The sequence below is a fragment of the Serratia sp. 2C06 genome (assembly GCF_050037615.1).
GTDB classification, from domain to species: Bacteria; Pseudomonadota; Gammaproteobacteria; order Enterobacterales; family Enterobacteriaceae; genus Serratia; species Serratia ureilytica.
Genome location: NZ_CP188299.1, coordinates 4,986,599 through 5,043,117, shown reverse-complemented (window position 1 = coordinate 5,043,117; position 56,519 = coordinate 4,986,599). Strand labels below are relative to the sequence as shown.

Genomic DNA, 56,519 nt, shown 5'->3' with positions numbered 1-56,519 from the left:
AGAGGCGGTAGACATCGCCCGTAACCAAATCGCCGAACTGGTGGGCGCCGATCCGCGCGAAATCGTCTTCACCTCCGGGGCGACCGAATCCGACAACCTGGCGATAAAAGGCGCTGCCAATTTCTACCAGAAAAAAGGCAAGCACATCATCACCAGCAAAACCGAACACAAAGCCGTGCTCGACACTTGCCGTCAGCTGGAGCGCGAAGGGTTTGAAGTCACCTACCTGGCGCCGCAGAGCAACGGCATCATCAGCCTGCAGGATCTCGAAGCGGCGATGCGCGATGACACCATCCTGGTCTCCATCATGCACGTCAACAACGAAATCGGCGTGGTGCAGGATATCGAAGCGATCGGCGAAATGTGCCGTGCGCGCGGTATCATCTACCACGTTGACGCCACCCAGAGCGTGGGCAAACTGCCTATCGATCTGAGCAAGCTGAAAGTCGACCTGATGTCGTTCTCCGGCCACAAAATCTATGGTCCGAAAGGCATCGGCGCGCTGTATGTGCGTCGCAAGCCGCGCATCCGCATCGAAGCGCAGGTGCACGGCGGCGGTCACGAGCGCGGCATGCGTTCCGGCACCCTGCCTGTCCACCAGATCGTCGGCATGGGCGAAGCTTATCGCATCGCCAAAGAAGAGATGACCGAAGAGATGGCGCGTCTGCGCACCCTGCGCGATCGTCTGTGGAACGGCGTGAAAGATATGGAAGAAGTGTATCTGAACGGCGATCTGGAGCACGGCGCACCGAACATCCTGAACGTCAGCTTCAACTATGTTGAAGGCGAGTCGCTGATCATGGCGCTGAAAGACCTGGCCGTTTCTTCCGGTTCAGCCTGTACCTCCGCCAGCCTCGAGCCGTCCTACGTGCTGCGCGCGCTGGGCATGAGCGATGAATTGGCGCACAGCTCGATCCGTTTCTCCCTGGGGCGTTTCACCACGGAAGAAGAGATCGACTACACCATTCAACTGGTGCGTAAATCCATCGGCCGTCTGCGCGATCTGTCCCCGCTGTGGGAGATGTTCAAGCAGGGCGTGGACATCAACAGCATCGAATGGGCGCATCATTAATTCTCAGGTTTCAGGAGCAAGGTCATGGCTTACAGCGAAAAAGTAATCGATCATTATGAAAACCCGCGCAACGTGGGTTCTTTCGACAACGAAGATCCTACCGTCGGCAGCGGCATGGTAGGGGCGCCGGCTTGCGGCGACGTGATGAAGCTGCAAATCAAGGTTAACGATGAAGGCATCATCGAAGACGCGCGCTTTAAAACTTACGGCTGCGGTTCCGCCATCGCCTCCAGCTCGCTGGTGACCGAATGGATGAAAGGCAAGTCGCTGGATCAGGCTGAAGCGATCAAAAACACCCAGATCGCCGAAGAGCTGGAATTGCCGCCGGTCAAAATTCACTGCTCGATCCTGGCTGAAGACGCCATCAAAGCAGCGATTGCCGACTATAAGAGCAAGCATAGCGCCGAGTAATTTGTCTGAGTCGGCCCGGCCGCGCCGGGCTTTGATGTGAAGTGTGAGGTTGTGATGTCTATTACCATGAGCGACAGCGCTGCGCAGCGTGTTCAGGCGTTTTTGACGAACCGCGGCAAAGGTCTCGGCCTGCGTCTGGGAGTGCGAACTTCCGGCTGCTCCGGGATGGCGTACGTGCTGGAATTTGTTGACGAAGCCAACGATGACGACATCGTGTTTGAAGACAAAGGCATCAAGGTGATCATCGACGGCAAGAGCCTGGTCTACCTTGACGGCACCGAGCTTGATTTTGTTAAGGAAGGCCTGAACGAAGGCTTCAAGTTCAACAACCCGAACGTCTCAAGCGAATGCGGCTGCGGCGAGAGTTTCAACGTCTGACAGTCCATCGTGCTCCCCCGTTTCGGCGGGGGAACTTCATCCGCTAACGCCCAGAGCACGCTATGGATTACTTTACTTTATTCGGGCTGCCAGTTCGCTACACCGTGGACGGCAGCCTGCTTGCGTCCCGCTTCCAGGATCTGCAGCGCCAATTTCACCCCGATCGTTTCGCCAACCAGCCGGAGCGCGAACGCCTGATGGCGTTGCAGCAGGCGGCGACCATCAACGAAGCTTACCAGTCGCTGAAGCACCCGTTAAAACGCGCGGAGTATATGCTATCGTTGCACGGCTTCGATCTGGGCAACGAACAGCATACGATGCGCGACACCGCGTTTCTGATGGAACAGCTGGAGCTGCGCGAAGAGCTCGACGCCATTGAGCGCAAGCCGGAAGCGGAAAGCCTGCTGGCCGATTTCGGCGCGCGGCTGGCCTCCTCCATCAAGCAGCGCAGCGCGCTGATGCTGCAGCAGTTGGACAGCGAACAGTGGGCGGATGCCGCCGACACCGTGCGCAAGCTGCGCTTTTTGGACAAACTCCAGCAACAGGTTGAACAACTCGAAGAAAAACTGCTGGGTTTTGAGTAACACCTTCTGATTCTGATTGTGGAAGCTTCAACATGGCCTTATTACAAATTAGTGAGCCTGGCCTCAGCGCCGCGCCGCACCAGCGACGTCTGGCCGCCGGCATCGACTTGGGCACCACCAACTCGCTGGTCGCCACGGTGCGCAGTGGGCAAGCAGAAACGCTGGCCGACGATCAGGGACGCCATTTGCTGCCTTCGGTGGTGCATTATCAGGCGGACGCGCAGCGCGTCGGCTGGGATGCGCGCCAACAGGCGGCGCAGGATCCGGCCAATACCGTCAGCTCCATCAAACGCATGATGGGCCGTTCGTTGGCGGACGTGCAGCAACGTTACCCGAACCTGCCGTATCAATTTCAGGCCAGCGACAACGGCCTGCCGCTGATCGTCACCGCCGCCGGCCCGGTTAACCCGGTTGGCGTCTCCGCCGATATCCTGCGGGCGCTGTCCGCGCGCGCGCAAGCGGCGCTGGAAGGCGAGCTGGACGGCGTCGTGATTACCGTTCCCGCTTACTTCGACGACGCGCAGCGCCAGGGCACCAAAGACGCGGCGCGTCTGGCCGGCCTGCACGTCCTGCGCCTGCTGAATGAGCCGACCGCGGCGGCGATCGCCTACGGGCTGGATTCCGGCCAGGAAGGGGTGATCGCGGTTTACGATCTGGGCGGCGGCACCTTTGATATCTCCATTCTGCGCCTCAGCCGCGGCGTGTTCGAAGTGCTGGCCACCGGCGGCGATTCCGCGCTGGGCGGCGACGATTTCGATCACCTGCTGGCCGACTGGTTGCGCGAGCAGGCCGGCGTGGCCGATCGCAGCGATCACGGTGTGCAGCGCCAACTGCTGGACGCCGCCATCGCCGCCAAAATCGCGTTGAGCGATGCCGACAGCGTGTGCGTTGAGGTCGCCGGCTGGCAGGGCGAGGTGACCCGCGCCCAGTTCGAAGCGCTGATCGCTCCGCTGGTGAAACGTACGCTGATGGCCTGCCGCCGCGCGCTGAAAGATGCCGGCGTCGCCGCCGACGAGGTGCTGGAAGCGGTGATGGTCGGCGGTTCCACCCGCGTGCCGCTGGTGCGTGAGCAGGTGGGGGGCTTCTTCGGCCGCACGCCGCTGACGTCGATCGATCCGGATAAAGTGGTCGCCATCGGCGCCGCGATCCAGGCCGACATCCTGGTGGGCAACAAGCCGGACAGCGACATGCTGCTGCTGGACGTGATCCCGCTGTCGCTGGGCCTGGAAACCATGGGCGGCCTGGTGGAGAAAGTGATCCCGCGCAACACCACCATTCCGGTGGCGCGTGCACAGGAGTTCACCACCTTTAAAGATGGCCAGAGCGCGATGATGATCCACGTGCTGCAGGGCGAGCGCGAGCTGGTGCAGGATTGCCGTTCGCTGGCGCGCTTCACGCTGCGCGGCCTGCCGCCATTGCCTGCCGGGGGCGCGCATATTCGCGTCACCTTCCAGGTGGATGCCGACGGTCTGCTGAGCGTTACCGCGATGGAGAAATCCACCGGCGTCGAAGCCTCGATCCAGGTCAAGCCGTCGTACGGCCTGTCGGACAGCGAAATCGCCGGCATGATCAAGGATTCGATGGCCAACGCGCAAAGCGACGTGGGCGCGCGCAAGCTGGCGGAGCAACGCGTGGAAGCCGCGCGGGTGCTGGAAAGCCTGCAGGGCGCGCTGGCCACCGACGCCGCGCTGCTGAGCGAGGCGGAAAGCCAGGCGATCGCCGCCGCGACCCAGGCGTTGCAGCAGGCGGCGCAGGGTGAAGATCCCGCCGCTATCGAAGACGCCATCAAAACATTAGATGCACAAACGCAAGATTTTGCCGCGCGCCGCATGGACGCTTCCATTCGCCGCGCGCTGGCTGGCCATTCTGTGGATGAGGTTTAACCATGCCTAAAATTGTTTTCCTGCCCCATCAAGATCTGTGCCCGGAAGGGGCGGTTCTGGAAGCCGAAAAAGGGGAGTCGATCCTCAACGTTGCGCTGCGCAACGGCATTGAAATCGAGCATGCCTGCGAGAAATCCTGCGCCTGCACCACCTGCCACTGCATCGTGCGTGAAGGCTTCGATTCGCTGGAAGAGAGCAGCGAGCTGGAAGATGACATGCTGGACAAAGCGTGGGGGCTGGAGCCGGAAAGCCGTCTGAGCTGCCAGGCGCTGGTCGCCGACGAAGATCTGGTGGTCGAAATGCCGCGCTACACCGTCAACCACGCGCGTGAGCATTAATTGTTAGCCGCAGCGCCAACCCGGAGATCATAATGGGACTGAAGTGGACCGACAGCCGTGAAATCGGCGAAGCCCTGTACGACCAATACCCGGACACCGATCCGAAAACCGTGCGTTTTACCGACATGCATCAGTGGATCTGCGATCTCGAAGAGTTCGACGACGATCCGCAGGCTTCCAACGAAAAAATACTGGAAGCGATCCTGCTGGTCTGGTTAGATGAAGCGGAGTAAATAGCGTAACGGGCTGCCATGGGCGGCCCGTTTATTTTGTATCCGACATACCCGTCGTCTTTCAAACCGCAGCGTTGTTACCTGCACGATCACACCCCAGTCACTTACCTGAGTAAGCTCCTGGGGATGAGATCGCTGGGCGCCTAGCTGCAATTTGAAATCCATAGGGTATGCAATAAAGCCCTAATGAAATAATAAAGGGAACATCCGGAGTAAGAAGGCTATGACAACAGAATTCATGCAGGTCACGCTGTCGCAACAACCTGCCGACGCCCGCTGGGGCGAGAAAGCGCTGCTGAGCACCAACGGCGAAGGGATGACCATCCACCTGACCGGCGCCGACAAGCTGGGCGCGATCCAGCGCGCGGGCCGCAAAATTGACGGCCAGGGCATCAAAAACGTCAAGCTGGCCGGCGACGGTTGGGATTTGGAAAACAGCTGGGCGTTCTGGCAAGGCTATCGCGGGCCGAAAGGGCAGCGCAACGTCGAATGGGCCGAACTGCCGGAAGCCGCGCGTCAGGAGCTGGATAAGCGCCTGAAGATCGTCGACTGGGTGCGTGATACCATCAACATGCCGGCGGAAGAGCTGGGGCCGGAGCAATTGGCGACCCGCGCCGTCGATCTGATGTGCGACGTCGGCTGCGATGCCGTCAGCTACCGCATCACCAAGGGCGAAGATCTGCGCGAGCAGAACTATGCCGGCATCCACACCGTCGGCCGCGGCTCCGAGCGCCCGCCGGTGCTGCTGGCGCTGGACTTCAACCCGACCGGTAACCCGGACGCGCCGGTGTTCGCTTGCCTGGTCGGCAAGGGCATCACCTTCGATACCGGCGGTTATAGCCTGAAACAGAGCGCCTTTATGGATTCGATGAAGGCTGACATGGGCGGTGCGGCCACCATCACCGGCGCCCTGGCGCTGGCGGCGGCGCGCGGCCTGAAGCAGCGCGTGAAGCTGTACCTGTGCTGCGCCGACAACATGGTCAGCGGCAACGCCTTCAAACTGGGTGACATCATTCGCTACCGCAACGGCAAAACCGTTGAGGTGATGAACACCGATGCGGAAGGGCGCCTGGTGCTGGCCGACGGCCTGATCGACGCTTCTGAGCAGAATCCGCAACTGATTATCGACTGCGCCACCCTGACCGGCGCGGCCAAAACCGCGGTGGGCAACGACTACCACGCCCTGTTCAGCTTCGACGATGCGCTGGCGCAGGAGCTGCTGAGCAGCGCCGCCGCCGAGCAAGAGCCGTTCTGGCGTCTGCCGTTGGCCGAGTTCCACCGCAGCCAGCTGCCGTCCAACTTCGCCGAGCTGAACAACGTGGCCGGCCCGGCCTACACCGCCGGCGCCAGCACCGCGGCGGCCTTCCTGTCGCACTTCGTCAAGAATTACCAGCAAGGCTGGCTGCACATCGACTGTTCCGCCACCTACCGCAAAGGCGCGGTGGAGCAGTGGTCGGCCGGCGCGACCGGTTTGGGCGTGCGTACCCTGGCCAATCTGCTGCTGAGCAAAGCCAAATAATTGAACGCCCGCCGCGTCGGGCGCTAGAATGCGCATTATCTTCGGGGCCCAGCATGCTGGGCCTCGCTATTTGATCCCTGGAGTTTGCCATGAGTTCCCATCATCACGATGCCGCCCCGAGCGAGAACGAGCTTGAACGCCTGCTGAAGCTGGCGGTGACGGAGCCGGCCCACCGTCCGGCGTTCTTCCGTGAACTGCTCGACGCCACGGTGCTGATCCTCGGCGACAGCGAGCAGGTGCAGCAGGACGGCGACATCACGCTGAACGCGGATACGCCGGTCAATATCCAGCATTGGGAAAAGCAGGACGGCGGCAGCATCATTCCGTTCTTCACCTCGCTGGAAGCGTTGCAGAAGGCCGTTGAGGACGAACAGCCGTTCATCGCCATGCCGGCTCGGGTGCTGTTTGAAATCACCCAGGGCGCGGATCTGTTCCTCAACCCGAAGGCGGAATACGGCAAAGAGTTCTACCCGGAAGAGGTGGCGATGCTGCTGGCGACCGGCGGCGTCGTCAAACCGGTTGAGCATTACGTCGACAAAGAGACCCAAATCCTGTTGGGGCAGCCCGAAGAGTACCCGTCGGCGATGGTGGATGCGCTGACCACGCTGTTCAGCCAGCGCAAACCGGTGCGCCGCGCGTTTCTGGCGCTGATGCACGACCAGGCGGCGGACGAGAAGCCGAATCTGCTGATCGGGCTGGAAGTGGATGCAGAACCGGCGGAGATCGAGGCGTTGATCAACGAGGCCGGCAGCGTCGCCAGCGAAACGGCGCCGAATGACGAACCGGTCGATTTCTGCCTGGTGTCGGAGAAAGAGCGTGGCATCAGCCACTACCTGATCGCCCATACGCAGCCGTTTTATCAGCGCCGCTGGGGCAGCTGGCTGCGCAATTTGATCCCGTCCACCGACAAAACCCAGTAACGCGGCGCGTGGTCGGAAATGCCGCAGGAAGATCATATTTTTTTAATGAAATGTTGATTTTCCCGTAGGCAAGCGTTAACGGCGCACATATAATCTGCGCCACTTGAGAAGGCCGGCAACATTGCAGACCGGCCTGTTTTGGAAGTCATACAGAGGCCATCATGACCGTAGAACGTACCTTTTCCATCGTTAAACCAAACGCTGTAGCCAACAACGACATCGGCGCTATCTACGCGCGTTTCGAGCGCGCCGGTTTCAAAATCATCGCCGCTAAAATGCTGCGTCTGACTCGCGAGCAAGCTGAAGGCTTCTACGCTGAGCACAAAGGCCGCCCATTCTTCGACGGTCTGGTAGAGTTCATGACCTCCGGCCCAATCATGGTGCAGGTTCTGGAATCTGAAAACGCCGTGCAGCGCAACCGCGACATCATGGGCGCAACCAACCCGGACAACGCACTGGCCGGCACCCTGCGCGCCGACTACGCGGACAGCTTCACCGCTAACGCCGTTCACGGTTCCGACTCCGTTGAATCCGCACAGCGTGAAATCGCTTACTTCTTCAACGAAAGCGAAATCTGCGCACGTTAATCGTGCCGTTTCTGAGCTGATAGCCAGGCATTCACCGGCTGAAACAATAAAAATGCCCTGAATGCCTTTCAGCCATAGAAACCCGCTACTAAAATTTGTACAATGCCGCGCCCCTGATAAGACGACTTGTCAGGGGCGTGTTTTTAGTGCCGCCACCCGAATCTCGCGGGCTGAAATGCACAACTTACTTTCCATTCTTTAGCGCCATAACGTGTAATAACGAGGCCAGAGATCATTATGTTAGAACCCATCACGTCCGAGCACACCGTGTCTGAAAATAATTCGCTGACTACCCCCTCCGTTAACGTGGAGCAACCGGCTGCGGCCAAAATCAACCTGCTGGATCTGAACCGCCAGCAAATGCGCGAGTTCTTCGCCGAAATGGGCGAGAAACCGTTCCGCGCCGATCAGGTGATGAAGTGGATTTATCACTACTGCTGCGACGATTTCGAGCAGATGACCGACATCAACAAAGTCCTGCGCGGCAAGCTGCAGCGCGTGGCGGAAATCCGCGCGCCGGAAGTGGCGGAAGAACAGCGCTCGGCCGACGGCACCATCAAGTGGGCGATCAAGGTGGGCGATCAGCAGGTCGAAACCGTGTACATCCCGGAAGCCGACCGCGCGACGCTGTGCGTCTCCTCGCAGGTGGGTTGCGCGCTGGAGTGCAAATTCTGTTCGACGGCGCAGCAGGGCTTCAACCGCAACCTGCGCGTGTCGGAAATCATCGGCCAGGTGTGGCGCGCGGCGAAAATCATCGGCGCACTGAAGGTGACCGGCCAACGCCCGATCACCAACGTGGTGATGATGGGCATGGGCGAACCGCTGCTCAACCTGAATAACGTGGTGCCGGCGATGGAAATCATGCTGGACGACTTCGGCTTTGGCCTGTCCAAACGCCGCGTGACCCTGTCTACCTCCGGCGTGGTGCCGGCGCTGGACAAGCTGGGCGACATGATCGACGTGGCGCTGGCCATTTCGCTGCACGCGCCTAACGACACCATCCGCGATGAGATCGTGCCGATCAACCGCAAGTACAACATCGAGACCTTCCTGTCCGCGGTGCGTCGCTACCTGGAGAAATCCAACGCCAACCAGGGGCGCGTCACCGTCGAGTACGTGATGCTGGATCATATCAACGACAGCACCGACGATGCGCATCAGTTGGCGGAAGTGCTGAAAGACACGCCGTGCAAGATCAACCTGATCCCATGGAACCCGTTCCCGGGCGCCCCTTACGGCCGCAGCTCCAACAGCCGGGTGGATCGTTTCTCCAAGGTGTTGATGGAATACGGCTTTACGACTATTGTTCGTAAAACCCGCGGTGACGATATCGACGCCGCCTGCGGGCAACTGGCGGGTGAAGTGATCGACCGTACCAAGCGTACCCTGAAAAAGAAAATGGCCGGGGAACCTATCAGCGTACGGGCGGTCTGAATCCTATAGCACCTTTTTTGTTATCTAACAGCCTGTTATGCGAGATGTTGACGCTAATGGGCGTTAGCTGACGGCCGATAAGGAAATGAATGCGGGCATGAAGCTGAAACTGTGGTGTGTGTGGCTGGCGGTCGGGTTGTTGGCCGGGTGTTCCGGCTCATCGCCGGAAAAGGAAGCACAGGTCGCTGAGGCGGGCCAGACGCGGTTGCAGCTGGGGCTGGAGTACCTGCAGCAAGGTGACATGGACGCCGCGCGCCAGAACCTGGAAAAGGCGCTGGACGCGGCCCCGCAGGATTACCGCACGCAGTTGGGCATGGCGCTCTACGCGCAGCGGATCGGTGAAAACGCCGCGGCCGAACAGCGTTATCGGCAAGCGCTCAAACTTGCGCCGGGCAATGGCACCGTACTGAATAATTACGGTGCGTTTCTTTGCAGTTTAGGGCAGTATGTACCGGCGCAACAGCAGTTTAGCGCTGCGGCGCTGGCGCCCGATTATGGTCAGGTCGCTGACAGCCTGGAAAACGCAGGTTACTGTTTTCTCAAGGCCGGACAAAACGATGAAGCGCGCACGCTGTTGAGCCGCGCGCTGAAAGTCGATCCGGACAAAGGCGCTCCGCTGTTGGCGGAGGCCGAAAAGCAATTTGGAGAAGGGAAGCGCGCCCAGTCGCAACTTTTATTGGATGTTTATCAGCATGTTCTGCCGGCTAGCGCCAGCAGCTTATGGTTACAGATTCGTTTCGCCGCGTTAGCCGGCCGTCAGGATAGCGTTCAACGCTATGGCAAGCAGTTAGCGCGAAGTTTTCCACAATCCAAACAGTACCAGCAGTTCTTAGCTAATGAATACTGAAGCCTCCCAAGATAAAACCGTATCCATGACGACGGGCCAGCGCCTGCGTCAGGCCCGTGAGCAACTCGGGCTGAGCCAACAGGCCGTTGCAGAACGCCTGTGTCTCAAAATGTCCACCGTGCGCGATATCGAGGAAGACAGCGTGTCCGCTGACCTCGCGTCCACCTTCGTGCGCGGCTACATCCGTTCCTACGCCAAGCTGGTGCATTTGCCGGAAGACGAACTGCTGCCGATGCTGGCCAAGCAGGCGCCGTTGAAGATGGCGAAAGTGGCGCCGATGCAAAGCTTCTCGCTGGGCAAGCGCCGCAAGAAACGCGACGGCTGGCTGATGAGCTTCACCTGGCTTATCGTGTTCGTGGTGATTGGCCTGACCGGCGCCTGGTGGTGGCAAAACCACAAGGCGCAGCAGGAAGAGATCGCCACCATGGCCGATCAATCCTCCGCGCAGCTTTCACAGAATAACGAAGGGCAGTCCGTGCCGCTGACGGACGGCAACGCCGACGCCGGCACCAACGTGCCGTTGACCGACAACAGCGCCGCGCCGGCCGATACCGGCGCAGCGGCTCAGGCGCCGGCGGCGACCGCCCAGACGCCGGGCGCGGCTCAGCAACAGCCTGCCGTGGTGTCGCCAAGCCAGACCACCCTGCCGGAAACCGCGCCGGCGGCGCAATCGCCGCTGCCGACCGCCGATGCGGGCGTGGCTGCGCCGGCGGCCGATCCGAACGCGCTGGTGATGGATTTCTCCGCCGACTGCTGGCTGCAGGTGACCGACGCGAGCGGTAAAACGCTGTTCAGCGGCACCCAGAAGCAGGGCGGCAAGCTGAACCTGACCGGCACTGCGCCGTACAAACTGACCATCGGCGCGCCGGCGGCAGTACAGATCCAGTATCAGGGTAAACCGGTTGATTTGAGCCGGTTCGTTAAGTCAAACCGTGTTGCTCGCCTGACCGTCGCCGCGCAGTAATCGCGCGGCCCCGGTCGTGATGTCAGAGCAGCAATGGAGAGTAAGTAATGCATAACCAAGCGCCCATCAACCGTCGAAAATCTACACGCATTTACGTCGGCAAGGTGCCTATTGGTGATGGCGCGCCGATTGCCGTGCAGTCGATGACCAACACCCGTACCACCGATGTTGAAGCAACGGTTAATCAGATTAAAGCGCTGGAGCGCGTGGGCGTCGACATCGTCCGCGTTTCGGTTCCTACCATGGACGCCGCCGAGGCGTTCAAGCTGATCAAGCAGCAGGTCAACGTGCCGCTGGTCGCCGATATCCACTTCGATTATCGCATCGCGCTGCAGGTTGCCGAATACGGCGTGGACTGCCTGCGCATCAACCCGGGCAACATCGGCAACGAATCGCGCATTCGCTCGGTGGTGGACTGCGCCCGCGACAAGAACATCCCGATTCGCATCGGCGTCAACGGCGGTTCGCTGGAGAAAGATCTGCAGGAAAAGTACGGCGAACCTACGCCGGAAGCGCTGCTGGAATCCGCCATGCGCCACGTGGATATCCTCGATCGCCTCAACTTCGACCAGTTCAAGGTCAGCGTCAAGGCATCGGACGTGTTCCTGGCGGTGCAATCCTACCGTCTGCTGGCGTCGCGCATTGATCAGCCGCTGCATCTGGGCATCACTGAAGCTGGCGGCGCGCGCAGCGGGTCGGTCAAATCGGCCATCGGCCTGGGCATGCTGCTGTCTGAAGGCATCGGCGATACCCTGCGCATCTCGCTGGCGGCGGATCCGGTCGAAGAGGTGAAGGTCGGTTTCGACATTCTGAAGTCGCTGCGCATCCGCGCGCGCGGCATCAACTTCATCGCCTGCCCGACCTGTTCGCGTCAGGAGTTCGACGTGATCGGCACGGTGAACGCGCTGGAGCAGCGCCTGGAAGACATCATCACGCCGATGGACGTCTCGATCATCGGTTGCGTGGTGAACGGCCCGGGCGAAGCGCTGGTGTCCACCATGGGCGTGACCGGCGGCCACAAGAAGAGCGGCTTCTACGAAGACGGCGTGCGCCAGAAAGAGCGTTTCGACAACGAACAGATGATCGACCAGCTGGAAGCGAAGATTCGCGCCAAGGCCGCGATGATGGACGAAAGCAACCGTATCACGGTCAATCTGCTGGAAAAATAAGCGTTATCGCTACACGGCGGGCCTGTTGGCCCGCTTGTTTATGCACCTGAAGGGCGGAAAACCGCATCCGCGTTGAATACCGGGCGGCAAAGTCCCTATAATCAGGTTCATTTTTACAGACAACGGACAGAGAACTCACGTGGCAAAGAACATTCAAGCCATCCGCGGCATGAACGACTACCTGCCGGAAGAAACGGCATTATGGCAGCGTATTGAAGGCACCCTCAAGCAGGTGCTGGGCGGCTACGGTTACAGCGAAATCCGGTTGCCGATTGTAGAGCAGACCCCGTTATTCAAACGCGCGATCGGCGAAGTGACCGACGTCGTGGAAAAAGAGATGTATACCTTCGAAGACCGCAACGGCGAAAGCCTGACGCTGCGTCCGGAAGGGACGGCCGGCTGCGTGCGCGCCGGCATCGAACATGGTCTGCTGTACAATCAGGAACAGCGTCTGTGGTACATCGGCCCGATGTTCCGCTACGAGCGCCCGCAAAAGGGCCGCTATCGCCAGTTCCATCAGCTGGGCGCGGAAGTGTTCGGCCTGCAAGGCCCGGATATCGACGCCGAGCTGATCCTGCTGACCGCCCGCTGGTGGAAAGCGCTGGGCATCGCCGAGCACGTCAAGCTGGAGCTGAACTCCATCGGTTCGCTGGAGGCGCGCGCCAACTACCGCGATGCGCTGGTGGCGTTCCTGGAGCAGCACGTCGAGGTGCTGGACGAAGACTGCAAACGCCGCATGTACAGCAACCCGCTGCGCGTGCTGGACTCCAAGAATCCTGAGGTGCAGGCGCTGCTGAACGACGCGCCGCGCCTGTCCGAGTACCTGGATGAAGAATCCCGTGCTCACTTCGCCGGTCTGTGTGAACTTTTGGCGCAGGCAGGTATCCCATATACCGTTAACGAGCGCCTGGTGCGCGGTCTGGATTACTACAACCGCACCGTGTTTGAGTGGGTGACCACCAGCCTGGGCGCGCAGGGCACCGTCTGCGCGGGCGGCCGTTACGACGGTCTGGTCGAGCAGTTGGGCGGCCGCGCCACCCCGGCGGTCGGTTTCGCCATGGGCCTGGAGCGTCTGGTGCTGCTGGTGCAGGCGGTCAACCCGGAATTCAAGGCGCCGTCGGCTATCGACGTCTACGTCATCTCTTCCGGCGCGGGCACCCAGAGCGCGGCGATGCGGCTGGCTGAACAGGTGCGCGACGCGGCGCCGCAGCTGAAGCTGATGACCAACTACGGCGGCGGCAACTTCAAGAAGCAGATCACCCGTGCGGACAAATGGGGCGCGCGCATCGCGCTGATCCTGGGCGAGAGCGAAGTGGCGGCGCAGCAGGTGGTGGTGAAAGACCTGCGCAGTGGTGAACAAGAAACGCTGGCGCAAAGCGAAGTCGCTGCGCGTCTGGCTTTGATGTTAGGTTAAGGAGAAGGACACCGTGGAAGTCTATACCACTGAAAACGAACAAGTCGACGCACTGCGTCGGTTCTTTGCCGAGAACGGCAAAGCGCTGGCGGTGGGCGTGGTGCTCGGAATTGGTGCCCTGGTTGGCTGGCGTTACTGGCAGAGCCATGAAAACTCCAACATGATGGCGGCATCGCAATCCTATCAGGAAGCCAGCGATCGTCTGGCGGCCGGCAAGCCGGATGACGTGGCTGCCGCAGAGAAATTTGTCCAGGCCAACGGCAACAGCTACGGCGTACTGGCCGCGCTGCAATTGGCCAAGCACTTTGTCGAACAGAATGATTTCGCCAAGGCGGAACAACAATTGGCGCTGGCGCAGGGCCAGACCAAAGACGACAACCTGTTGGCGATGATCGACCTGCGTCTGGCGCGCGTCCAGCTGCAGGAGAAAAAGCTGGATGAAGCGCTGAAAACGCTGGATGGCGTGAAAGGCGAAGGCTGGGCGGCGATGATGCAGGATGTGCGCGGCGATGTGCTGCTGGCGAAGGGCGACGCCAAGGGCGCGCGCGAAGCTTACAGCAAAGGCATTGAGTCCAACGCTTCTCAAGCGCTGCAGGTTCTGCTGCGCATGAAATTGAATAACTTGTCCAGCTAAGGGGAATTCCCATGCAATTGCGTAAAACACTCTTGGTCGGACTGGTTTCCGCTGCCTTGCTGAGTGGTTGCTCGCTGTTTAACAGCGAAGAAGACGTGGTTACCATGTCGCCGTTGCCGAAAGTTGAAAATCAGTTTACGCCGAACAAGGCGTGGAGCACCTCGGTGGGCGACGGTATCGGTGAGTATTACTCCCACCTGCGTCCGGCCTATCAGGACAGCACCATTTACGCCGCCGATCGCTTCGGCATCGTGAAAGCGATGGATGCCGACAGCGGCAACGAGAAGTGGAAGGTCAATCTTTCCGAGAAGACCGGCTTCTTCTCCAGCAACCTGTCTGCGCTGCTGTCGGGCGGCCTGACGGTTGCGGGTGACAAGGTTTACGTCGGCAGCGAAAAAGCGGTGGTTTACGCATTGAACACCGCCGACGGCGCCATCGCCTGGCAGACCAAAGTGGCCGGCGAAGCGATCTCCCGTCCGGTTGTCAGCGACGGCATGGTGTTGGTGCATACTTCCAACGGCATGCTGCAGGCGCTGAACGAAGCCGACGGTGCGGTGAAGTGGACGGTTAACCTGGACATGCCTTCGCTGTCGCTGCGCGGTGAATCCGCGCCGGCCGTCGCCTTTGGCGCCGCCATCGTCGGCGGTGACAACGGCCGCGTCAGCGCCGTGCTGATGCAGCAGGGCCAGCTGATCTGGCAACAGCGCATTTCTCAGCCGAGCGGCGCGACCGAAATCGATCGCCTGAACGACGTGGACACCACGCCGGTGATCGTTGACGGCGTGGTCTACGCGCTGGGTTACAACGGCAACCTGACGGCGCTGGATCTGCGTTCCGGTCAGATCATCTGGAAACGCGAGCTGGGTTCGGTGAATGATTTCATCGTCGACGCGGGCCGCATCTACCTGATCGACCAGAACGATCGCGTGGTGGCGCTCAGCACCGAAGGCGGCGTGACCGTGTGGACGCAAAGCGATCTGCTGCACCGCAACCTGACGCCGCCGGTGATGTATAATGGTTATCTGGTGACCGGTGACGCCGAAGGCTATCTGCACTGGGTCAACACCACCGATGGCCGTTTTGTCGCCCAGCAGGAAGTGGACAGCTCCGGCTTCCTGTCTGCGCCGATGGTGGCCGGCGACAAGCTGGTCATCCAGGCTCGCGGCGGGAAAGTTTACGCTTTCACCCGCTAACGCCGCTCGTCGTAACCCTTCTTGCACCCGAATGATTTCGGGTTGCAGCCAGGCGGCAAGCGCATGAGTCCTCGGGAGCTTAGTGAGCTAAGTGACCGAGGCGAAGGTGCGCAGACAACGCCGCTGTGGCGCGAAAGATGAAGGGGAAAACGGCTCCTGAATGTTCAGGGGCCGTTTCGTATTTTATAAGCTGCACCGCTGGTGTCTATCCACAGTGCAGTAACGCATTGATTATTAAGTAATGAGGCTTCAACAATGATACCTGTCGTCGCGCTGGTCGGGCGCCCGAATGTGGGTAAATCCACCTTGTTCAACCGTTTAACCCATACGCGCGATGCGCTGGTGGCGGATTTCCCGGGGCTGACGCGTGACCGCAAGTATGGTCGTGCTGAAATCGAAGGCAATGAATTTATCATCGTCGATACCGGCGGCATCGACGGCACCGAAGACGGCGTCGAAACGCGCATGGCCGGTCAGTCGCTGCTGGCGATCGAAGAAGCGGACATCGTGCTGTTCATGGTCGACGCCCGCGCCGGCCTGATGCCGGCGGATCAGGGCATCGCCCAGCACCTGCGCAGCCGCCAGAAGGCGACCTTCCTGGTGGCCAACAAGACCGACGGTCTGGATCCGGACACCGCCACCGCCGATTTCTACTCGCTCGGTCTGGGTGAAGTGTTCGCTATCGCCGCTTCTCACGGCCGCGGCGTGACCCAGCTGATTGAACACGTGCTGGTGCCGTTCGTGCCGGAAAAACCGGAAGACGTCGAGCTGACCGAGGAAGAGGCCAACGCCGCTTACTGGGCCGAGCAAAACGGCGAAACGCTGGAAGGCGAAGAAGACGAAGAGCCGGAAGAAGCGTTCAATCCGCAGGATCTGCCGATCAAACTGGCGATCGTCGGCCGCCCGAACGTAGGTAAGTCTACGCTCACTAACCGTATCCTCGGCGAGGAGCGCGTGGTGGTGTACGACATGCCGGGCACTACCCGCGACAGCATCTACATTCCGATGGTGCGTGACGAACGCGAATACGTGCTGATCGACACCGCCGGGGTGCGCAAACGCGGCAAGGTGACCGAAACCGTCGAGAAATTCTCGGTGATCAAGACCCTGCAGGCGATTGAAGACGCCAACGTGGTGCTGCTGGTGATTGACGCGCGTGAAGGCATCTCCGATCAGGACCTCTCGCTGCTCGGCTTTATCCTCAATAGTGGGCGCTCACTGGTGATTGCGGTCAACAAGTGGGACGGCATGAGCGAAGAAGATCGCGAGCACGTGAAAGAGATGCTCGATCTGCGTCTGGGCTTCGTCGACTTCGCGCGCGTGCACTTTATTTCCGCCTTGCACGGCAGCGGCGTCGGCAACCTGTTCGAATCGGTACAGGAAGCCTACGAGTGCGCAACCCGTCGCGTAAACACCTCGATGCTGACCAAAATCATGCAGATGGCGGTTGACGATCACCAGCCGCCGTTGGTGCGCGGCCGCCGCGTGAAGCTGAAATACGCCCACGCCGGCGGTTACAACCCGCCGATCGTGGTGATCCACGGCAACCAGGTCAGCGATCTGGCCGATTCGTACAAGCGCTACCTGATGAACTACTTCCGTCGCTCGCTGAACGTGATGGGGACGCCGATCCGCATCCAGTTCAAAGAGGGCGACAACCCGTTCGCCGGCAAACGCAACCTGCTGACGCCGACCCAGATGCGTAAGCGCAAACGCCTGATGAGCCACCTGAAAAAGAGCAAGTAATCGCTCATGAGGGGCGCGGCAGTGATGCCGCGCCCCTTTTTTATTGGCCCGAAATCGTTTTATTATCTGAAGATTACCTCGCCTGTCTGAAGGAACACCATGTCCTGGGAAACCTGGAGTTTTGCGTTCGACGTCACCGTGCCGAATCTGCTGATGATGCTGCTGGGGATCCTGTTGCGCCATTGGCGCCTGATGGATGACCGCTTCGTCGACGGCGCGACCCGCCTGGTGTTCAATCTGGCGCTGCCGTGCCTGCTGTTTTTCAGCATCGCTACCAACCATCCGCAGCTGCTCGGCAATCTGCCGCTGGTGCTGTTCGGCGCGGTCGGCACGCTGGCGACCTTCCTGCTGCTGGAGCTGGCGGCCAGGTGGGTGGTGAAAGAACCGCGTGAGCGCGGGGTGTTCGTGCAGGGCGGGTTTCGCGCCAACACCGCCATCGTCGGTCTGGCCTACGCCATGACCGCCTACGGCAGCGAAGGCATTGCGCTCGCCTCGCTGTACCTGACGGTGACCGTGATCCTGTTCAACATACTGTCGGTCATCACCCTCGCGCGCAGCCTGCAGGGCGGGCAGGGCAAGAAAATCAGCCACCTGTCGCTGCTGCGCAGCATTGTCACCAATCCGCTGATCATCGGCCTGGTGTGCGGGCTGCTGTATGCGCAAACCGGGCTGGGTATCCCGACCGTGATCCGCCAAACCGGCAGCTATATCTCCGCGCTGTCGCTGCCGTTGGCGCTGCTGTGCACCGGCGCCAGCCTGGATTTCCGCGCCATGTTCCGCTCGTCCAACGTGGCGGCGCTGTCGTCGGCGGCCAAGCTGTTTCTGGTGCCGTTCCTGATGACGCTGGCCGGCTGGCTGTGCGGGTTTCAGGGGGCGGCGTTGGGCATCATCTTCCTGTTTTCCGCTACGCCGACCGCTTCGGGCAGCTATGTGATGACGCGCGCCATGGGCGGCAACGCCACGCTGGCGGCCAACATTATCGCTATCACCACCGTCGGGTCGTTCTTCACCACCGCGTTGGGGATCTATTTCTTGCGCTCATGGGGCGCGATTTAACCTGGGAGCCGTTATGGATGCGCATTGTCCGCACTGTCGTCAGACCATGAATTGGGTAGCGGGTCACTACCATTGTGCCGCCTGTCAGCGCGATTATCGGCAGCTGGCGAGCTGCCCGGAGTGCGGGCAGCCGCTGCAAGAGTTGAAGGCCTGCGGGGCGGTGGATTACCTGTGCCAGAACGGGCACGGGCTGATCTCCAAAAAACGGGTGAATTTCAGCTATCAGCCGCTGTAAGCCCTCACTCATCCACCTGGCCGGTTTTCCACAGATCCACCAGCGCCTGCGGCGCGCTGCTTTCCGGGATTAACAGCACGATCTCGGTGCTCAGGGTGGGGCTGGTGTAGTTGATCTGTACGCGATAGTAGCGCTGGTCGCCGCAGCCGGGGGAGTTGGGTTGGCCCTCTTCCTGGGCGTACGGCAGCGTCTGATTCAGCAACTGATTCAGGCGCTGCCGTTGCTCCGGCGTGATATCGGCCAGCGCAATGCGGCGCTGGCCCGCCAGTTTGGGAATGTAGGCGAAGCCTCCCTCGCGCGCCAGCTCAATGACCGTATCCTGATTGAGCGTCGGCAGCGGTTTCATTACTCCACCCCCACCTGATGCCAAGCCTGCTGCACCTTGTCCGCCACGCTTTGATCGAAACGCGCCTGCGCGTGTTTCACCGTGGCGCGGGCGAAGGTGGCGAAGTCGGCGTTTTGCGGCAGCGCTTTGTCGCACACCGTGTCATACCAGACGTAGCCGGCTTTTTCCCAGGCGAAGCCGCCCAGCGCGGTTGCCGCCAGGTAGAACGCGCGGTTGGGAATGCCGGAGTTGAGGTGCACGCCGCCGTTGTCTTCCTTGGTCTGGATGTAATCCTTCATGCTGGCGGGCTGCGGGTCTTTGCCCAGCAGCGGGTCGTCGTAGGCGGTGCCGGGCGCTGACATCGAGCGCAGCCCTTTGCCTTTGATGCCCTTGGCGAGCAGACCGGCGCCGATCAGCCAGTCGGCTTTATCGGCGGTTTGCTGCAGGTGGAATTGCTTGACCAACGAACCGAACACGTCAGACAGCGATTCGTTGAGCGCGCCGGACTGCTGGTAGTAGATCAGCCCGGCTTCGCTCTCGGTCACGCCGTGCGTCAGCTCATGGCCGACCACGTCGATGGCGATGGTGAAACGGTTGAAGATCTCGCCGTCGCCGTCTCCGAACACCATCTGCTGGCCGTTCCAGAAAGCGTTCTGGTACTCCTTGCCGTAGTGCACGCTGCCGACCAGCGGCAGCCCTTTATTATCCAGCGAATTGCGCCGGTAGGCCTGCCAGAAGAAATCGTAGGTGACGCCGAGATAGTCGTAGGCCTCGTCCACCGCCACGTCGTGGTTGCTGGGCTGCCCCTCCTTGCGCACCTGTTTGCCGGGCAGTTGGGTGCCGTTCTGGGCGTCGTAGATATCGCGGAGCGCTTCGCCGGCTCGGGCGTTTTTCTCGGTCGGTGAACGCAGCGGCTTGTTGCCGAGCAGGCTTTGCACGTGGTTCAGGGTGTGCAGCGCGCAGTCGCGCTGCGGGGCGTTACCGTGTTCAATAATGCGGCGCAGCATGTAGGGAGGAATGACGGAACGCATGCGCTGGGCTGGCATAGTGGCTCTCCTTAGGCAAAAAATTTACCTCATCGAATGAATGCACTGAGCCTAAGTGTAGTCTACTCGTCATAAAGCCTGTGGTTATGCGTGCTCACCGCCGGGGTGGTCTTGTGGGGACTGATGCGCCGCACCGAGGCGCGTACCGCCAACCGGCCATGCAGCAGCAGGTTGCACGGCGGTGCGTCGGCGCGCAGCATGCGCCGCTGCAGCAGCTGGATCGCCTCGTAGCCCAGCTCATCGCGCGGCACCTGTACCGAGGTCAGCGGCACGTCGTGTATTTCCGCCAGGTTGAAGCCATCGGTGCTCATCACCGATACGTCGCCCGGTACGCTCAGCCCCAGCTTGTTGAGCGCCTTGACCGCCCCGACCGCCATGTAGTCGCCGCCGGCCAGGATCGCCGTCGGCAGCGGGGCGCGGTTCAGGTAGGTGCTCAGCGCCTGTTCGGCCTTTTCGCTGCCGAAGCCGGAAGTGGTCACCAGATGGCGGCCGTCGTCGAACGGCAGATGATGCCGCGCGTAGGCCTGCCGGATGCCCGCCAGCCGCAGCTCCATGGTGTGGCGGCGCAGACACTGCAGGTTGAGAATATGGCTGTGCCCCTGCTGGAACAGATAGCTGGCGGAATAGTCGCCGATCAGCTGATGATCCGGCGAGACGCTGTCCAGCCGCATCTGCCGATCGGTGCAGTTGATCAGCACGCAGGGCTTGGGCAGATCGGCCGCCAGGGTATGGATGTGTTCGTCGTCGATGCCGATGATCAGCGCCGCTTCGGTGTGCGGATCGCTCATTTTTTCCAGAAACAGCGCGCCGTCGCTGTGCTGCTCTTCCAGGCCGCAGTAACGGATGCGCACCTCGTGCTGCATCAGTGCGGCGGCGATGCCCTGAATGACCTTGTAGTAGAAGATATCGGTGCGCACGTCGAACGCGCGCTGCGGCGCGAACACCATCACATTGTTCAACATCAGTCGGCCGCTGGAAATGCCCTGTAGAATGCCGTTTTGCTGCGCGCATTCCAGCACCTTGCGGCGCGCTTCGGCGCTGGTGTTGGCCTTGCCCGCCAGCACGCGGGAAACGGTGCTGATCGACAGCCCGGTTTGGCGGGCGATCTCCTGGATTTTCAGCTTTCCGTTCATTTTGTGATCTCCTTCAAATTCGTCCATGAGAATATTTTCACTGCGGCTTTTCAGCACTTTGACTGGATCCTGCGGCCATTATGACTATTTTTTCACCCGCCTGTGAAAATCTTTGCAAAAAACCCCGTTTCGCTGTGCGTGATCGCTGAGTAGTCTGCATTGGTACACCAATTTTAACGACTTGTCAGTCCAATTTTAACGGTGTGCAAAGAAGAAAACAAAAAATAAATCATGGGGTTGTGATGGACTGCCGGTCCGTTATGCGGGCGTTGGCCTGTGTTCACCGTCCCCTTTTGATAGCGCAATGTACCCTACCAATGCGCGCGTCGTTGTCACGGGCGGCCGCGGGGAGAGAACCGATGAGTGTGGAGATCAATCAGACGGTCGCGCAGAGCGGCCGGCGCAAGTTCAAATCGCTACGCTGGTGGATGCTGGCGCTGTTCTTGTTGGGCGTCACGGTCAACTACATTACCCGCAACTCGCTGGGCATTCTGGCGCCGGAACTGAAAACCAGCCTGAACATGAGCACCGAGCAATATGCCTGGGTGGTGGCGTCGTTCCAGTTGGCCTATACGGTATTTCAGCCGATCTGCGGCTGGCTGATCGACGTCATCGGCCTGAAGATGGGCTTTCTGATCTGCGCGGGCATTTGGGCGGTGGTGTGCATGCTGCACGCCGGCGCCGGCAGCTGGCTGCAACTGGCCATTTTGCGCTTCTTCATGGGGGGCGCGGAGGCGGCGGCCACCCCGGCCAACGCCAAGGCGATCTCCGACTGGTTCCCGAAGAAGGAGCGTCCGATCGCCGCCGGCTGGGCGGGCGTCGGTTTCTCCATCGGCGCCATGCTGGCGCCGCCGATCATCGTCATCGCCCACGTCTCCTTCGGCTGGCAGGGCGCGTTCCTGTTCTCGGGCGGGCTGGCACTGATCTGGGTAGTGCTGTGGTGGCTGTTCTACCACTCGCCCCAGCAGCACCCGAACCTCAGCCAACAAGAGCTGGATCTGATCCGTGAAGACAACGAGCCGGTGCTGCCGAAGCTGCCGTTCTTCACTTCGCTGGCCAGCCTGTGCAAGAACAAGAAATTCTATGGCATCGCCATCCCGGCCTTTCTCGCCGAGCCGGCCTGGGCGGTCTTCAGTTTCTGGGTGCCGCTGTACCTGGCCACCGAACGCGGCATGGATCTGAAGCAGATCGCGATGTTCGCCTGGCTGCCGTTCCTGGCGGCGGATATCGGCAGCGTCGCCAGCGGCTATCTCACCACGCTATACCGCAAATGGTTCGGCTGCAGCCGCGTCAACTCGGTGGTCGCCAGCTCGGTGACCGGCGCTTTCCTGATGGTGTCGCTGGCGTTCGTGGCGATCACCCAAGATCCCTATGTGGCGATCGCGTTGATCTCGATCGGCGGATTTGGCCATCAGGTGATCTCCTGCATGCTCAGCGCCCTGGTGGTGGAATCGTTCGATAAAAACCAAATGGCGACGGTCAACGGCATGCGCGGCTCCAGCGCCTGGATCGCCAGCTTCCTGTTCACGCTCCTGATCGGCGCGGTATCCGACACCCTCGGTTTCAACCCGCTGTTTATCGCGATGGGCTTCTTCGATTTGATCGGCGCCCTGTTCCTGATCGCCCTGATCGCCGAGCGCGGCGGTAAGAAAACCCCTTCACACAGCTAAGTGGAATATGTATGAAAACGTTGAAAAATTGGACGCTGGCGGCGCAGCATGCCGACCACGTCGAGCTGCTGGTCGATGAACGCCACCGTTTCTGCCTGTACGTGCTGGAAGACGGTCTGTTCCGCGTGTTGATCAAACGTGAGGGCGAGCTGGCGCTGGATCGCACCTGGAGCATTGCGCCGCAGGAGGATGTGCCCTGGGAGGGGCGAGATCGGCTCAGCGTCGCTGGTTTCAGCCTGCCGGGCTATCAGCTGCGCCGGGAGGGCGATCGGCTGGTGGTCAGCACGCCGCTGCTGCGCGTGACGGTGCATCAGCCGCTGTGGCTGGCGTGGGAGTATTGCAATGCCGCCGGCGAGTGGCGGCCGCTGGCGGCGGATCGGCCGACCAGCGCCTACCTGCTCAACGCGCACGGCGACGGCGTGGCGCATTACCAGCGGCGTTTCGCCGATGAGCGCTATTACGGCCTGGGGGAGAAGGCCGGCGATCTGGAACGCACCGGCCGCCGCTTCGAGATGCGCAACCTGGACGCGATGGGCTACAACGCCGCCAGCACCGATCCGCTGTACAAGCACATTCCGTTTACCATCACCCGCGGGCCGGAGGCGAGCTTCGGCCTGTTCTACGACAACCTGAGCAGCTGCTGGCTGGATCTGGGCAACGAGATCGACAACTACCATACGGCCTACCGCCGCTATCAGGCCGAAGCGGGCGATCTGGATTACTACCTGTTCCTCGGGCCGAAGGTTTTGGATGTCACCAAGGCGTTCGTGCGCCTGACCGGCCGCACCCACTTCGGGCCGAAGTGGAGCCTGGGCTACAGCGGTTCGACCATGCACTACACCGACGCGCCGGACGCCCAGCAGCAGCTGCAACAGTTCATTGCGCTGTGCCGTCAACATGCCATCCCCTGCGACTCTTTCCAGCTGTCGTCGGGCTACACCTCGATCAACAACAAACGCTACGTGTTTAACTGGAACTATGACAAGGTGCCGCAGCCCAGGCTGCTCAGCCAGGCGTTTCACGACGCCGGCCTCAAGCTGGCGGCCAACATCAAGCCGTGCCTGCTGCAGGATCATCCGCAGTATCAAGAGGTGGCGGCGCAGGGGCTGTTTATCCGCGATTCGCAAAGCGACGCGCCGGAACGCTCCAGCTTCTGGGACGACGAAGGATCGCACCTCGACTTCACCAATCCGGCGACGGTGCGATGGTGGCAGCAGGGCGTCACACAGCAGCTGCTGGAGATGGGCATCGATTCGACCTGGAACGACAACAACGAGTACGAAGTGTGGGACGGCGAAGCGCGCTGCCACGGCTTTGGACGGCCGATCGCCATCAAACATCTCCGCCCGGTGATGCCGCTGCTGATGATGCGCGCCTCGATGGAGGCCCAGTTGCGCTTTGCGCCGCAGCGGCGGCCGTACCTGATCTCGCGCTCCGGCTGCGCCGGCATGCAGCGCTACGTGCAGACCTGGAGCGGCGATAATCGCACCAGCTGGCAGACGCTGCGCTACAACATTCGCATGGGGTTGGGCATGAGCCTGTCCGGGTTGTATAACCTCGGCCACGACGTCGGTGGCTTCTCCGGTGACAAACCGGACGCGGAGCTGCTGGTGCGCTGGGTACAAAACGGCGTGATGCACCCGCGTTTCACCATCCACTCCTGGAATGACGACGCCACGGTCAACGAACCCTGGATGTACCCGGCCGCCACCCCGGCGGTGCGCGAGGCGATCAACCTGCGTTACCGGCTGCTGCCGTATTTCTACACGCTGCTGTGGCAGGCCTGCGCCGACGACGAGCCGATGCTGCGCCCGACTTTTCTCGATCACGAACAGGATGCGCGCACCTTTGGCGAAAACGACGATTTTCTGATTGGCCGCGATCTGCTGGTGGCCAGCGTGGTGGAGCCGGGGCAACGTCGCCGTTCGGTGTATCTGCCGGATAACGGCGAAGGCTGGTACTGCTTCTACAGCGGCCAGTGGTTCGGCGGCGGCCAGACGGTGACGCTGGCGGCGCCGTTGGAGCGTCTGCCGCTGCTGGTGCGCGCCGGGGCGGCGCTGCCGCTGTCGCAGCGGTTGGCGCATGTGGACGTGGCCGCCGACGATCGGCGCGAGCTGCGGCTGTTTCCGCTCAAGGGCGGCGGAGCGAGCGGCGGGCTGCTGTTTGAGGACGACGGCGAAAGCGACGGCTGGCGGCAGGGCGAGGCGCTGTGGCTGCGCTGGGAAATGCGCTGCGACCATCAGCGCATCATGCTGGATATCACGACGGAAGGGCATTTCCGCCCGGCCTGGCGCACGCTGACGCTCAGCCTGCCGGAAGGCGAAACGCGCGCGCTGTGGGTGAACGGTGAACCCGGCGAGCGTTTTACGCTGGAGTAGGGCTTACTCGGCCGCGCGCTTCTTGCGCGGCTTTTTGGCGACGGTGATGGTTTTCACCTCGCTTTCCACCCAGCCATCCTGCAGGCGGGTTTTCAGCAGCTCGCCGACCTGCGCCTGCTTGGTGGTTTTCAGCAGCTCGCCGCGCGGAGTTTGCGTCACGCTGTAGCCGCGCGCCAGCGTCGCCAGCGGGCTGACGGTCTCCAGCTGGCTGCACGCCACGCCGAAACGCTGGCGGTAGGCGTTGAGCTGGCGCTCCATCGCCTGCTGCAGACGGTATTCCTGCTGCTGCACGCGCTGTTGGTAGCGGTGAATGCGGCCCTGCGGCTGCACCTGCGCCAGCCGCTGCTGGACGCGTTCGCTGCGGCGGGCGGCCAGGCGCAGCTGCTGCTGCATGCCGTCTTCCATTCGGCGCTGCAGCTTGAACAGCAGCGTCTGCTGGCGCGCCAGGCGCAGATGCGGATGCTGCTGCTGTAAACGGTGATGAATTCGGGTGAACTGCTGCTGACGCTGCGCCAGGTAGTAATCCATCGCCATCTCCAGCCGCTGCTGCTGCGACTGCAGCTGGCGCAACAGCTCGAGCTGATTGCGGCTCACCAGTTCGGCGGCGGCGGAAGGGGTCGGCGCCCGCAGGTCGGCGACGAAGTCGGCGATGGTGACGTCGGTTTCATGGCCGACGGCGCTGACGATCGGAATGCGGCTGGCGAAGATCGCCCGCGCCACGCGTTCTTCGTTGAAGCTCCACAGATCCTCCAGCGAACCGCCGCCGCGGCCGACGATCAGCACGTCGCATTCATCGCGGCGGTTGGCGGTCTCGATGGCGCGCACGATCTGCATCGGCGCTTCCGCGCCCTGCACCGAGGTGGGGTAGATGACGATCGGCAGCGACGGATCGCGCCGCTGCAATACCTGCAGGATATCGTGCAGCGCCGCGCCGCTGGCGGAGGTGATCACCCCGACGCGTTTGGCCGGGGCGGGCAGCGGCTGCTTGAACTGCTGATCGAACAGCCCTTCGGCGCTCAGGCGCTGTTTCAACTGCTCGAACTGTTGCTGCAGCAGGCCGTCGCCGGCGGGCTGCATGCTCTCGGCGATCAGCTGGTAGTCGCCGCGCGGTTCATACAGCGTGATGCTGGCGCGCACCAAGACCTGCTGGCCGTTTTGCGGCCGGAAGGTGACGCGGCGATTGCTGTTGCGGAACATCGCGCAGCGCACCTGGGCGCGGTCGTCTTTCAGGGTGAAATACCAGTGGCCGGAGGCGGGCTGGGAGAGGTTGGAGATCTCGGCGGAGAGCCAAATCTGCCCCATTTCCATTTCCAGCAGTTGGCGAACCGTCTGATTCAGGCGGCTTACGGTAAAAATGGAAGGCGAAACAGGTAGCGACATGTGACCCAGATCAAATTTCAAAACAATCACTTAATTGGTCGATACTACATGGCTGAAAAAGGTAATCAAGACTTTTTGTAAGAAAGTGCTGGAGGCAACCGATTCCGCTCTGTATAATGCCGCGGCAATATTTTATCTTTTTCACAGCCCACCCTGGTGAGATATTGCCCATGCTACGTATCGCTAAAGAAGCTCTGACGTTTGACGACGTCCTCCTGGTTCCAGCCCACTCCACGGTTCTGCCTAACACCGCAGAGCTCGGCACTCAACTGACCAAAACCATCCGCCTGAACATCCCTATGCTGTCCGCAGCCATGGATACCGTTACCGAATCCGGCCTGGCCATAGCGCTGGCGCAGGAAGGCGGCCTGGGCTTCATCCACAAAAACATGTCCATCGAGCGCCAGGCTGAAGAAGTCAGCCGCGTGAAAAAACATGAAAGCGGCGTAGTCACCGACCCGCAGACCGTTACCCCGGCCACCACGCTGCAGGAAGTGAAAGAGCTGACCGCGCGCAACGGCTTCGCCGGTTATCCGGTCGTCACCGAAGACAACGAGCTGGTCGGCATCATTACCGGCCGCGACGTGCGCTTCGTGACCGATCTGACTCAGCCGGTGACTGCGGTGATGACGCCGAAAGATCGCCTGGTCACCGTGAAAGAAGGTGAAGCGCGCGACGTGGTGCTGCAGAAGATGCACGAAAAGCGCGTAGAAAAAGCGCTGGTGGTGGACGACAGCTTCCACCTGCTGGGCATGATCACCGTTAAAGACTTCCAGAAAGCGGAACGTAAGCCGAACGCCTGTAAAGACGAGCACGGCCGTCTGCGCGTGGGCGCGGCGGTCGGCGCCGGCGCCGGCAACGAAGAGCGCGTTGATGCGCTGGTGGCGGCAGGCGTTGACGTTCTGCTGATCGACTCCTCGCACGGCCACTCCGAAGGCGTGTTGCAGCGCATCCGCGAAACCCGCGCCAAATACCCGGATCTGCAGATCGTCGGCGGCAACGTCGCGACCGCGGCGGGCGCCAAAGCGCTGGCTGAAGCCGGCGTGAGCGCGGTGAAAGTGGGTATCGGCCCTGGCTCCATCTGTACCACCCGCATCGTGACCGGCGTAGGCGTACCGCAGATCACCGCCATCGCCGACGCGGTGGAAGCGCTGGAAGGCACCGGTATTCCGGTTATCGCCGACGGCGGCATCCGCTTCTCCGGCGATATCGCCAAAGCGATCGCCGCGGGCGCCTCTTGCGTGATGGTCGGCTCCATGCTGGCGGGTACCGAAGAATCTCCGGGCGAAATCGAGCTGTATCAGGGGCGCTCGTTCAAATCTTACCGCGGCATGGGCTCGCTGGGCGCGATGTCCAAAGGCTCTTCCGACCGTTACTTCCAGACCGATAACGCCGCCGACAAACTGGTGCCGGAAGGTATCGAAGGCCGCGTGGCCTATAAAGGCATGCTGAAAGCCATCGTGCACCAGCAGATGGGCGGCCTGCGCTCCTGCATGGGCCTGACCGGCTGCGCCACCATCGACGATCTGCGCACCAAGGCGGAGTTCGTGCGCATCAGCGGCGCCGGCATTCAGGAAAGCCACGTGCACGACGTGACCATCACCAAAGAGTCGCCGAACTACCGCATGGGCTGATGCCTTAACCTCTCCTGAGTGAGAGGCCGGGGTGGGGCGCTAAGCCCCATCCCGAAAACATACATTTTCGCTCTTTTTCTCTTGTTGCTGGAATTCGCCTCACATGACACAAAATATCCATAAGCATCGCATCCTCATACTGGACTTCGGTTCGCAATACACCCAACTGGTCGCCCGCCGCGTGCGCGAAATCGGCGTTTACTGCGAACTGTGGGCCTGGGACGTTAGCGAAGAGCAGATCCGCGAATTCAACCCAAGCGGCATCATCCTGTCCGGCGGCCCGGAAAGCACCACCGAAGCCGGCAGCCCGCGCGCCCCTGACTACGTGTTCAACGCCGGCGTGCCGGTGCTGGGCGTGTGCTACGGCATGCAGACCATGGCGATGCAGCTGGGTGGCCATGTGCAGGGCTCCAACGAACGCGAGTTCGGCTACGCGCAGGTGGAAATCGTCAACGAGAGCGCGCTGCTGCGCGACATCGAAGACGCCATCAGCCCGGCCGGCAAACCGCTGCTGGACGTGTGGATGAGCCACGGCGACAAAGTGACCGCGATCCCGTCCGACTTCGTGACCGTCGCCAGCACCGATACCTGCCCGTTCGCCATTATGGCCAACGAAGAAAAACGCTTCTACGGCGTGCAGTTCCACCCGGAAGTGACCCACACCCGTCAGGGCCAGCGCATGCTGGAGCGCTTCGTACTGGACATCTGCCAGTGTGAGGCCCTGTGGACGCCGGCGACCATCATCGAAGATGCGGTTGAGCGCATCCGCGAGCAGGTGGGTGAAGACCACGTGATCCTCGGCCTGTCCGGCGGCGTTGACTCCTCCGTGACCGCGATGCTGCTGCACCGCGCCATCGGCAAGCGTCTGACCTGCGTGTTCGTCGACAACGGCCTGCTGCGCTTGAACGAAGCCAAGCAGGTGATGGAAATGTTCGGCGACCACTTCGGCCTGAACATCGTGCACGTCGAGGCGGAAAACCGCTTCCTGACCGCGCTGGCGGGCGTCGACGAGCCGGAAGCCAAGCGTAAAATCATCGGCCGCGTGTTCGTTGAAGTGTTCGACGAAGAAGCCTGCAAGCAAGAGCAGGTGAAATGGCTGGCGCAGGGCACCATCTACCCGGACGTAATTGAATCCGCCGCTTCCGCCACCGGCAAAGCGCACGTGATCAAGTCGCACCACAACGTGGGCGGCCTGCCGAAAGAGATGAAGCTGGGCCTGGTCGAGCCGCTGAAAGAGCTGTTCAAAGACGAAGTGCGCAAAATTGGCCTGGAACTGGGCCTGCCGTACGACATGCTGTACCGTCACCCGTTCCCGGGCCCGGGGCTGGGCGTGCGCGTGCTGGGCGAAGTGAAGAAAGAGTACTGCGATCTGCTGCGCCGCGCCGACGCCATCTTCATCGAAGAGCTGCACAAAGCCGATCTGTACAACAAAGTCAGCCAGGCGTTCACCGTGTTCCTGCCGGTGCGCTCGGTCGGCGTGATGGGCGACGGCCGCAAATACGACTGGGTGGTCTCCCTGCGTGCGGTGGAAACCATCGACTTCATGACCGCGCACTGGGCGCATCTGCCGTATGACTTCCTCGGCCGCGTGTCCAACCGCATCATCAACGAAGTGGACGGCATCTCCCGCGTGGTGTACGACATCAGCGGCAAGCCGCCGGCGACGATCGAGTGGGAGTAATCCCGCGTCCGGCGTAGGCTGGCGTCAGTGAACCGCACATGAGAACCAAACCCGCTTAACGGCGGGTTTTTTTATGCCTGATGTTTGGCGCCCTGTGCCGTAGACGGCCTCCGATCCGCAAGAGGGCTGGGTTGAGAGAGGCGTGAATGGAGAGGACAGCCCGCACGGAGCCGCCTGCGCTTTGCTTACGGCTCATTTCCTGAGGCGCTGCGTTTCCCATCTCGGCTTTGCGCCTATCCGCAGAACGGTATTCTGCAACCACGCGCACTTCGCCGGTGCGATGATGTCGTCGGATAACGGGGCTTTATTCACCGTATCCGCCGGGCCGCGGCATAATGAATTGCCGTATTGAGGCGCGTCGACTCATCGGCATCGGGCGATGGCGTAGCTAATTAATCCTCTGCGAAAATAAAAGGACTCCGTGCGCCCTTTTATGGGATTTTTCTGAAAGACTTGGTCTGACGAATAAATATATCAGAAGGATGCGATGAATTAGTCTATTTCTTATTTTATAAATCTTTCCTTCTGTTTTTATTGAGGAAATCAGCGGTTTTATTGTATTTAATAACCCTTCTCAATGGCGATTCCTACGTTTTATCGGCATTCATTGCTTGGAGTTGAAATTCTAATTATATGATTTTTCTTGTCTTTTAATTATTGTCGTAACATAAAGTGCGAACTGTGTAATTATCTGGCATTTGATATTTTCTAAGCTATCTACATAGGCTACTCTAAATGTAAGGGTATTAAAATGCACCGCCGAGAGGGAGGCAAACGATTTATCAACGGATGCCAGGATATGCTTTCTTTTGACTGCTTAGTTGCACAACGTCAGGATGGATATTGGTCAAGATGAAAGAGACAGGAAAAGCCTTCACCAGGGAAAAGCTTTATAAGAATTATACCAATAACGTCACAAGGAGGATGTCTACCCAAAAAGAAGTATCTCTCTGTCAATCAATTATAAAAGGTTCATCGTTTTTCACATTCTAATCCTAATTGCATGATTGCGGCAGCGCTTTGTTTTTCATTTTAATGGATAAAAGCCCAATGAGCAGGTTGTCTGAGGGTGGGTTTTGTTAGGGCATGGATGTCATTATGAGTTACCAGCATAGTATTGTGGTCGAGCTAGTTAATTTGATCGAGATGAATATACAGCATGATCTCTCGATAGAAAAGTTATCGGATTTGTCTGGTTATTCGAAATGGCACTTGCAAAGAATGTTTCAGCGTTATACGGGAATGAAAATAGCGACGTATATCAGAAATAGGCGTCTGAGCAAGTCTGCCGTCATGCTCAAACAGTCTGATTTAAAAGTATTGGAAGTGGCTACTGCTATCGGCTTTAGCTCCCAGCAGGCTTTTAGCCGCGCCTTTCAACGCTTTTTCGGTGAAAGCCCAAAGGACTTTAGAACGAGCCAGGAATGGGACTTTTCCAAACATCTCCCTCCCTTTTTAATACAAAATCCGTCAGCATATCATTTTATCGAAATGCCCAAGAACATATACCTGCTTAAGGGATATAAGTTTTTTCTCTATCATTCAATGAATGCTTCCAGCTCTGGAGGAGAGGAACGACAGAAATACGGCAGCCGCACAGGGAAAAATACCGATACGTCAATGCGCACGGTAAAGTTGGCTTCATCCGGTTGGGAAGTAACGCTCAGCAAAGGGTACTACGAGACACGCAATCTGACGTTGATAAGAGGGCAGTATTTATTGTTCGAGTTTAACGGCAGGTTGAACGAATATCTGGTTTTTTTTGACAGCATCTATGACGCCTATCTTCCTTTGCTTGGCGTGCGAATAAGAAACGGCTTTTTAATTGAGTTGCATAAAGAAAAGAATTTTCAATACGCGGAAATTAACGTCAAGGTGTTGATTTATATTGGCAAGTCTTGACGCTCTTCGGGCAGTAAAACAGAGGGATTATCCCAAGGAAAAGGAGGTGCTTATCAGGGTGATTAATTAGCGCTCGGGCTGTTGCCGTTTTTATCTCTATCTATTTTAATTTTAAAAGGAAGTCAGTTATGACTGGTTCTAGTTTGAACACGTTCCCTGTGGGCTATGAGTATGTCAATTTTGTTAATTGGTCAAAAGAAATCTCCGGCAATCATATTCTGACCTGCTATCCACAAAATACGGATGAGCTCTTGGCCGTAATTAACTGGGCGCATGAGAATAAATATTGCGTGCGTCCGGTTGGCATCAAGCACAACTGGTCCCCGCTCGTTATTGCAAACGGGGAGGATAACAGCAATGTCGTGCTGATCGACCTCACCAGGAAATTCAAAAACATCTCAATCAATAAAGTGGGAGAGCATGGATACGTCACCGCGCAAACGGGGGTGACAATGCAGGCTTTGCTCACTGAATTAGAAAAAAAGAAACTCGGCTTTTACGCGACGCCGGCGCCTGGCGATCTGACCCTGGGCGGCGTGCTCGCCATCGGCGGCCATGGAACCTGCATCCCGGCAAAAGATGAGCCTCTGGCTGAGTTTGCCAGCTTTGGTTCCGTGAGCAATAGCGTGGTGTCGCTAAAAGCTGTCGTCTGGGATCAGGCGCGGTCGAAGTATGAATTAAAGGAGTTTACGCGTGATAATGCGGAGAGCTCGGCATTCCTGGTGCATGTCGGCCGGGCTTTTATCAGCGAAGTGACGCTGCAGGTGCCGCGCAACCGGCGTTTACGCTGTCAAAGTTATGTTAATGTCACTGCGGCGGATCTTTTTTCCACTGCGAGCACGACAAAAAATACCTTCAGCCATTTCTTGGATCTGTGCGGGCGCGTTGAAGTCATCTGGTTCCCGTTCACGGAAAAACCATGGCTGAAAGTGTGGAAGCAAGAAGACAGCTTCCCAAAAGTGTCAAAACCGGTTAATGGTCCATTTAACTATCCGTTCTCGGATAATTTGCCGGTTAAAATTTCCGATATCATTAAAAAAATCAATAATGGCCACCCGGAGCTGACCCCGACACTCGGCAAGGCGCAGATGGAGTTGGTCAGCATTGGTTTAGGGGCCACCGTGTCGGCGGATCTGTGGGGGTGGAGCAAGGATCTGCTGTTGTATGTGAAGCCGACAACGCTGCGCGTGACGGCCAATGGTTACGCGATAATCACGAAGCGGAGCAATATTCAAAACGTATTGCACGATTTCACGAAAAAATATGAAGAAATGGTGGCCGATTACCAGCGCAAGAATTCATTTCCGATGAATGGCCCGATTGAAATTCGCGTCACCGGATTGGACAGTGCAAAAGAGAGCGCGGTGGCCAATGCCATTGCTCCCGATCTTTCGGCTATTCGTCCCGTTGAATCCCATCCGGAATGGGATGTCGCGATCTGGTTGGATATTCTGACCATGCCCGATACGCCGGATGCCAATAAATTCTACAGTGAAATGGAAAAATGGATTTTTAGCCACTATGCGGGCGACTATGCGACGGTTCGCGTAGAGTGGAGTAAAGGCTGGGGTTATACGTCACAGGCCGCGTGGCAGGATAAAACCGTACTCGAAGAAAACATTCCGCGCAGCTTTAATGCCGGGGCAGGGAACAATGACAGTTGGAATCATGCCTGCAACGTGCTGAATAAGTACGATCCGCACAACGTGTTCTCCTCTCCATTGACCAAAGCGGTTTTCAAACAGAAGAGTTAGTGAGTGCGTAATTGAAATAACCACCTGATTGGGCAGGTGGTTAGCATCATTAACCTTTCAGAGGGAGCCGCTTGTTTTCAAGCACCCCATTCTTTCTCGTAATGATATTCGATACGGCTTGCATCCCCGCCCAGCAGGGAGCCTACGGCTGCAACGCTTTTAAATGCCGCATAGCCAAGCGAGTCCGCGACATTATGAACGGCGCCCAAGCCAAAACCGATCGCGTTGAACCCTTGGCCTACGGAAGAGATCAATCGGGTATTAAGCGCATCATTGGCCAATTTTACGGTATCAATGATAACATCGCCGGCAAATCCTGATACAAAGCTTGCCGTATCGGAAATAATCCCCGCACCAGAAACGATTTCGATCTCTGCAGTATTTAGCTCTTTCATAGTAAATCCTTTCAACTTTATCCCTATACCTCAGGAACGAAACGTAAAGCGTTTCGCCGCTTAATTCTCGCAGCCTCTGTGAATGACGGCTTGATGAGAATACGCTTAGATTAAAGAGGTCGGCGTTGAAATATGCAACTCATAACGCCGTCGCTAATATTAGGGTCGCACTTTTTGTGACGTTTCAGCAGTTTTGTGTTTTTTTAAGATTATTATTACTTGTGGGTTTTGCCAACAAAGACTAAATCTAAATAAGCGCCGTGTTGGGCCAGGGAAAAGATAAAAATGAACGGTGTCGTTATATATGGAGCGGTCAGAATTTGTTTAGGGAAGAGGCCTTATCGCACAGTCGTTCTAAATGGGCAGGAAAAGCATTGTTAATTGCAGGGTTGCCGGCCTGGGTCATCGCGGGCATTTCACTTTCATTCGTTTCTGTGCTGATCATTTTCGTGACCTATGGCGGTTATACCCGGCGTATCAGCGTGGGCGGAGAGGTCACGACGCTGCCAAGATCGGTCAATATATTTGCTACTCAGCAGGGATTCATTGCACAACGCTTTGTCAATGTGGGCGATCAGGTAAAAAAAGGGCAGCATCTTTATCAGATAGACGTCAGCAGGGTGACGGATTCCGGCACCGTCAGCGCAAGCACGCGGCAGGCGATAGAAAATCAACTGGCGCAGGTCGATAGCATCATCGCCAAATTGGAGGCGAACAAGAAAACGACCCTGGTCAATCTGCAAGCGCAGATTGACCAATATAAACTGGCGCACAGCCAGTCCAAACAGATGGTCGAGAATTCACGCAACGGCGTTAACTTCATGCGCGAAACCATGAAAAATTACGATGAGTATCGCAGTAAGGGGCTCATTAATCGGGATCAGCTGAATAACCAGGTTTACCTCTACTATCAGCAGCAGAGTACGTTCCACAGTCTCTATAACCAAAGCATTCAAGAGTCTTTGCAGATAACTAACCTGAATAGCGATCTCGCGACAAGAGCGTCCGATTTCGATAATCAAATCTCACAATATCAATTTCAGCGCAATGATCTCCTGCGGCAGCTGGCCGAAGCGGACGCCAGCGGCTCGTTGATTGTCAATGCGCCGGCGGACGGGCGCGTTGAATCGCTCAGCGTGACGCCTGGGCAAATGGTCAATACGGGAGACAGCCTGGCGCAATTAATCCCCAGTAATCATGCCATCTATTATTTGGTTTTATGGTTGCCCAACAGCAGCGTGCCTTACGTGAGCCGAGGCGATCACATCAACGTTCGCTATGACGCCTTCCCGTATGAAAAATTTGGTCAGTTTCCCGGCGTGATCGAAAGCATCGCTTATGTTCCCGCATCGATTCAGGAAATGTCCACTTACAGCAGTTCGCCAACTCGACAATCGGCTGAACTGGTTGAGTCGTACTACAAAGTGCTGGTGGCTATCGATAACACGCAATTCGGCTATCAGGGAAAGAAGCTGAACCTTTCAAGCGGCATGAAGGCGCAAGCCACGCTTTTCCTGGAGAAAAGACCCATCTACCAATGGATGTTCGCGCCATTTTATGACATGAAAAACAGTGTGTCGGGGCCACTTCGTGAATAAAGTTTATGAGAATATCGTTGGCAAGCTGAACCTGTCGCTCAGAAGAAAAGTGCCGCAGGTCTTGCAAACGGAGGCCGCCGAATGCGGGCTGGCCAGTTTAGCGATGGTGTGCGGCTATTACGGCATGCACATCGATATGCTGTCGATGCGCCAGAAGTTTGATATCTCGGCCCGCGGCGCCACCCTGAGCTCGCTGATCGCGATCGCCGAGAATCTCAATTTGAAAACGCGGGCTCTATCCTTGAGCCTGGATGAGATTCACCAGGTGAAAAGGCCCTGCATATTGCACTGGGATATGAATCACTTTGTGGTCCTGGTCAACATTCGCGGTGGGCGGATAACCCTGCACGATCCGGCATTTGGCCGCCGGGTTATCGGCCTGCAGGAGTTTTCCCTTCATTTTACCGGAATCGCTTTAGAGGTATGGCCAAGCAGTGAATTCACGCCTGTGGTGCAGAAAAATCGCCTGCACTTTAGGAAACTGCTCAGCAATGTCACCGGTCTTAAAAGCGCGCTGGTAAAAATTTTCGCTCTGTCGCTGGTCATTGAGGCCGTCAACCTGCTGATGCCCGTCGGGACTCAGTTGGTGATGGACCACGTCATCCAGGCCGGCGACCATAATTTATTGGTCATTATTTGCGTCGGTTTACTGTTTTTTATCTTGTTCCGCACCTGCGTTTCGATGTTTCGCTCGTGGATCTCCATCGTGATGGGCGCGCTGATCGATATACAGTGGAAATCAGGGCTGTTTGATCATCTGATGAAGCTCCCGCTTGCCTATTTTGAAAAGCGCAAGCTGGGTGATATTCAATCGCGCTTTGGCTCGTTGGACGCCATTCGCACCACGTTTACCACCAGTATCGTTTCCAGCATCATTGATGGCATCATGTCGGTCGGCGTATTTATCATGATGTTCATGTACGGTGGCTGGCTGGTGTGGGTAGCCTCCGGCTTTACGGTCTTATATGTTCTGCTGCGCCTTTCGACCTATCGCTATTATCGGCAAGCGTCCGAGGAGCAATTGGTGAAGTCGGCGAAAGCCAGCTCACATTTTATGGAGACGCTGTACAGCATCGCGACGCTGAAGTCGTTGGGGTTGGCGGGAACGCGTTCGCAATTCTGGTTAAATTTAAATATCGATACGGCAAACGCCAATATTCGGGTGACGAAGCTCGATATGTTCTTTGGCGGCGTGAATGCGTTTCTTGCGGCCTGCGATCAAATCGTTATCTTGTGGTTGGGCGCGTCTTTAGTGATCGACAGTCAAATGACATTAGGCATGTTTGTCGCTTTTAATGCCTATCGGGGGCAATTCTCCGATCGCGCGTCAAATCTTATCGATATGGTCATTCGGCTGCGAATGCTGAATTTGCATAATGAAAGGCTGGCGGACATCGTGCTTTCTACGACAGAGGAAGAAAAGCCCTATCGCAAGATATGCAATCCCAACGAGGCGGTGACTTTTGAAGTGCGCGATCTGCTTTATCAATATGATAGCCTTTCGCGCCCAGTGATCCCCGGACTCAGCCTGCAGATCGCGGCGGGAGAAAGCGTGGCGATCGTCGGGCCTTCAGGCGTCGGCAAAACCACGTTGATGAAGCTGATGTGCGGGCTGTTGGAACCGACGGAAGGGCGTTTGTTTATCAACGGCATTAACATTCATGATATCGGCATTAATAATTATCGGGAGTGCATCGCATGTGTATTGCAAGAAGATAAACTGCTTGCCGGTTCAATTGCCGAGAACATATGCAGTTTTGATGCTCATCCCGATACGGAGTTTATCGTTGAATGCGCCAAGCATTGCAATATTCACGACGATATTATGAAAATGCCGATGGGATATGAAACGTTGGTGGGCGAATTGGGGGGGAGCCTTTCCGGCGGGCAAAAACAGCGGGTGCTTATCGCCCGCGCGTTGTATCGAAGGCCCAGTATTCTGTTTATGGACGAAGCCACCAGTCATTTGGATCTGGACAATGAAAAAAGGGTGAACGAAGCCATATCCTCGTTGAAAATGACCCGCGTTATCATTGCTCATCGGCCATCGACGATTGCATCGGCAGATCGGGTAATTACTTTGCAGCCTGTAAATGCAATGGCGTAATTGTTTGATGAAATATAAAATTTTATATTTATTTCATCTTTAATTAAGATTTTCGTTATTGAGTTAATTTATCGAGCACCTTATACCTAAAGCGTGAACCGACGGTTCATAAAAAGCAGTCTTTTTTAATTGATTCTTTTTAGTGAATGGAGATGAAAAATGAGAGAATTAAACTCAACAGAAGTTCAGCAGGTGAACGGCGCAACGATTGGCCTGGGTCTGGCTATTATCGGCAAGGTTGTTAACAGCTGGGGAAACGCGTGGAATAATGCCTGGGGCGGTTGCACGCCAAAACCGCCGGTATGTAAACCTGAGCCGCCGGTCTGCAAACCAGAACCGCCTAAATGCGATTAATCGTATTTAGATAACGCCACGTAAAATGCGGCAGGCTTAATGTTTTATTCATTGAGCCTGTCTTATTGCTGGCGGATAACCTGCGCCATCTGTGTAGTTAACTTGCCCCCCACTGCGTCAACAGCGCATGCAGCCTGGCCGGTTCCAGCGGCTTGCGCAGCACCAGATAGCCTTCCTGCTCGGCCTCTTGCAGAACTTGCGAATTGAACTCGCCGCTGACCATGGCGCCACTCACGTCCGGCAGGCGTTCGAACAACGCTTTGAGGATGTCGAAACCGCTCTCGCCGGAGCGCAGGCGTTGATCGCACAGCACGGCGAACGGCGTAAAGCCGTCGTCGACGATGGCGAAGGCTTCCTCGGCGGAGGCCGCGCAGCGCACGGTGATGCCCCAGGTGCTCATCAGGCTTTCCCAGGCGGAGGTCACCAAAGGATCGTCGTCCACCACCAGGCAGGATCCCCGCAGCGGCGCGTAGCGGGTGGGCGTGGCGGTGTTGTCGTACGTCGCCGCGCTCTCCGGCGCTTTGTCTTCGCCGAGGTATTGCGCAAAGCGCATCCAGAAGCGCGAGCCTTTGCCCTCGACGGAGTGCATGCCGTACTTCACCTTCATCAGCTTGGCGCAGCGCGCTACCACTGCCAACCCCAGCCCGTGCCCGGCGCTGTCTATCTTCCACGCCAGCTCGGGGCGGTAGTAAGGGGAGAAGATTTTGCTTTTCTCTTCGTCGGCGATGCCTACGCCGGTATCCCATACTTCCACCAGGCACTCGGCGCCGCGCGGGCGGATGGCGATCAGTACGCCGCCCCGTTGCGTGTAGCGCAGGGCATTTTGGATCAGATTGATCAGCGATTGCCGCACCAGCAGCGGATCGCCCATCACGCAGATGCGCCGCCTGGGCCGCCAGGTGCGCAGCGCCAGCGAGCGGCTGTTGGCCTCTTCGCGGAACAGGGTGATCACTGAGTCGAGCAGTGCGCCGATATCCACATGGGTGGCGGCGGTGCGCACGTTGCCGGATTCGATCTTGCTGAGATCAAGCAGCGAATTGAACATCAGATGCACCGAGCGCACGCTCTGCTGCAGATCCAGCAGCTGCGGCGTCAGGCTGTCGTCCCGGTTTTTGTGGATGATGGCTTCGATCAGAAAACCCATGGCGTGCACCGGTTGGCGCAGATCGTGGCTGGCGGTGGTCAGGAACTGGTTCTTGTCCAACAGCGCCTGTTCCGCCTCTTCTTTGGCCTGGCGGAACTGTTCCGCCAGGCGCGAACTTTGCTCTTCGAGCAGCGCTTGCTGAATAAAGAACGCATGTGAGGTTAACGCGTGGCGATAAATGGCGAAACCGTACAGCAAGTTCAGCATCAGCACGATGAACATCACGTCTTCCAGCCGCCAGATGATGCCGAGGTTCAGCAGCCCCCAGGAGGCGAAGAAAAAACGCGTAAAGGTGCTGATGACGGGCGTCAGATGCGTTGCATTGGCGGCGACGATCGCGGCGATGCTGATATTGAGCAGCAGGAAAAAATCAAAGTTATGGGTCTGCGGGGTAATTAAATAGAGTGAGGAGATCCCCAGCCCGTGAATAAAGGCCACCTTATTAATGCGCGGCAGCCAGCGGCGCAGCACGGTGTCTTCATCATTTTCTTTGGCCTCGCGCAGGTAGCGCCGATGCCATATTCTGATCGCCACGGCGCATAGCAGGTAAACCATGATCCAGGCAATGGTTGGGCCAAGTTCATCCCCCAGCAAATAAATCCAGATGGCGAAAGGGATGCCGACGAAAGGTACGGCGGTAAAGCTGAACACCAATCGCATGAAGGTGTTGTCCAGCAGGCGGATCTGCGCGCGTGGTGAGATGCCATCATTTTGTAAATTCTGGAAAAACCTCATTGCGACGGCTCCCGTTTGCCGTGCAACAGCGTAATGGCTTCCACTCGGCTGTTGACGCCGATCTTTTTCAAAATATTGCTGATGTGTTCTTTGACGGTGGGTTCGGAAATAGACAGCTGCGCGGCGATCCTTTTATTGGGCAGGCCGCGCATCATCATATTTAATACGTCAATTTGTCGTGGGGTTAAATTAAATTTTTTTAAATGCTCGTGGTTGCTTTTAACGGCGAATTCATTCCCGTCAGGAAACCATTCCTGATTATCGTTCAGCGCAAAGACCGCCTTGGCGAATAATTCAGGAGGTTCGTTTTTTAATACAAATCCATGCCCGCCGGCAGTGTGCACTTTCTGCCAGATATCGTTATTCTCGTCGCCGCTAACCACCAAGATCCGCACCTGAGGATAAAGTTGCTTTACTTCTTTGAGTAATTTCAACGCCGTACCGGAAGAGAGCCAAAAATCGATCACCAGTAAACGCGGCGGGCCATTTTCCCTAATATGACGGTAGCAATTCTCTTCTGTGGTCACCACATGCGCCTGTTTGAATCGGCAATGCGTGCTGAGAAAATTAGCGATGCCGCTTGCTACCAATGGATGGTCATCAACGACCAACGCATAATCCTGCCCCAAAGGATTCTCCTTTCGCCTTCAAATATCAGATAGGTCTGATGAGTTATTATCAACCCTCCCTACTTTAGGAGGGTTTTTTCGTTTAGGAAAGGGAAATATATTATTCGAGGATTTGGATAAGAGAAAACATAAAGCCAATCGGTAATTTTAACTGATTGGTTATAAAGGATAATTTATGAAGAAACCACTTATCGTTTTAACCGTTACGATGATGATAGCCGGTTGTTCCACCCTGAAAACCGATCAGGCCATTCCGCTGCTGCAGGCGGAAACCGCTAAAATGCTGGGCCTGGGTTCATCGGACGAAATTACCGTGACCAATGTCAATGGCGCGCAGCCGGATGCGCTGGGCGGCCAAAAACTTTCTTATCGCGCCACCACAGAAAAAGGCCGAATTTTCGATTGTTCATCGCTGATGATGCCGGGAATTTTAGGCTCCTCGCCGTCGCTGAGCGCGCCGACCTGTACACCGGTAGTCACCCATAAATAATTCGCTTTGGAGGCGGTATTGCCGCTTCCTGGTTTTCCATCGTCGGAGCGCCAGCGCCGGGGGGCAATAAGCTTTTGCTTCGACGATCAATAAACCTGCGTGCGCGGAATAACGCCTCATACCTCCTCTAGCGCATTGAGTTTTCTTATAACAATACATTCCGCGACATCACGCTAACGAGTACGGAGATAGCCCGTGAATGACACGACATCGCATTCTTTAGCGGTTAAAACACCGCTTTCCAAACTTTACCTCGCTCTATTTTCCGCGCCGCTGTTGATGCTGGCGCCCGCCGATATCGCTCGCGCAGACGATGCCATTTTTGACGGCGACTCAAAAATTACCGAATCATTGGCCTACACCGGGGACGTTTACGTCGGCCGTAACCAAAGCGGCAACCTGCTGATCGAGAATGGCAAGATCAGCGCCTATAACATCAATATCGGCCGGATGTTCAACGGCCAAATTCATGACAGCGTAGTCACGGTCCGCGGGCCGAACGCCGAGCTGAATGCGGTGAACGATCAGTTCGTGCTGCGCGGCGGCCTCAATCTGGGGCGGGGCACTTTGCGGGTTGAAGACGGTGCGCTGGCCAGCGCGAAAGAGATCGTGGTCGGCACCACCCGTGGCTATGACAGCCACCTTATCGCCACCGGCGCCGGTTCTCGCGTTACCAGCAATTTTCTCAGCGTCGGCACCGATCTGGGGGCACGTTCCACGCTGGCGATTGAAGACGGCGCGGTGCTGAACACTGCCTTTGACGCACGCATCGGCAATGGCAGCGGGCCGGGTGAGACCGATACGCTGAGCCCGAAAGCCACGGTCAAGGGGGACAATTCCCAGTGGAACGTCGGCCGTGCGCTCACGCTCTACGGCGATCTGGACGTGCTGAACGGCGCTGCGGTCAACGTCGGTAATATTCAGGTGGCGGGCGTCTCGGGCGCGCGTAAAACTGCCGAGCTGACGATCGCCGGCAACGGCTCACGGTTTACCAGCGGCAGCAGCGTCAACGTCGGCGATTACGGCAACGGCGTGTTGGCGGTCATGGACGGCGGGACATTCTCCGCCGGCGGCAACGAAGTGGTGCTGGGCAAGACCGGTTCCGGCTCGAACCGCGGCGCGCTGATTATCGGCAGCCGCGGCAATATGGACACCGGCACCGGGTTAACCGAACCGACGCTCGGCGCGGCGGGCGCTGCAGGCACTATCGATGCCCAGACGGCGATCGCCCTGCGAGGCGGATTGTTCCGCAGCTATGTGTACTTTAACCATACCGACGGCAATTACGTTTTCAGCAACAAGATGAGCGGCGAAGGCGAGGTGATCAACAGCGCCGGGCACACGACGCTGAACGGCGATCTCTCTGAGCTGCAGGCGAACGTCACCGCGCGCGGCGGCAAGCTCATCATCGCCAGCGACATCAATACCCAGAAAGAAGACGACATCTTCGAGATCCAAACCCTCGGCGCCGAGAACGGCGGCACGCTGATCCTTAACGCGACGGCGGGCACCGACGTCAATAACGGGCTGGGCTACAGCAGCGCCGCGTCGATCAAGGCCGGCGGCACGCTGGGCGGCAACGGCACGCTGGGCCAGACCGAGATCCAGTCCGGCGGCCATATCTCGCCCGGCGACGGCAATATCGGCACGCTGACGCTGAAACGCTACCTGAACTTTATCGGCGAATCATTCTATGACGTCGATATCGCCGGCGACGGCCGCAGCGATCAACTGCTGGTGGCGGGCAAAACCACCATCAGCGATCGGGCCAAGGTGCAGGTTACGGCGCTGGATCCACAAACCAGCTATAAAACCGGCCAAAGCTACCGCATTCTGACCTCGGACGGCGGCATTGACGGCCAGTTCGCGTCGGCGGTCTCCAAGTCTGCCTTCCTCGATGTGGCGTTAAAACACAGCGCCAACGCCGTGGATCTGACTATCGCGCAGAAAGACACGGGCGGTGAAAACCCAGGCGGCGAGAATCCGGGTGGGGAAAATCCAGGTGGTGAGAATCCGGGCGGAGAAAACCCTGGCGGTGAGAATCCAGGGGGCGAGAATCCGGGCGGAGAAAACCCTGGCGGGGAAAATCCGGGGGGCGAGAATCCAGGCAGCGGCAAGCCGGGCATTTTCCAAACGGTGGCCGAGAGCGGCAACCAGTGGAATACCGCCGGCGCGCTCTCTACGCTGGCGCAGCGCGGTCCTTCACTGGCGCTGTACAACTCGCTGCTGCTGCTGAGCGCGCCGGAAGCGCGCGAGGCGTTCAATCAGCTGTCCGGCGAAGTCTATCCGTCGATGCAGTCTAACCTGATCGCCGGCAGCACCCAGCTGTTCAACGTGCTGAACCAGCGCATGCTGCGCCTGTTCGACAATGACAGCCTGCCGATACCGCCGTTGGCGATGTCGCTGGTGCAACCGGCGCAGGCGCAAAAGAGCGGCGTCTGGGGCCAGACCTTCAGTTCCTGGGGCAGGAACAGCGGCAACGGCAACGTGGGCAAGCTGGATGGCAACACCACCGGCTTCCTGTTGGGGGCGGATCGCAAGCTGGCGGACCATAACGTGCGCATCGGCGGTTACTTCGGTTACAGCCGCGGCGATTATGACGTCGACAGCCGCCGCTCCAAGGCCGATACCGACAACTACCACCTCGGCCTGTATGCGGCCGGGCAACAGGATGCGTTCTCGCTGCGCGGCGCGCTGGGTTACACCTGGCACAAGATTGAAGGCAAGCGCAACGTCGATTTCAGCGGCTTCTCGGATCGGCTGAAGTCGGATTATGACGCGAACTCGCTGCTGGCATTCACCGAAGCGGGTTACCGTTTCGGCCAGCCGGAGATGAACGTCGAACCGTTCATCAACCTGAGCTACATCCGCCTGCATACCGACAGCTTCCAGGAGTCGGGTGGCGCGGCGGCGCTGAGCGTGCGCAATGAAACGATGGACACCTTCTACTCCACGCTCGGGGTGCGCGGCGTGACTGAACTGCCGAAGAACGTCAGCCTTTACGGCTCGCTCGGCTGGCAACATGCCTACGGCGATAAGAACACCTCATCGCGCATGGCGTTTGCCGGCAGCGACGCGTTCGTCACTCAGGGCCAGGCCGTGGATGACAACGTGATGGTGGGCGATATCGGCGTGAGCGTGAAGCTGTCGCGCGCTGCGACGCTGGATGTTGGCTATCAGGGGCAATTCGGCGCCGATACCCGCGTCAATTCGGTCAACGCCAACCTGCGCTGGTCGTTCTGATTTTTCCTCTAGACTTCTCTGGTACTTGCAGGCCCGCTTGATGCGGGCCTTTTTTATGGTGGGCATTAAGTTTCCCGTGAGCCTGCGTAAGGGGGCGCTAAGACATTTCCCGATATGAGCAGGGCGGGATTGTCTGTATGATTAATGCTCTTCTTGGTATGGGCAAGGGACTGATTTTCCAATGCGTGAATTGACAAGGCCGTTAACGATTTTCACCAATAAGAAGCCTTTTAACGACCGTTTTGCGGATGATATGCAATATGGCGATATGGATGAACGTACACTTAAGCAACGGTATCGCTTGGGGCAAGTATCAACGTTTATCGATTGGAGTACTTATAAATCGCCCTATGATCATCCGGCAACGCGAAATATTCCGGCAGCAGGAAAAGAAAAGGCGGTTGCCATGCTTTTTGATGAGCTGAGAGCTGCATCGAGATACTTTTCTTTTACTGGCGTTTATCAAGGCTTGATAGTTAAGCTCTTCAATCACATGCAGGGCAATAACGGAACTGACTTTCAAGATGTTCAAATGGATTTAGCCTATAAAAGGCTGATACTGAGCGATAAATCAGAAAATAGTACGCTAATTCGAATTAAAAGTGTTCTCGACACCTTTGACTTTAACTCATATCGGCTGAATAAAGAGGCATTTGCTCTTCAGTTATCACAGAGCCGTTTGCCAAAGTATGTCCGCTGGGAAGACTGCATAAATGGAATGGGAGTCAGTGTGCATGAGGTCAGCAGTACAGAGATCAGTGTTGATTCTTTGGTTTTTCAAGGTAATAGATATACTGCCGTGATTAGCTATAAAGCTCAGGATCATTTTGGATTGGATAAAGAAGATATTAGCAAGTTAAAGTTTAATTCTATTGGTTTTTTCAGGATTTGGTTTGTACTTCAAAGGTATAAAGAGTTCGCGTTTAGACCCTTTTTCACCAACTTTGGCGCGAAGATAATAGTGACAGGTGAAAACTATGCTTAACAAGAAAAAGGTTGCGTTCTTTTCTTTGGTTGCCGTAGCGGCTTTTTGGTTGGTTTGGGTGCTTGTCAGGCCGGCTAATGTTGTGCGGGTTGATGGTGCTGCTGTTTATGTTCAATACCTTCCGTTGACCACGGAAGGTAAAATATCTTGGTGGAATGATAATAAAGATAAACTTCAGGAAAAATATCATATTATCAAAGACGAGAGTCACTTTACCGTTGCCGTAATGAATTTTGATGGCTATGTTGCCGCTCCGACGGGTAGCAATGATGGAAGTGTTGATGACTATCATTGTTTTGCCGAGGGCGATGCCAAGAACAAATGTATCTATAAGGATATAGCGATGATTATTAATGGTGATGCTAATAAAAGGATTTTTATCAGTCTGGATGGGAAGACTTTTGCTCAAGAGCCTGACGGTAAGACCACGCTGTTAAAAAAATAGTGACCCTTACTCTTACCCCCTGATTTTCCTCGTTTTCAATCAGACTCGTCTAGGTGGTGGTCAGGGTTTCGCCCTCGCCAAGCCCGCGCAACGGCGGGCTGAGCAGGGAAGGACGTTTAACGCCCTTTTTTCTTGCGTCCTGGCTGGGTAAAGCGCTTGCGGCCGGTCGGCGCAGCGGTTTTATCGGCGCTTTTCGGTCCGCCGGCGCTCGGTTTTTTCGCCGGGGCAGATTTGGCCGGGGCTTTCTTCGTCGGTTTAGCCTCGGACGAAGAGCCTTCAATCAGCTTGAACAGCTCAATCAGCTCGTCATCGGTCAGATCGCGCCATTCGCCCAGCGGCAAGCCTTTCAGGCTGACGTTCATGATGCGCGTGCGTTCCAGCTTGGTGACCTCATAGCCGAAGTGTTCGCACATGCGGCGGATTTGGCGGTTTAGCCCCTGCACCAGCGTGATGCGGAACACGAACGGCGCTTCTTTCTTCACCTTGCACTTTTTGGTCACCGTGCCAAGCATCGGCACGCCGGCGCCCATGCCGCGAATAAACTCGTCGGTCACTGGCTTGTTGACCGTCACCAGATACTCTTTCTCGTGATTGTTGCCGGCGCGCAGGATCTTGTTGACCAGGTCACCGTGGTTGGTCAGAAAGATCAGCCCCTGCGAATCCTTGTCCAAGCGGCCGATCGGGAAGATGCGCTTGCTGTGGTTGACGAAGTCGGTGATGTTGTCGCGCTCGCCGTCCTCGGTGGTGGTGACGATGCCGACCGGCTTGTTCAGCGCGATCAGCACCAGATCTTCTTCATTGCGCGGTTCGATCAGCTGACCGTTAACCTTCACCACATCGCCGGCAAATACCTGAGCGCCAACGGTGGCGCGTTTACCGTTGATGAAAACGTTGCCCTGTTCGATGTATCGATCGGCGTCGCGGCGTGAGCAGATACCGCTCTCGCTAATGTATTTGTTCAGACGAATGGATGAGTTAGTCAGCATGGGATCTCCGTAAAACGCGGACTATACATTACCCGGATGGCGCTGCGAAGCGAATCATGCAGGAGGCGGCGGCTATGAACAAAATCCGTCCCTGCATCAAAAAGTGCAGACGATAAGTGGTGTCGACAGGCCTGCGTCTTATTGCGATGCTGTTGTCGTCAATAGACTTGCGATCGTCGTTTTGGCATAGCCGATGAATGCCGCCAACGGCTGCTGATGCTGAGACAGGTCATCTATCGCTTGTCCGAGATAAACTCGCCGCGCGGTGCTAAGTACCGGCTGGTGTTCAGATGGCAAGCGTTCCAGCAGCCATTCGGCGGCCACATCTTTGGGGGCGATCCGACCGGTTGCCGCGCTGAACCAGATGCGCGCCAGCGCAAGCACAATGTTGCATTCGTCGCCATGCCAGTCATCAGGTTCGTTCCATTGACTCAGGGTATCGGTGAGCGCGGCGATGAAGTCACTGCGAGGGACGCTGTCATACAGGAGTTCAAAGGAGGTGCCGAACAGATGTCGATGATGCTGCCGGGCTTTGGTAAGCAGGATCGCCACATCAGGATCCAAGGTGGCGGGGGAGACAATTCCCACCAGCAACTCTTCACGCAGCCATTCGCCAAACTGTAACTCACGTCGTGGCGGATAGCGCCAAGGTTTGATGTCGGTCTGTACCAGCACGGTGACTTCCAGCGGGCGAAAAATACTGTCGGCATCTGGCGGAGCCGACACGGTCAGCAAAGCTTTCATGAGGGCGGCCCGAGTGGTTGACATCAGCGGCTTGCTGATGACGACCAAGATGTCGATATCGCTGTTGGGTTTAAGACCGCCATCGACCGCAGATCCATACAGATGGATACCCAAGAGTGTCTCGCCGAGTTGCTCTGTCAGCACATTGTATGCGGCGTCGATCTGTGCGGCGATTTCGGTTGGAAGTGTTTCTTTTATAGCTAATTGGCGATTGTTAAAAGATGGCTCAAACCGTTCCCCCACCTTCACCACCCGGGTGTTAAGCGGGGTGAGCGTCTGCCCGGCGCTGCCGATCGGCGTCAGGCGCGGCACGGGGCGGCCGCTGTCGCTTTCCACCAGCGTTGAATGCGCCTCTCCTTCGGCGAACAAATGATCTTCCCCCCACTGGCGCAGGCCAACGATCACCGGAAATAGCGCGCGGCCTTTCTCGGTCAGCACATACTCCTGATAGGCACTGCCGTCTGCGGCGGGCACGATCTCCAGCACGCCGTGCGTCACCAGGGCGCGCAGCCGGGTGGCAAGAATGTTCTTCGCCATCCCCAGCCCTTTTTGAAATTCGCTGAAACGGGTGACGCCGTCGAAGGCGTCGCGCACGATCAGCAGTGACCACCAGTCGCCAATCACATCCAGCGTGCGCGCCACCGGGCACGGCGCGTCTTCCAGGCTCTTACGTTTCACGACGATTATCTCCAGCTGCATATTGTGGTTGCATTATAAAACCTCTGCACCTAAAGTTCATTGGGTTTAATAATGAAACCAGATTGAGGTGTGCAATGAGCGACAAACTGTTGGATCCTCCCTGTGCGGTGCTGGGGCGCCTGCCGGCCCCCCTGGTGCTGCTGTTGGCCGCCGCCAGCGCCTTCAGCGTGGCCAACGTTTACTATGCGCAGCCGCTGTTGGACGCCATCGCCCATGATTTTTCCATCAGCCTGGCGGCGGTCGGCATGGTGATCTCCGTGACTCAGTTGGGCTGCGCGCTGGCGTTGCTGTTGGTGGTGCCGTTGGGGGATCGGTTGAACCGGCATCGGTTGCTGGCGGGGCAGCAGCTGGGGCTGATTGGCGCGCTGCTATTGGTGGGCTGGGCGCACAGCGCATCCGGGCTGCTGGTAGGGATGTTGCTGGTAGGCTTATTGGGCACTGCCATGACGCAGGGGCTGATCGCTTTCGCTGCGGCACTGGCGGCGCCGCAGGAGCGCGGGCGGGTAGTCGGTGCGGCGCAGGGCGGAGTGGTGCTGGGGTTGCTGCTGGCGCGCACCCTGTCCGGCGCGCTGGCGGACGTTGGCGGTTGGCGCACGGTGTATTTCTTCTCTGCTGGAGTGACGCTGGTATTGCTGCCGATCCTGTTGCGCCTGCTGCCTGCGCCGCGCACCGCTCCCAGTACGCTGAGTTATCCCGAGCTGCTGCGTTCAATGCTGACCCTGTTGCTGCATGACCGCACGCTGCAAATTCGCGGCATGTTGGCGCTGCTGATGTTTGGCGCTTTCAGCCTCTTTTGGAGTTCGCTGGTGTTGCCGCTGAGCCAGGCGCCGTTCAACTTCACCCATGCCGCGGTCGGGGCGTTCGGCCTGGTCGGCGCGGTGGGCGCACTGGCGGCGGTGCGCGCCGGGCATCTGGCGGATCGCGGGTTGGGGCAGGCGGCCAGCGGCGTGTGTCTGCTGCTGCTGACGCTGGCCTGGCTGCCGCTCGGTTTGCTCGGCAGCGACCTGGTTTGGCTGGTGGCGGGCATCGTGCTGCTGGATCTGGCGGGCCAGGCGATCCACGTGCTGAACCAGAGCATGATCTTCCGCGCGCATCCGCAGTCGCACAGCCGGCTGGTGGGCTGCTACATGCTGTTTTACGCCGTCGGCAGCGGGCTGGGCGCCTTTGCCGGCACCCATGTGTACGCCTGGGCGGGCTGGAGCGGCGTCTGCTGGCTGGGGGCGGGCGTCAGCCTGAGCGCATTGCTGTTTTGGCGGCTGACGCTGCGCGGGATGCCGGATGCGGCGGGTAAGGGCTAGCGGGCCGGTGAGTGCATCAGGTAATAATCTTCTTCGCCGTCGTTGCCAGTGGAGATGATGCGCCAGCCGTGCTTGCGGTAGAACGCCAGCGCTTTTTCATTTTTCACCAGGCATTTCAGCGAACCGGTGGCGGTGAAGGTGGCTTGCGCCGCATGCAGCAGCGCACTGCCGACGCCGCGCGGCGGCTGATGGGGATCGACATACAGGTTATGAATGAAGTTATCTTCGCGGTAGACGGAGACGAATCCCAGCAGCGCGCCGCCGTCTTCCGCCACCCAAATCGCTTCGCCCAGCGTCGCGCCGTCGAAATCTTCCAACTGATAGTTTGAGGTATCGCGCCAGCCGAACGCCGCCTTGCGCGACGCCAGGTACAGCGTGCGCAGGAAGGGGCGATCGGTCTCTTGGTAGGGTCTTATCTGCATGGCATCTCCCGGTGGTTTGTGCTCACTATAGCGCATTGCGCGGCGTATGCCCGCTGGGCCAATTTAATCGCTTGTTTGTCCGCGCCGCCGCTGGCATGATCCCCAGCAGGGATTAACGCAACGTTGATCGCAACCTATTGATTTTCATGACTCGGGGTGCCCTTCCGCGTGAAGGCTGAGAAATACCCGTATTACCTGATCTGGATAATGCCAGCGTAGGGAAGTCACGGCCGCCCAGCCGGCGCCGCCTTCTTGAACGCCGGTTGGGAGGAATATGATCGCTCGACCTGATGCACTACCCGGCGCGCGCGCCGCGGCCTGTCTGACCCAATTCCAACAGCGGCCTCCGCTGATCCACTGCCTGACCAACGAAGTGGTGCAATCGCTGACCGCCAACGTGCTATTGGCGCTCGGCGCCTCCCCGGCGATGGTGGTGGAGCCGCAAGAGGCGGCGCAGTTCAGCGCGCTGGCCGACGGCCTGCTGATCAACGTCGGTACCCTCAATGCGCTGCGCGCCGAATCGATGCGGGCGGCGGTGGCCGCCGCCAATCGGGCCGGCAAGCCCTGGACGCTGGATCCGGTGGCGGTCGGCGCGCTCTCCTACCGCACCGCCTTCGCCAAACAGCTGCTGGACGAGAAACCGGCGGCGATACGCGGCAACGCCTCGGAAATCATGGCGCTCAGCGGGTTGCTGGCCAGCGGCCGCGGCGTGGACAGCGGCGACGATTCGCTGGCGGCCTTGCCCGCCGCGCGTGAGCTGGCGCAGCGCAGCGGCGCGGTGGTGGCGGTCACCGGCGCGGTGGATTACGTCACCGACGGCCAACGCGATTGGGCGATCGAAGGCGGTTCCCCACTGATGACGCGGGTGGTGGGCACCGGCTGCGCGCTGTCGGCGGTCGTGGCGGCGTTTTGCGCCCTGCCGGGCGATCGCCTGGACAACGTGGCGACCGCTTGCCGGGTGATGTCCCACTGCGGCGGTCTCGCGGCCAGACAGGCCGGCGGGCCGGGCAGCTTTACGCCGGCGTTCCTCGATGCGCTGTATCAACTGCGCGGGGAGGATCTGTGATGAAACGCATTAACGCCCTGACCATCGCCGGCACCGATCCCAGCGGCGGCGCCGGCATTCAGGCCGATTTGAAGGCCTTCTCGGCGCTTGGCGCCTATGGCACCTCGGTGATCACAGCGCTGGTGGCGCAAAATACCCGCGGCGTGCAGTCGGTGTATTACATCGATCCGGCGTTCGTCGCCGCGCAGCTGGACTCGGTGTTCAGCGACGTGCGCATCGACAGCGTCAAGATCGGCATGCTGGCCAACGCCGACATCGTGCAGGCGGTGGCCGAACGGCTGCGCCATTACCGGCCGGAATTCGTGGTGCTGGATACCGTGATGCTGGCGAAAAGCGGCGATCCGCTGTTGGCGCCGGAGGCGGTGGCGTCTATCCGGCGCGAGCTGTTGCCGCTGGTGTCGATCATTACGCCGAACCTGCCGGAAGCGGCGGCGCTGCTGGCGTGCGCGCCGGCGGAAGATGAAGCGCAGATGCGCGAGCAGGGGCGGGCGCTGCTGGCGATGGGCTGCCGGGCGGTGCTGATGAAGGGCGGCCACCTGAGCGAAAGCGAGAGCCCGGACTGGCTGTTTACCGCCGAAGGCGAGCAGCGCTTTACGGCGCCGCGCGTCGCCACCCGCCACACCCACGGCACCGGTTGCACGCTCTCGGCCGCGCTGGCGGCGCTGCGCCCGCGCCATGCCGACTGGGCGGCCACGGTGGCCGCCGCCAAGGACTACCTGCAACACGCGCTGCAACAGGCGGACACGCTGGAAGTGGGGCACGGCATCGGGCCGGTGCATCATTTTCACGCCTGGTGGTGAGTCAACTTTTTGCCGCAACCGTGGTCTGACTAGTTCAGGCCCGGTTTACGGGCGAAACCTGATTTAACCTAGGGAGAAGGACTATGACGGGACACCAGGCGCTGCGTTGCGCCCTCTTCGGCGCACTGCTCAGCTTCAGCGCGGGCAGCTTTGCTCAGCAGATCGTCACCACATCGGATTTGATTCAGCAGCCGGGGTATCAGGCCAGCTGGCAAAACATGGTCAAAGGCCAGGCGCGGATGCCGGGCTGGGCGCGCAAGGGCGTCGGCACCTCTACGCCGGCGCAAAACTTGAGCTGGAAGGGCAAAGAGTATCTGGTCGGCAACCTGTGCAAGCCGCACGACTGCGGCAACAACTTTTTGATCGTGGCGTTCAGCGCGGACAAATCCCAGGCCTGGGGCGTGCGGGTGGAAGTGGAAGATCGGCCGGAAGCCGTCGATCATCCGAAGAAATACGCCAAGTACCAGTGGCTCGGCAAGCCGGATGACGACATGAAAGCGCTGCTTAAGCAGCAGTTCGAGAACAATCCCGACTGGAAATGATCTGACCGGGGGCGCTGACGATGCCGCCCCCGGCGTCGATCAGCCGATGCCGGCCTGATGCAGATCGTGCAGGTTGAGCGCCCCCACCAGCACGCCGTCCATATCGACCACCGGGGCCGCGCTGATGTGCTGTTCGTGCAGCGCTTCCAGCGCTTCGCCGGCGCGCCACTGCTCCGGCAGCCGATAGCCGGGGCGGGTGATCGCCGGGCTGAGCGGGTCCTGCAGGCTGTTGCCTTTCACCAGCCAGCGGCGCAGGTCGCCGTCGGTAAACACGCCCACTACCCGCTGCTGCGCGTCGCACACCGCCACCAACCCGAGCCCGGTGCGGCTCAGTTCCAGCATCGCTTCCATCACGTTGGCGCTTTCGCTCACGCGCGGCAGGCGATCGCCGGTGCGCATCAGGTGATGCACGCGGTTCAACAGGCGCGCCCCCAGGCTGCCGCCCGGGTGCGAGCGGGCGAAGTCTTCCGCATTGAAACCGCGCTGGCGCATCAGCGCCATCGCCAGAGCGTCGCCCATCATCAGGGTGTTGACCGCGCTGGAGGTGGGCGCCAGCCCCATCGGGCAGGCTTCGCGCTCGACGCCGATATCCAGTACGCAGGCCGCGCCCTGCGCCAGCGGCGACTCTTTGCCGCCGGTGATGGCGATCACCGGAATGCCGTTCTCCGCCAGCAGCGGCAGGATCAGGTCCAGCTCTTTGGCGCGGCCGGAATAGGAGATGAACACCACCACGTCCTCGGCGCCGATCATGCCGAGATCGCCGTGCAGCGCCTCCGCCGGATGAACGAAGAACGACGGCGTGCCGGTGCTGGCCAGCGACGCGGCGATTTTTTTGCCGATATGGCCGGACTTGCCGATGCCGGAAATCACCGCTTTGCCGCGGCAGTTCAGCAGCAGCTCGCAGGCGCAGACGAAATTGTCATCCAGGCGCGCCAGCAGGCGCTGCGCTTCGGTCAACTCGATCTCCAGCGTTTCGCGGGCGAAGGCGAGCAGGGCGTTGGCGTTACTCATCGGGGTCTCCTACCAGAATGATATTGATGCCTTTCGCCTGCAGGGCGGCGAGGTAATCGGGGTTAATGTCTCGGTCGGTGATCAGCGTATCGACGGCGCTGAGTTCGCACACCACGTTCGGGCTCTTGCGGCCGAATTTCGAGGAGTCCACCAACAAAATAATGCGGCCGGCGGCTTCGCACATCGCTTTGCTGACGTTGTGCACTTCGTTGAAGGTGGTGACGCCGGCGTTGAGATCGACGCCGTCCGCGCCGATAAACAGCTTGTCGAAGCTGAATTGCTGAAACGCCGATTCGGCCAGGCTGCCGTGGAACGAGGCCGATTTTTTGCGGTAGGTGCCGCCGGGCATCAGGATGGTCTGATCGTTGTCCAGCTCCACCAGCGCGTTGACGATGGTCAGGCTGTTGGTCATCACCGTGATGTTATTGAACTGCGCCAGGTGCGGCACCATCTGCAGCACCGTGCTGCCGGCGTCGAAGATCAGCGAGTCCCCGTCGGCGATCAGCGCCACGGCGGCGCTGGCGATGTGGCGCTTTTTCTCGGTATTGATATGGGTTTTGCGGTCGATCGGCTGATCGCCGTCGTCGCGGCTGAGCACCACGCCGCCGTAGGTGCGGATCACCTCGCCTTCTTCTTCCAGCAGGGTGAGATCCTTGCGGATGGTGGTGCCGGTGGTGGAGAAATGCTCGGCCAGGGCGTCCACTGCCGTTTTGCCATGCCGCTGCAGATATTCAAGGATAGCGGCCTGCCGCTGCTTTGGTTTCATCGCGATTCCCGTTCACAAGAGTGGGGCATTTTCCCTCGCTGAATAATTCACTATGAAAGGTAATGCCTTTTAATGTGAAAATATCACGATTTGGGTTCAATCGCTAACGATAGTGCAGACTGGCATGCGCGATCCTCGGGGAAGATCACATCCGGGCGCAAATCCCGCTGATGCAAACCGTGCAATCGAGGCAGCGGGCGGGGCCGGGCGAAAACGGTCAGGCCGCGCAGCAACAGGCTGCCGCACACCCGCCGATCGGCATCGAAGGCCAGCGCCAGTACCACCCGCGGGCGGAAACGGCCGCCGGAACGGCCGACGCCGACGGCGCCCAGTTGGCACAGGCCGTCGAAGGCGCGATTGAAGCGCTGCAGTTGCCACCAGCCAAAGGCGATTTGCAGCAGCCAGGCCAGCAGCGCGAAGGCGATCAGAGCTTGAGTCATGGGGGGCTCCTTAGGCCCCCTTCGGCGGAAGGGGGCATCGATGGCGTCAGAACATCACCTGGCCGCCGGTGATGTTGATCGACTGGCCGGTGCAGTAAGAGGCCTTGTCGCTGGCGTAGAACAGCAGGGTGTTCAGCACGTCCTGGTAGTCGCAGCCGCGCTTCAGCGGCACCTTGTCGATGTAGTACTGCTCCACCTGTTCCGGCGCGATGCCCAGTTTTTGCGCATACTGCGGCAGCAGCGACTGGAACATCGGCGATTTCAGCAGGTTGCCGAGCATCAGCGAATGCACGGTGATGCCGTACTCCGCCAGATCGAGCGCCAGCGACTGCGTCAGCCCCACGCCGCCGAACTTGGCGGCGCTGTAGCCGGAGTTGTGCTTGCTGCCGACCTTGCCGGACTTGGAGTTGATCTGAATGATGCGCCCGGCGATGCCGTCGCGGATCATCAGGCGCGAGAATTCGCGGGCGCAGAGGAAATAACCCACCAGGTTCACCTGCAGCGAGCGGTCGAAGTCGCCCAGCGGGAAGTCGGTGATCGGCGCCGCCTTGGCGATGCCGGCGCTGTACACCAGCAGGTTGGCCTGGCCGAACGCCCGGTCAACCGCCGCCGCCAGCGCGATCACGCTCTGTTCGTCGGTGGCGTCGGCCTGAAAACCGCAGGCGCTGCCTGCGCCAAACGCTTCGTTGATCTGCTGTGCCACCTGATTGGCATTGTCGGCGTTCAGATCGGCCACCGCCACCCGATAACCGGCCTGCGCCAGCCCGTGGGACAAAAAGGCGCCTAACGTTTGGCCGCCGCCAATCACTACAGCTACTTCAGACATGGTCTACTCCTTATGCGATAAATGACAGCGTGCTGCCCAACGGGATATCGGTCGGCGTCGGGCCGGATACGTGGATCGATCCGGGGAATTCGGCTTCGGCTTCGCCGTCGAAGCGCACGGTGATGTGGCCCAGTTCGCGCAGATTCTGCGTGGCAACGCTGCCGACGGCGGTGATGGCGTAGCGCTGCTGCGCCAGTTCCATCACGCCGCCGACCTGCAGCTCACCGGCGGTCGCGCCGTGGCGGTGGATGAAGCAGAACTCTTCGATATCCGCCGGCGCGCCTTCACGGAAGGTGATCAGCATGTTGTCCAGCAACGCGTCGCGGGCGCAGCCGCCGATCTGCGTGATGGTGGTATGAAAAATGGTGTGCATAAACGTCTCCCTGGGAATCAAATTATTGATAAATAAAGGCCGAGGCGGCCCAGGCGATCAACACCGTCGGCGCGCCGGTCAGGAAGCGGCCGACCAGCACCGAGGGTACGCCGACCCGCACGGTGTCCTGCTTGGCTTCCGCCAGCGACAGGCCGACCGGAATGAAGTCGCAGGCGGCCTGCGCGTTGATGGCGAACAGCGCGGGCAGCGCCAGCTGCGGCGGAATATGGCCGAGGCCGATCTGCACCCCGACCAGCACGCCGATCACCTGGGCGATGACCGCGCCGGGGCCGAGGAACGGCGACAGCAGCGGGAATGAGCAGATCAGCGCCAGCGTCACCAGGCCGATCGGGCTGTTGGCCAGCGGCGTCAGGCCGTGAGCGATAAAGTCCCCGAGGCCGGAGGCCATGATGATGCCGATCAAGGCCGAGACGAACGCCATAAACGGCAGAATGGTCTTCAGCACGGTGTCGATAGTGTCGCGCCCGGCCTGGAAGAACACCGCCACCACCGATCCCATGCCCATGCCGACCTTCGCCAGCAGCCCGTCGCTTTGTTCGGTGATCTTCTTGCTGGTGTCGTAGTCGCGCGCCTTGGGCGGCGCTGCAACGGCGGCGGCGGCGGGTGGGTTCTCCGTCGCGTCGATTCGGCTGATGTTGTGGTCGCGCACGCCGGAGACATAGATGTCTTCGAGGATAAACTGCGCCAGCGGGCCGGACTGGCCGGTGGCGTGGATGTTGACCGTCGGAATGCGGCGTTTCGGGTACAGGCCGCAGCGCAGGGTACCGCCGCAGTCGATCACCGCCACGCCGATCTCTTCCGCCGGCGGCTCGCCCTCTTTGAAACCGTCGACGGCGGGCCAACCGGTCAATTCGCTGAGGCGATCGACGATGGAAGGCCG

53 protein-coding genes, 1 pseudogene and 1 riboswitch (2 of these 55 running past the window's edge) are annotated in these 56,519 nt (G+C 58.9%); of the genes and pseudogenes, 37 read left to right on the top strand and 17 right to left on the bottom strand.

The window, feature by feature from the left end:
• From iscS to ACP3TA_RS24500, 20 genes are all read left to right on the top strand, one after another.
• Positions 1-1,072, top strand: the 3' portion of a protein-coding gene (iscS, locus tag ACP3TA_RS24595; RefSeq protein WP_015378780.1) for a cysteine desulfurase. Its footprint begins 143 nt before the window's first position; 1,072 of the gene's 1,215 nt are visible here — the last part of the coding sequence; its start codon lies beyond the left edge, outside the window; its stop codon occupies positions 1,070-1,072.
• A gap of 24 nt (positions 1,073-1,096) precedes the next feature.
• Complete coding sequence (iscU, locus tag ACP3TA_RS24590) at positions 1,097-1,483, top strand: Fe-S cluster assembly scaffold IscU (protein WP_033635600.1); 387 nt, start codon at positions 1,097-1,099, stop codon at positions 1,481-1,483.
• A gap of 54 nt (positions 1,484-1,537) precedes the next feature.
• Positions 1,538-1,861 (top strand): iron-sulfur cluster assembly protein IscA, encoded by a 324-nt coding sequence (iscA, locus tag ACP3TA_RS24585; protein ID WP_004941410.1) that lies wholly within the window; start codon positions 1,538-1,540, stop codon positions 1,859-1,861.
• 62 nt (positions 1,862-1,923) lie between these two features.
• Positions 1,924-2,445, top strand: coding sequence for a co-chaperone HscB (gene hscB, locus ACP3TA_RS24580; protein ID WP_025303915.1), 522 nt, complete (start codon positions 1,924-1,926; stop codon positions 2,443-2,445).
• 32 nt (positions 2,446-2,477) lie between these two features.
• Positions 2,478-4,328 (top strand): Fe-S protein assembly chaperone HscA, encoded by a 1,851-nt coding sequence (hscA, locus tag ACP3TA_RS24575; protein WP_197790671.1) that lies wholly within the window; start codon positions 2,478-2,480, stop codon positions 4,326-4,328.
• 2 nt (positions 4,329-4,330) lie between these two features.
• On the top strand, positions 4,331-4,666 hold the full coding sequence (fdx, locus tag ACP3TA_RS24570) for an ISC system 2Fe-2S type ferredoxin (RefSeq protein WP_004941417.1): 336 nt from the start codon (positions 4,331-4,333) through the stop codon (positions 4,664-4,666).
• 32 nt (positions 4,667-4,698) lie between these two features.
• A complete protein-coding gene (gene iscX / locus ACP3TA_RS24565; RefSeq protein ID WP_006327336.1) occupies positions 4,699-4,899 on the top strand; it encodes a Fe-S cluster assembly protein IscX in 201 nt (66 codons plus the stop codon).
• 223 nt (positions 4,900-5,122) lie between these two features.
• Complete coding sequence (gene pepB, locus ACP3TA_RS24560; protein ID WP_033635597.1) at positions 5,123-6,418, top strand: aminopeptidase PepB; 1,296 nt, start codon at positions 5,123-5,125, stop codon at positions 6,416-6,418.
• An 89-nt stretch (positions 6,419-6,507) separates the two neighbouring features.
• Positions 6,508-7,338 (top strand): enhanced serine sensitivity protein SseB, encoded by an 831-nt coding sequence (gene sseB / locus ACP3TA_RS24555; RefSeq protein ID WP_033644091.1) that lies wholly within the window; start codon positions 6,508-6,510, stop codon positions 7,336-7,338.
• A gap of 161 nt (positions 7,339-7,499) precedes the next feature.
• Entirely contained in the window at positions 7,500-7,925 is a 426-nt protein-coding gene (gene ndk, locus ACP3TA_RS24550; protein ID WP_004941424.1) for a nucleoside-diphosphate kinase, read from the top strand.
• Between the two features lie 237 nt (positions 7,926-8,162).
• Positions 8,163-9,359 (top strand): bifunctional tRNA (adenosine(37)-C2)-methyltransferase TrmG/ribosomal RNA large subunit methyltransferase RlmN, encoded by a 1,197-nt coding sequence (locus ACP3TA_RS24545; RefSeq protein WP_142075904.1) that lies wholly within the window; start codon positions 8,163-8,165, stop codon positions 9,357-9,359.
• Positions 9,360-9,456: 97 nt separating this feature from the next.
• Positions 9,457-10,206 (top strand): type IV pilus biogenesis/stability protein PilW, encoded by a 750-nt coding sequence (gene pilW, locus ACP3TA_RS24540; protein WP_122016741.1) that lies wholly within the window; start codon positions 9,457-9,459, stop codon positions 10,204-10,206.
• Entirely contained in the window at positions 10,196-11,170 is a 975-nt protein-coding gene (gene rodZ / locus ACP3TA_RS24535; RefSeq protein ID WP_033644090.1) for a cytoskeleton protein RodZ, read from the top strand. Before pilW ends, rodZ begins: the two co-directional genes overlap by 11 nt.
• Positions 11,171-11,217: 47 nt before the next feature.
• Positions 11,218-12,339: a flavodoxin-dependent (E)-4-hydroxy-3-methylbut-2-enyl-diphosphate synthase gene (ispG, locus tag ACP3TA_RS24530; protein WP_016929756.1), complete on the top strand. Its 1,122-nt coding sequence runs from the start codon at positions 11,218-11,220 to the stop codon at positions 12,337-12,339.
• Positions 12,340-12,478: 139 nt separating this feature from the next.
• Positions 12,479-13,753 (top strand): histidine--tRNA ligase, encoded by a 1,275-nt coding sequence (hisS, locus tag ACP3TA_RS24525; RefSeq protein ID WP_049299977.1) that lies wholly within the window; start codon positions 12,479-12,481, stop codon positions 13,751-13,753.
• A 13-nt stretch (positions 13,754-13,766) separates the two neighbouring features.
• A complete protein-coding gene (locus ACP3TA_RS24520) occupies positions 13,767-14,387 on the top strand; it encodes a YfgM family protein (protein WP_033635592.1) in 621 nt (206 codons plus the stop codon).
• An 11-nt stretch (positions 14,388-14,398) separates the two neighbouring features.
• The gene (bamB, locus tag ACP3TA_RS24515) at positions 14,399-15,580 is read left to right on the top strand and encodes an outer membrane protein assembly factor BamB (RefSeq protein ID WP_046687651.1); all 1,182 of its coding nucleotides are present in this window, start codon (positions 14,399-14,401) and stop codon (positions 15,578-15,580) included.
• Between the two features lie 255 nt (positions 15,581-15,835).
• Positions 15,836-17,326 carry a ribosome biogenesis GTPase Der gene (der, locus tag ACP3TA_RS24510; RefSeq protein WP_004941442.1) on the top strand — a complete coding sequence of 497 codons (1,491 nt, stop codon included), beginning with the start codon at positions 15,836-15,838 and terminating at the stop codon, positions 17,324-17,326.
• Between the two features lie 99 nt (positions 17,327-17,425).
• Positions 17,426-18,382 (top strand): AEC family transporter, encoded by a 957-nt coding sequence (locus ACP3TA_RS24505; protein ID WP_169539708.1) that lies wholly within the window; start codon positions 17,426-17,428, stop codon positions 18,380-18,382.
• Positions 18,383-18,395: 13 nt separating this feature from the next.
• Positions 18,396-18,617 carry a zinc ribbon domain-containing protein gene (locus ACP3TA_RS24500; RefSeq protein ID WP_004941446.1) on the top strand — a complete coding sequence of 74 codons (222 nt, stop codon included), beginning with the start codon at positions 18,396-18,398 and terminating at the stop codon, positions 18,615-18,617.
• A gap of 4 nt (positions 18,618-18,621) precedes the next feature.
• Here the strand turns inward: ACP3TA_RS24500 and ACP3TA_RS24495 are convergent, their stop codons facing one another.
• The 3 genes from ACP3TA_RS24495 to ACP3TA_RS24485 form a co-directional block, all read right to left on the bottom strand.
• Positions 18,622-18,963 carry a protealysin inhibitor emfourin gene (locus ACP3TA_RS24495; protein WP_016929750.1) on the bottom strand — a complete coding sequence of 114 codons (342 nt, stop codon included), beginning with the start codon at positions 18,961-18,963 and terminating at the stop codon, positions 18,622-18,624.
• Positions 18,963-19,988, bottom strand: coding sequence for a M4 family metallopeptidase (locus tag ACP3TA_RS24490; protein WP_046687648.1), 1,026 nt, complete (start codon positions 19,986-19,988; stop codon positions 18,963-18,965). Before ACP3TA_RS24490 ends, ACP3TA_RS24495 begins: the two co-directional genes overlap by 1 nt.
• A gap of 62 nt (positions 19,989-20,050) precedes the next feature.
• Positions 20,051-21,121, bottom strand: coding sequence for a LacI family DNA-binding transcriptional regulator (locus tag ACP3TA_RS24485; RefSeq protein WP_426784469.1), 1,071 nt, complete (start codon positions 21,119-21,121; stop codon positions 20,051-20,053).
• A 359-nt stretch (positions 21,122-21,480) separates the two neighbouring features.
• On the opposite strand from ACP3TA_RS24485, the gene ACP3TA_RS24480 reads away from it, so the two are divergent.
• Together ACP3TA_RS24480 and ACP3TA_RS24475 are read left to right on the top strand one after the other, a co-directional pair.
• Entirely contained in the window at positions 21,481-22,791 is a 1,311-nt protein-coding gene (locus tag ACP3TA_RS24480; protein ID WP_033651564.1) for an MFS transporter, read from the top strand.
• A gap of 11 nt (positions 22,792-22,802) precedes the next feature.
• A complete protein-coding gene (locus tag ACP3TA_RS24475; protein WP_060660353.1) occupies positions 22,803-25,169 on the top strand; it encodes a TIM-barrel domain-containing protein in 2,367 nt (788 codons plus the stop codon).
• Between the two features lie 3 nt (positions 25,170-25,172).
• Here ACP3TA_RS24475 and xseA read toward each other — a convergent pair whose 3' ends face one another.
• Entirely contained in the window at positions 25,173-26,549 is a 1,377-nt protein-coding gene (gene xseA / locus ACP3TA_RS24470) for an exodeoxyribonuclease VII large subunit (RefSeq protein ID WP_197823044.1), read from the bottom strand.
• A 170-nt stretch (positions 26,550-26,719) separates the two neighbouring features.
• Between xseA and guaB the strand changes: the two genes are divergently transcribed.
• The 4 genes from guaB (at position 26,720) to ACP3TA_RS24450 (ending at position 33,520) form a co-directional block, all read left to right on the top strand.
• The gene (guaB, locus tag ACP3TA_RS24465; protein WP_004941460.1) at positions 26,720-28,183 is read left to right on the top strand and encodes an IMP dehydrogenase; all 1,464 of its coding nucleotides are present in this window, start codon (positions 26,720-26,722) and stop codon (positions 28,181-28,183) included.
• A gap of 103 nt (positions 28,184-28,286) precedes the next feature.
• Positions 28,287-29,864 (top strand): glutamine-hydrolyzing GMP synthase, encoded by a 1,578-nt coding sequence (gene guaA, locus ACP3TA_RS24460; protein ID WP_021504498.1) that lies wholly within the window; start codon positions 28,287-28,289, stop codon positions 29,862-29,864.
• 1,098 nt (positions 29,865-30,962) lie between these two features.
• Complete coding sequence (locus ACP3TA_RS24455; RefSeq protein WP_033644341.1) at positions 30,963-31,766, top strand: helix-turn-helix domain-containing protein; 804 nt, start codon at positions 30,963-30,965, stop codon at positions 31,764-31,766.
• Positions 31,767-31,894: 128 nt separating this feature from the next.
• Positions 31,895-33,520 (top strand): cholesterol oxidase substrate-binding domain-containing protein, encoded by a 1,626-nt coding sequence (locus ACP3TA_RS24450; RefSeq protein ID WP_047574026.1) that lies wholly within the window; start codon positions 31,895-31,897, stop codon positions 33,518-33,520.
• Between the two features lie 77 nt (positions 33,521-33,597).
• Here ACP3TA_RS24450 and ACP3TA_RS24445 read toward each other — a convergent pair whose 3' ends face one another.
• On the bottom strand, positions 33,598-33,915 hold the full coding sequence (locus tag ACP3TA_RS24445; RefSeq protein WP_079007635.1) for a hypothetical protein: 318 nt from the start codon (positions 33,913-33,915) through the stop codon (positions 33,598-33,600).
• Positions 33,916-34,217: 302 nt separating this feature from the next.
• On the opposite strand from ACP3TA_RS24445, the gene ACP3TA_RS24440 reads away from it, so the two are divergent.
• From ACP3TA_RS24440 to ACP3TA_RS24430, 3 genes are all read left to right on the top strand, one after another.
• Positions 34,218-35,513 carry an HlyD family secretion protein gene (locus tag ACP3TA_RS24440; RefSeq protein WP_406875281.1) on the top strand — a complete coding sequence of 432 codons (1,296 nt, stop codon included), beginning with the start codon at positions 34,218-34,220 and terminating at the stop codon, positions 35,511-35,513.
• Complete coding sequence (locus tag ACP3TA_RS24435; protein WP_033644081.1) at positions 35,506-37,620, top strand: peptidase domain-containing ABC transporter; 2,115 nt, start codon at positions 35,506-35,508, stop codon at positions 37,618-37,620. Before ACP3TA_RS24440 ends, ACP3TA_RS24435 begins: the two co-directional genes overlap by 8 nt.
• Positions 37,621-37,779: 159 nt before the next feature.
• Positions 37,780-37,974: a hypothetical protein gene (locus tag ACP3TA_RS24430; RefSeq protein ID WP_127897174.1), complete on the top strand. Its 195-nt coding sequence runs from the start codon at positions 37,780-37,782 to the stop codon at positions 37,972-37,974.
• Between the two features lie 97 nt (positions 37,975-38,071).
• Here ACP3TA_RS24430 and ACP3TA_RS24425 read toward each other — a convergent pair whose 3' ends face one another.
• Both ACP3TA_RS24425 and ACP3TA_RS24420 read right to left on the bottom strand, forming a co-directional pair.
• The gene (locus ACP3TA_RS24425; protein ID WP_197788874.1) at positions 38,072-39,853 is read right to left on the bottom strand and encodes a hybrid sensor histidine kinase/response regulator; all 1,782 of its coding nucleotides are present in this window, start codon (positions 39,851-39,853) and stop codon (positions 38,072-38,074) included.
• Complete coding sequence (locus tag ACP3TA_RS24420) at positions 39,850-40,482, bottom strand: response regulator transcription factor (RefSeq protein ID WP_033644079.1); 633 nt, start codon at positions 40,480-40,482, stop codon at positions 39,850-39,852. Before ACP3TA_RS24420 ends, ACP3TA_RS24425 begins: the two co-directional genes overlap by 4 nt.
• Before the next feature lie 175 nt (positions 40,483-40,657).
• Between ACP3TA_RS24420 and ACP3TA_RS24415 the strand changes: the two genes are divergently transcribed.
• The 4 genes from ACP3TA_RS24415 (at position 40,658) to ACP3TA_RS24400 (ending at position 45,645) form a co-directional block, all read left to right on the top strand.
• Positions 40,658-40,972 carry a hypothetical protein gene (locus tag ACP3TA_RS24415; protein ID WP_206196261.1) on the top strand — a complete coding sequence of 105 codons (315 nt, stop codon included), beginning with the start codon at positions 40,658-40,660 and terminating at the stop codon, positions 40,970-40,972.
• Positions 40,973-41,167: 195 nt separating this feature from the next.
• Positions 41,168-44,215: an autotransporter outer membrane beta-barrel domain-containing protein gene (locus ACP3TA_RS24410; RefSeq protein ID WP_426784468.1), complete on the top strand. Its 3,048-nt coding sequence runs from the start codon at positions 41,168-41,170 to the stop codon at positions 44,213-44,215.
• Positions 44,216-44,396: 181 nt separating this feature from the next.
• Positions 44,397-45,200 carry a YPO3983 family protein gene (locus ACP3TA_RS24405; protein WP_206196262.1) on the top strand — a complete coding sequence of 268 codons (804 nt, stop codon included), beginning with the start codon at positions 44,397-44,399 and terminating at the stop codon, positions 45,198-45,200.
• Positions 45,193-45,645, top strand: a complete 453-nt coding sequence (locus tag ACP3TA_RS24400) for a DUF943 family protein (protein WP_033644077.1) — start codon at positions 45,193-45,195, stop codon at positions 45,643-45,645. Before ACP3TA_RS24405 ends, ACP3TA_RS24400 begins: the two co-directional genes overlap by 8 nt.
• A 116-nt stretch (positions 45,646-45,761) precedes the next feature.
• Here ACP3TA_RS24400 and rluF read toward each other — a convergent pair whose 3' ends face one another.
• From rluF to ACP3TA_RS24385, 3 genes and pseudogenes are all read right to left on the bottom strand, one after another.
• Positions 45,762-46,631 (bottom strand): 23S rRNA pseudouridine(2604) synthase RluF, encoded by an 870-nt coding sequence (gene rluF / locus ACP3TA_RS24395; protein ID WP_103682044.1) that lies wholly within the window; start codon positions 46,629-46,631, stop codon positions 45,762-45,764.
• Between the two features lie 138 nt (positions 46,632-46,769).
• Positions 46,770-47,573, bottom strand: a complete 804-nt coding sequence (locus ACP3TA_RS24390; protein WP_350425085.1) for an aminoglycoside adenylyltransferase family protein — start codon at positions 47,571-47,573, stop codon at positions 46,770-46,772.
• A 42-nt stretch (positions 47,574-47,615) separates the two neighbouring features.
• Positions 47,616-48,053 (bottom strand): annotated as a pseudogene (locus tag ACP3TA_RS24385) (winged helix-turn-helix transcriptional regulator); the annotation flags it as partial.
• 95 nt (positions 48,054-48,148) lie between these two features.
• Between ACP3TA_RS24385 and ACP3TA_RS24380 the strand changes: the two are divergent.
• On the top strand, positions 48,149-49,372 hold the full coding sequence (locus tag ACP3TA_RS24380) for an MFS transporter (protein WP_096242489.1): 1,224 nt from the start codon (positions 48,149-48,151) through the stop codon (positions 49,370-49,372).
• Here ACP3TA_RS24380 and ACP3TA_RS24375 read toward each other — a convergent pair.
• Positions 49,369-49,794 carry a GNAT family N-acetyltransferase gene (locus tag ACP3TA_RS24375; RefSeq protein WP_033644074.1) on the bottom strand — a complete coding sequence of 142 codons (426 nt, stop codon included), beginning with the start codon at positions 49,792-49,794 and terminating at the stop codon, positions 49,369-49,371. The two genes, ACP3TA_RS24380 and ACP3TA_RS24375, sit on opposite strands and share 4 nt — an antisense overlap.
• A gap of 142 nt (positions 49,795-49,936) precedes the next feature.
• Positions 49,937-50,033, top strand: a riboswitch (TPP riboswitch).
• 35 nt (positions 50,034-50,068) lie between these two features.
• On the opposite strand from ACP3TA_RS24375, the gene thiM reads away from it, so the two are divergent.
• From thiM to ACP3TA_RS24360, 3 genes are all read left to right on the top strand, one after another.
• Positions 50,069-50,860 carry a hydroxyethylthiazole kinase gene (thiM, locus tag ACP3TA_RS24370; protein ID WP_033644073.1) on the top strand — a complete coding sequence of 264 codons (792 nt, stop codon included), beginning with the start codon at positions 50,069-50,071 and terminating at the stop codon, positions 50,858-50,860.
• Positions 50,860-51,660, top strand: coding sequence for a bifunctional hydroxymethylpyrimidine kinase/phosphomethylpyrimidine kinase (gene thiD / locus ACP3TA_RS24365; protein WP_025303881.1), 801 nt, complete (start codon positions 50,860-50,862; stop codon positions 51,658-51,660). The genes thiM and thiD overlap by 1 nt, the downstream gene beginning before the upstream one ends.
• Before the next feature lie 83 nt (positions 51,661-51,743).
• Complete coding sequence (locus tag ACP3TA_RS24360; protein ID WP_033644072.1) at positions 51,744-52,202, top strand: inhibitor of vertebrate lysozyme family protein; 459 nt, start codon at positions 51,744-51,746, stop codon at positions 52,200-52,202.
• A gap of 39 nt (positions 52,203-52,241) precedes the next feature.
• Here the strand turns inward: ACP3TA_RS24360 and gutQ are convergent, their stop codons facing one another.
• From gutQ to srlE, 6 genes are all read right to left on the bottom strand, one after another.
• Positions 52,242-53,213, bottom strand: a complete 972-nt coding sequence (gutQ, locus tag ACP3TA_RS24355; protein WP_033644071.1) for an arabinose-5-phosphate isomerase GutQ — start codon at positions 53,211-53,213, stop codon at positions 52,242-52,244.
• The gene (gene srlR, locus ACP3TA_RS24350; RefSeq protein ID WP_206196263.1) at positions 53,206-53,979 is read right to left on the bottom strand and encodes a glucitol operon DNA-binding transcriptional repressor SrlR; all 774 of its coding nucleotides are present in this window, start codon (positions 53,977-53,979) and stop codon (positions 53,206-53,208) included. Before srlR ends, gutQ begins: the two co-directional genes overlap by 8 nt.
• 83 nt (positions 53,980-54,062) lie before the next feature.
• Complete coding sequence (gene gutM, locus ACP3TA_RS24345; protein ID WP_141967260.1) at positions 54,063-54,419, bottom strand: transcriptional regulator GutM; 357 nt, start codon at positions 54,417-54,419, stop codon at positions 54,063-54,065.
• Between the two features lie 46 nt (positions 54,420-54,465).
• On the bottom strand, positions 54,466-55,245 hold the full coding sequence (gene srlD / locus ACP3TA_RS24340; protein ID WP_147824123.1) for a sorbitol-6-phosphate dehydrogenase: 780 nt from the start codon (positions 55,243-55,245) through the stop codon (positions 54,466-54,468).
• 10 nt (positions 55,246-55,255) lie between these two features.
• Entirely contained in the window at positions 55,256-55,618 is a 363-nt protein-coding gene (srlB, locus tag ACP3TA_RS24335) for a PTS glucitol/sorbitol transporter subunit IIA (protein WP_004941520.1), read from the bottom strand.
• A gap of 22 nt (positions 55,619-55,640) precedes the next feature.
• On the bottom strand, positions 55,641-56,519 hold the 3' portion of the coding sequence (srlE, locus tag ACP3TA_RS24330) for a PTS glucitol/sorbitol transporter subunit IIB (RefSeq protein WP_042785195.1). 105 nt of this gene lie beyond the right edge of the window; 879 of the gene's 984 nt are visible here — the last part of the coding sequence; the start codon falls outside the window, past its right edge; its stop codon occupies positions 55,641-55,643.

Excerpts from the sequence above, each read along its gene's own strand:
- iscU (WP_033635600.1), top strand. The coding sequence starts at position 1,097 with ATGGCTTACAGCGAAAAAGTAATCGATCATTATGAAAACCCGCGCAAC.
- iscA (WP_004941410.1), top strand. The coding sequence starts at position 1,538 with ATGTCTATTACCATGAGCGACAGCGCTGCGCAGCGTGTTCAGGCGTTT.
- hscB (WP_025303915.1), top strand. The coding sequence starts at position 1,924 with ATGGATTACTTTACTTTATTCGGGCTGCCAGTTCGCTACACCGTGGAC.
- hscA (WP_197790671.1), top strand. The coding sequence starts at position 2,478 with ATGGCCTTATTACAAATTAGTGAGCCTGGCCTCAGCGCCGCGCCGCAC.
- fdx (WP_004941417.1), top strand. The coding sequence starts at position 4,331 with ATGCCTAAAATTGTTTTCCTGCCCCATCAAGATCTGTGCCCGGAAGGG.
- iscX (WP_006327336.1), top strand. The coding sequence starts at position 4,699 with ATGGGACTGAAGTGGACCGACAGCCGTGAAATCGGCGAAGCCCTGTAC.
- pepB (WP_033635597.1), top strand. The coding sequence starts at position 5,123 with ATGACAACAGAATTCATGCAGGTCACGCTGTCGCAACAACCTGCCGAC.
- sseB (WP_033644091.1), top strand. The coding sequence starts at position 6,508 with ATGAGTTCCCATCATCACGATGCCGCCCCGAGCGAGAACGAGCTTGAA.
- ndk (WP_004941424.1), top strand. The coding sequence starts at position 7,500 with ATGACCGTAGAACGTACCTTTTCCATCGTTAAACCAAACGCTGTAGCC.
- ACP3TA_RS24545 (WP_142075904.1), top strand. The coding sequence starts at position 8,163 with ATGTTAGAACCCATCACGTCCGAGCACACCGTGTCTGAAAATAATTCG.
- pilW (WP_122016741.1), top strand. The coding sequence starts at position 9,457 with ATGAAGCTGAAACTGTGGTGTGTGTGGCTGGCGGTCGGGTTGTTGGCC.
- rodZ (WP_033644090.1), top strand. The coding sequence starts at position 10,196 with ATGAATACTGAAGCCTCCCAAGATAAAACCGTATCCATGACGACGGGC.
- ispG (WP_016929756.1), top strand. The coding sequence starts at position 11,218 with ATGCATAACCAAGCGCCCATCAACCGTCGAAAATCTACACGCATTTAC.
- bamB (WP_046687651.1), top strand. The coding sequence starts at position 14,399 with ATGCAATTGCGTAAAACACTCTTGGTCGGACTGGTTTCCGCTGCCTTG.
- der (WP_004941442.1), top strand. The coding sequence starts at position 15,836 with ATGATACCTGTCGTCGCGCTGGTCGGGCGCCCGAATGTGGGTAAATCC.
- ACP3TA_RS24505 (WP_169539708.1), top strand. The coding sequence starts at position 17,426 with ATGTCCTGGGAAACCTGGAGTTTTGCGTTCGACGTCACCGTGCCGAAT.
- ACP3TA_RS24500 (WP_004941446.1), top strand. The coding sequence starts at position 18,396 with ATGGATGCGCATTGTCCGCACTGTCGTCAGACCATGAATTGGGTAGCG.
- ACP3TA_RS24495 (WP_016929750.1), bottom strand. The coding sequence starts at position 18,963 with ATGAAACCGCTGCCGACGCTCAATCAGGATACGGTCATTGAGCTGGCG.
- ACP3TA_RS24490 (WP_046687648.1), bottom strand. The coding sequence starts at position 19,988 with ATGCCAGCCCAGCGCATGCGTTCCGTCATTCCTCCCTACATGCTGCGC.
- ACP3TA_RS24485 (WP_426784469.1), bottom strand. The coding sequence starts at position 21,121 with ATGAACGGAAAGCTGAAAATCCAGGAGATCGCCCGCCAAACCGGGCTG.
- ACP3TA_RS24480 (WP_033651564.1), top strand. The coding sequence starts at position 21,481 with ATGAGTGTGGAGATCAATCAGACGGTCGCGCAGAGCGGCCGGCGCAAG.
- ACP3TA_RS24475 (WP_060660353.1), top strand. The coding sequence starts at position 22,803 with ATGAAAACGTTGAAAAATTGGACGCTGGCGGCGCAGCATGCCGACCAC.
- xseA (WP_197823044.1), bottom strand. The coding sequence starts at position 26,549 with ATGTCGCTACCTGTTTCGCCTTCCATTTTTACCGTAAGCCGCCTGAAT.
- guaB (WP_004941460.1), top strand. The coding sequence starts at position 26,720 with ATGCTACGTATCGCTAAAGAAGCTCTGACGTTTGACGACGTCCTCCTG.
- guaA (WP_021504498.1), top strand. The coding sequence starts at position 28,287 with ATGACACAAAATATCCATAAGCATCGCATCCTCATACTGGACTTCGGT.
- ACP3TA_RS24455 (WP_033644341.1), top strand. The coding sequence starts at position 30,963 with ATGAGTTACCAGCATAGTATTGTGGTCGAGCTAGTTAATTTGATCGAG.
- ACP3TA_RS24450 (WP_047574026.1), top strand. The coding sequence starts at position 31,895 with ATGACTGGTTCTAGTTTGAACACGTTCCCTGTGGGCTATGAGTATGTC.
- ACP3TA_RS24445 (WP_079007635.1), bottom strand. The coding sequence starts at position 33,915 with ATGAAAGAGCTAAATACTGCAGAGATCGAAATCGTTTCTGGTGCGGGG.
- ACP3TA_RS24430 (WP_127897174.1), top strand. The coding sequence starts at position 37,780 with ATGAGAGAATTAAACTCAACAGAAGTTCAGCAGGTGAACGGCGCAACG.
- ACP3TA_RS24425 (WP_197788874.1), bottom strand. The coding sequence starts at position 39,853 with ATGAGGTTTTTCCAGAATTTACAAAATGATGGCATCTCACCACGCGCG.
- ACP3TA_RS24415 (WP_206196261.1), top strand. The coding sequence starts at position 40,658 with ATGAAGAAACCACTTATCGTTTTAACCGTTACGATGATGATAGCCGGT.
- ACP3TA_RS24405 (WP_206196262.1), top strand. The coding sequence starts at position 44,397 with ATGCGTGAATTGACAAGGCCGTTAACGATTTTCACCAATAAGAAGCCT.
- ACP3TA_RS24400 (WP_033644077.1), top strand. The coding sequence starts at position 45,193 with ATGCTTAACAAGAAAAAGGTTGCGTTCTTTTCTTTGGTTGCCGTAGCG.
- rluF (WP_103682044.1), bottom strand. The coding sequence starts at position 46,631 with ATGCTGACTAACTCATCCATTCGTCTGAACAAATACATTAGCGAGAGC.
- ACP3TA_RS24380 (WP_096242489.1), top strand. The coding sequence starts at position 48,149 with ATGAGCGACAAACTGTTGGATCCTCCCTGTGCGGTGCTGGGGCGCCTG.
- ACP3TA_RS24375 (WP_033644074.1), bottom strand. The coding sequence starts at position 49,794 with ATGCAGATAAGACCCTACCAAGAGACCGATCGCCCCTTCCTGCGCACG.
- thiM (WP_033644073.1), top strand. The coding sequence starts at position 50,069 with ATGATCGCTCGACCTGATGCACTACCCGGCGCGCGCGCCGCGGCCTGT.
- thiD (WP_025303881.1), top strand. The coding sequence starts at position 50,860 with ATGAAACGCATTAACGCCCTGACCATCGCCGGCACCGATCCCAGCGGC.
- ACP3TA_RS24360 (WP_033644072.1), top strand. The coding sequence starts at position 51,744 with ATGACGGGACACCAGGCGCTGCGTTGCGCCCTCTTCGGCGCACTGCTC.
- gutQ (WP_033644071.1), bottom strand. The coding sequence starts at position 53,213 with ATGAGTAACGCCAACGCCCTGCTCGCCTTCGCCCGCGAAACGCTGGAG.
- srlR (WP_206196263.1), bottom strand. The coding sequence starts at position 53,979 with ATGAAACCAAAGCAGCGGCAGGCCGCTATCCTTGAATATCTGCAGCGG.
- gutM (WP_141967260.1), bottom strand. The coding sequence starts at position 54,419 with ATGACTCAAGCTCTGATCGCCTTCGCGCTGCTGGCCTGGCTGCTGCAA.
- srlD (WP_147824123.1), bottom strand. The coding sequence starts at position 55,245 with ATGTCTGAAGTAGCTGTAGTGATTGGCGGCGGCCAAACGTTAGGCGCC.
- srlB (WP_004941520.1), bottom strand. The coding sequence starts at position 55,618 with ATGCACACCATTTTTCATACCACCATCACGCAGATCGGCGGCTGCGCC.